Here is a 41,339-nt window from a genome sequence, read left to right on the forward strand (position 1 = left end):
AACTTTTTCCATAATCTGCTTTTCCATTGCAGAAAGCAGTGCTTCGCCGTTTTCATCCAAGGATACATTGGCAGTCAGTCGCAAAGTTACTTCATTTGGTTTCGCATAAGGCGCCAAAGTTGGATTGGTTTGATTATCAATTAACTCCTTCAGGTCAGTAACCAGCTGAGATTCTCCAATACCATAAAAACGGAGAACTCTCGAAACCAGCTGTTCTTTTGCTGGAAACAATTTCTGCAGCAACGGGCGAACATACTGAACAAACATCGGCTTTAACTCACCCGGAGGTCCGGGCATCAGCAGATAGCTTGTATCATTTTTTGTCACAAGGGAACCGACAGCAAGACCAGTTGGGTTTGGAATTCCTGTCCCTCCGTCAATAATCAGTGCTTGCTTCAAATTGTTTTCAGTCATCTGACGGCGGGAAAATTCAAAAAATGAGTGCAGCTTTTTCATTCCGTCCTTATCCTGAATCAGCGGATGCTGAATATGAGCAGCAACTGCATCTTTTGTCAAATCATCGTCAGTAGGTCCTAATCCGCCGCACAAAACGACTAGATCGCTTCGACTGTCTGCCAGATCCAGAATCTCCGTCAACCGTTGAAAATTGTCTCCCACAACTGTATGAAAATAAACTTCAATCCCTAAGTCCGCCAACTCTTCTGAAAGAAATGTAGCGTTTGTATTCACTACCTGACCAAGCAGCAGTTCTGTGCCAACAGCAATAATCTCTGCCTTCATAATTTTCCTCTTCTCATTCTAATCTACGTAAAAAAGTCTACTTTCATTTTAACACACGAATTTTTTCCTGCAAAAGTACTAAAAAAGTAAAATAGTAGGAACTCTTCTTAAAGTAAATTCTACTTATCCTTACCATTTAAATCAAATGTGACAAACTATTTTGCCCCGCAAAAAAACACTGAGAGATTTTTAAACAATCTTATGGATTTGGTTTCATGAAAAATGGTAGAATAGCATGTAGGAACGTGACGCTATGCATCGAGGATCGCAACACAGTGAGAACCGTAGATGCACTGCTATTTTCATGCATCGAGGATCGCAACACAGTGAGAACCGTAGATGCACTGCTATTTTCATGCATCGAGGATCGCAACACAGTGAGAACCGTAGATGCACTGCTATTTTCATGCATCGAGGATCGCAACGCAGCGAGAACTGTAGATGCACATTCTTTTTGCCTGTAGGAACGTGACGCTATGCTGCCTATAGTTACAATGAATGAACTTTGCGAATTCATAGAATTGTCGTTAATACCCTCAGATAAACTAACCTTTGCTGAAGGAATACTTATCGAGGCTTTGCATTGCAAACTCCTAATTAAGGAAATAAATTTTAACCCCTTTATTCCTAATCAGAGCTTTGCACACCATCTCACTAGTTTATTTCTCTTAGCGAAACTGGCAATTTCACTAGATATTCCTACACAAGTGAAACTGACAAAATAGAACTGGCAGGTCAGCATAAATAGTTTACCCTGCTCCTGTTACATTGATAAAAATTAAAGAAATTAGGCTCACTATTAAAATAAAAATCACAAGAATATTAGATAAAGGGAGAGATCGTATGAATAAAAGAATTATTTTCGGATTGCTTAGTATTGGTTTTCTTAGTCTGAGTGCCTGCAGCAAGCCGGATGATCAAAAAGATACATCAGCAAACAGTTCCAGCTCTGAAGCTGCTCTTACTGACAATACAACCGCTTCCACTGAAACTCCGGAAGCTCAAGCTCCAGAAGCCCAGCCTCAGGCAGCCATCACTGCTATGGAGGTTGTTCAAAAGTTTAAAGAAGCGGGACTGGGGGTTAACGAAGAAAGAGATATGACCCCGGAGGATTATGGATTGGCTCCTATGAAAGCCGCTTCTGGTGCTATCTTTGGCGTATATTATTCTGAATATACTGCTTCGTACCTAAATGGACGGGTAACTGTTTACACTAATTTAGCTGATTTGCAGGAAGTGAAAGCTTTCTACGATAATCTGTCAGCAGAGGACCCTCAGTATAAATCCTGGACTGCTGTAAATGAAGAGAAGCTGATACTGCTGCAGATGAATGGCGGAATTGATGAAGTAGCATTCGGGGAATTTGAATATATTCTGGGAACCGTTTAATTTTTTAAATAAAGTCTTCCATATTATTCACCTACTCTTCAAAATAATTTTTTGATTATCCATGACTCTAAAAAGAAAACTAAAGAGTTTGGGACAGAAATAAAGTTTCAAACTCTCTTCATACTCTAAACTCGAATACATGGCGGTACAAAAGCAAAAATTCTTTTTGCGACGAGTAATCGCAGGAGCAGCTCCTTCGGAATTAAGTCGAACGATACTGAAAATATGAGGACCTCCAGGAAGGTATCAAGGAACGCTATTCATAGAATGAATAGTGTTCCTTGACAATTTTCGGATATTCCTTCTTACTTCTCGGAGCTGATCACTTTTAATTACTTATACTACACGCTATTTATAGCCTGTAGTCCATCGTATACGCATAGATTTTTTCAAGTGTTCCTTCAATATCATATTTCACACCAAAGCTTTTTCCGAACAAACGGGTCTTCTGCCCTTCCTGATAATCTTCGTAAATAACAATATCTTTTCCCTTTAAAGTACCTGTATCTGCTGTTTGAATTGCGAATTCTTCCAACAGCCTATCTAACTCTTTCAGCTCCATAAGCTCACCCAGCTGCCTCAGTGTATGATTCAAATCTGCTCCATAAAATTTTTCATCTGACAAATCATTATAAATATCAATTTTCTGGCTGGCCAGCTTCACTTTTCCCAGCGTTTCAATATACTGATATTTTGCTGCCACGGTTCCATAAGAAGTATATTTTTCTTCATTTTTAAATTTAATTTTACTGGAAAAAGTCAGTGTTGAATTATAGGCATTAAAACTAAATTCTTCTGCTTCCTGCTCTGTACCTTCGATTAGAAAATCTTCTATCATTATCTCTCTTGCCTTGTCAAAAGACGGGAGCAGTTCCAGTTCAAACTTGTCAGCAAGAGCTGTCAGCGCTTCGGACTCATTCGTCACTGCATATTCGTAATTACCAAATGGCTCGGAGCGGTCTGCCCACCAGGTAAAAGCTGTTTCATTCTCCGGTAATGTTTTATCTGCTGTTGATACTGGAGTCTGTGAACAACCTGATATAACCAACCCTGCGGCGGCTGTTAGACAAGCTCTTATTATTTTTTTTACATACATACGTTCAGCTCCTTACTCTGATACTGGAATAATCAGCGGTTCTTTTCCATTAAAAACAGCTGAATCAAATGTAAGCATGACTGCCTCTTTTCCTATCAGCTGATAGACTGCTGCGCTTTCTGCTGACTGATTATTGGACAACGGCTGATTCCCCGTCTGCTGCAAAAATGCAATATCCGGATTATCCCGAACTGCTTTTTCTTCCTGTAATAGCATACGGTCCCCTTGTTCCAATGTAACCAGGCTCTCCCATTTTTCTGAGGGGATAATTACCTCTGTCCCCTTATTCGTCAGTACATAACGAATAATCAGCTGATCCTCTTCTATTTTATAACCAGTGAACTGGACAGCAGCTTCCTCTTCAGTTTTGTCTTTTGCTGAAGCAGTTCCCAGATAGGTCAGCTCCAGCGATTCAACAGATTGGCGGATTACTGCCTGCTGTTTGTTCGCACTATTGTCCTTTGGCCGGTAATACTGAAAACTGACAAGGTTTGAATCTGTTACTACATAATAGATGTCCAGCCAGACTCGTTTTTTTTCATAGACGCTGGGAATCAAATAATGAATAGCAGGTCGACCTGCCACCTCAAACTCCTCAATCTCAGCAGTTTCCAGCAGATAATGCTTACTGACCTGTTCTTCCGTCTCCGCTGCCAGCTGTTCAACAGAAAAAGGCTCACTCTCTTCCCCTCGAATAAACATTACAGCACGACTGTTCCTATCTTCTGCACCAAAAACTGCTGCTTCATTAAATGTTGTTTGATAGTCCTCTTCCGGCTCCCAGCCTGCGGGCAGCTGAAATTCATACTCGCTGCCGTTGATTGTAAAAGCTTCGGTTTCCTTTGCCAGTTCATTCCCCTGACAGCCGGACAGCAAAAGAATAAGCATTCCTGTCAATGCACCATTTAGCCATAGCTTCATTGAATTTCTTCCTCCTCAGCCGATTGATTTTCCACTGGTTGTACAGCTACTATCCACCCATTCCTTTTCTGCCAGTAAAGATACAAAAGAAACAACAGAATACAACCGACAAATAAAGAAGCACCCATCACAAAACCAGATGGCAGAAAGACAAATTCAATTGTATGCTCACCTGGCAGTACAGCAACTGATAAAAAGGCATCTTTGAATGTTTTTACTTCTGCTTTCTCACCGTCAATATAAACTTCCCAGCCTTTATCATAAGGAATAGTTGTTAACAATACCTGTTCATTTTCCAATGAAACCTCCGCCCGGGCTCTTCGTCCCTCCACCTGAAAATCAACACCTTTTTCCTGCATCCTTCCTGCTGCCTCAGCAAAATGTTCTGTATCAAGAAAGACTGCATCGGGGCGATACAGTTCCACTTTTTGTTGTCCTCCGGATATTTCCGCTGTCACCTGAACAGTTGTCGGCTCCTCAAAATAGCCTAAATTATAATACTGACCACTGTTAACCAGTCCGGATTTTCGTGTGACTCCGCCAACTGTCGTTTTCACATCAATCCCTACAGAATCAGCCAGATTTGTCACAACCAAACTAAGGTACGCCTGCTGTTTGGCCGGCACCGTTACCAGCCAGGTCACCTGCTTTGCAAGATTCGGTTCAGTCTCTGCGATACTTATGATTTGTTCTTCCTCTGTTACAACAGCATTCATTGAATTAACCAGTGTTGCTTCGCCAAAGCTGAAAAGCTCCCCCTTTATCCCAGACAGATGATTAAACAGCTCTGTCTGATTGGCAACGGCTCCGCTTTTGTAAATCTCCTCGTCAGTCCATATTCCCAGCGGCAGAGCATACTCATTTTCATATAAAGAATACTCTCCGGATTTTCCGATCTTAGTATAGCCGAACTTTAACAGCTCTCCTTTTGCCACGTTATATTTCACTCCAACCAGCGTGTCTGCCAGTAAAGTGTTGTTTTTGTAATCAATCGTCAAGTTTGTTCCCAGAGAACGGTAACCCAACGCATTCAAATACTGAGAAGAATGTCGGTTGCGGATAGAAGAAAACATGGACACGCCATGCGAGCCAAAATTGAAGCTGGTATTCAACGACTCCACATCCAGATTTTCCAAACGGAAAAAGTTTTGTTCCTCCTGTTTCGTGCTGTCAGTCAGTGTTTTAACATTATCGTAGGATTCTGCATATAATACTCTGGAAGGATAGCCCCAATCATAAAGAATTCCTGTCACCATATTTTTTGCATTGAATAAGGCTTCTACCCCCATTAGCAGAACCAGCAGCACTGGAACCCATTTTGACCATTTTGAGGGAGAAACCCATAAAAGCCAAAGCATTAAATAAATGATCAGCAGACCAATCGTAATAACCAGAGACTCCATTGTAATCACATCATAGCGCTTCTTATTGGCTAAAAACAGCATCAGTAAAAAGACACCGCCAATTCCCAGCACACTGTTTATCAGACGATTACTGTCTGACTTTTCAAATTGTTCCATTCCATACCCGGCCAGCAAAATAACCAGAAAAGAGAATAGAAAACTAAATCGGAATAAAAACATATTCGGTGCATGCAGCCCATGCCAAAAAAGATTCAAAGGATAGATATAGACACTGGCGATAAGTAAAAGTCCCAAACTCCCATATCCCAATTTTTCCTTCCACGAAATCTTTCTGCAGACAAAGTAATACACACAGAAAATCAGCGGTACCAGTCCGATATAGATAAATGGCATACTTTCGTATTTTGACGTATCATACACACCTGCCATACTTTTAGCAATAAAATCCCATGGTCCCGTATCAGCTGTAAAAAAGTCAGTAATTTCGCTTAGACTTTCCCCATTTGTTCTCAAATCAAGAATTGCAGGTAAAATTGTCACCATGGACGCTCCGCCGGCAAGTAAAGAAGTAATCAGATAGGAAATAAATCGCCCCTTATATTTTTTCCGATTCAGCAATGTTCGTATGACTGTATACAAAAAAGTGAAGACACCTACCATAAACGCCATATAGAAATTGGACAAGAACAGCAGCAGATAACTGGTAAACAATAAGGTCGGCTTTCTTTGATCCATCAGTCTGTGAATTCCCCAGATAATTAAAGGTAAATAGACAAATGTATCCAGCCACATGATTACTTCCGAGTAGCCTACAGCATAAGACATCAGCGAGTAAGAAATGCTTAAGCCAACTGACAGCCACCGATTCAGCGTAAACGTATGCTTGGCGAAAAACCAGAATGCCAGACCGCTTGCACCAAATTTCAACAGTGTCAGATAATAAATTGTATCCGGCATATTGGCATTGTCAAAGAAGCCGACCAAAGGAGTGAAAATACCATTAAGATAGTATGCAGCCAATGCCCAGTAATTTAACCCTAGAGAGCCCGACCATGTATAAAAAATACTTTGTTTTCCATGAAGTACATTGTTGAAACTGGCATGGAAGTTCGCATATTGTGCAAAGGAGTCTGTCGCCAGAATACTTCTCTCACTTCCCGGATAAATTTCAATAGAATAATAGGCAACGACCATCAGCAGTACAGGAATACTGAAACTGAGAATCATTGCCAGATAGTGCTCCTTTACAAATCTCTGTAATCGTTTCATGTTTAGTTCTCTCTTTCTTGTCTGTATTCTTAATGGACAGCCCCCATATTTGTCAATGGATAGTAACGGTACAGCACAACCCCTTCAATCTGTGCCGAGTCAACTAAGCCAAAAACCCGGCTGTCATCAGAATGCAGCCGATTGTCACCTTCGACAAAATAATGTCCTTTCGGAATCGTCTGATAACTGCCCAGCATATATGCAGTGTATTCTGAAACCTGAATTGTTAGGGTTCCGTCTGCCAAACTGCCTGGTTCTCTCGGCAGAATTTGAGTATCTCCTTCAGCTGTCACACTTTCTTCCGGCAGCAGATACAGTGTTGTGCCATCCAGTTGAATCTGATCACCGGGCATCCCGATAATCCTTTTTACGTAGGACTCCCCCTTGATCTCTTTAGGTTCAAAAGTAACAATATCGTATCGTTGAATGACCTGCTGCTTCTTAACAATAATTCGATCACCTGTTTGAAATGTCGGCGCCATTGATTGGCCATCTACTTTATGTGTTCCAAACCTCAGAAAAAAAAAGAGCAGAAGAAGCAAAAATAACAACAAGCCCCATGTTTCTTTTTGCCTGAACCAGTTTACGAGATTTTTAGGCAGTTCTCTCCATGTTTTTGTTTTTTTTAAGTAATGAACCCGCCTTTTTATTCCGATTAAAAACTTTTGCTGCTTTTTGTTTCGCCGAACAGCAGATTGTCTCTTTTGATTCCGAGATTTTCTTTTCTTTATTTGAGTCCTTTTTTGTTGCATACCTATTGTCCCTCTACTCTTCTTAAAACTGACGCATGGCATGGATAGGGAAGATTCTGGCCTTCACCAATCCAAAAATGTCCTCTTTTTTTACAAACCCAAAATAGCGGCTGTCCGTCGCATAAAGTCGGTTATCTCCCAGAACAAAGTAGCAGTCGTCCGGAACCCTGATTACTTCAGCGATTTCCTTCAAAGTGAAATCTTCTGTCATCGGTTCAGCAGCAGCTTCTGAAAAAACAGATGATAAAAACCGTTCTGGAATTTCTTCACCATTAATAAACAGACTGCCGTTCTTGTAATAAAGTTCCTCACCAGGTAGTCCAACAACTCGCCGAACCATTGCTTCACCCATTTCCGGCACTTCAAAATACAGCAGCTTGAAACGCTGAATAGAGTCCCATTTATATACAAAGAGACGGTCCTGATCATTAATCGTCGGTGTCATAGAATAACCTTCTATTTTGGGTATTCTGACAGTAACCCAGAATAGCAGACCAAAGAGTACTGCCGCAATGAGGAGAGCAATCATCAATTCTTTAATAAATGCGCCCTCTCTTCGTTTCTTTTGTTTTGTATAATTTCTCTTCGGCTGTTTTCGGTTGCTGGTTTTGCGCTGTTTCCCATTTTTTGAAACGGCAACAGTCTTTCTGTGTCCCGATTTTCTTTTCTTACTTTCCCGCAAATTTATTTTCTTAGCAGATTTTGAGTTTCTTTTTGTTTTCGTATGAGACAATCGCTGCTTTCTTTTTTTCACCATCAGCACCTCTTGACCGTCTTTTACTGTTTTTTCTTCAATGCACCTTCATTTACATTAAAACGCTTGAATACTGTACTCTGACTTTCCTGTACTTTGACAATATCAGCAAGATATTCTTCTGCTTTCCCGACTTGCTGAAGGCTTTCAGCTGACTGCCCGTTTAAATTGACACCCAACTCTCTTAATAAAGTAAAATGCCGATTCAGCAGCTTTTGCCCATCTTCTGTTAATGTCAGATTGGCTTTTCTTGCGCCGTAACTAGCTAATTGGGAGGTGATTTCGTGCAGATTATTGCTGGATTTTTTCGGATTATCTCCATTTTGAATATTGGTAATCTGCAATGCTGCATCATCCAGTAAATAATAGCTTTGCACCAATGCATCTGCATCTTCCGCCTGCAGATGATTCTGCTGATAATAGCGGGAATACATACCACTGGCCAGAAAGAGTCCGGCAAAAACAAGAACTATCAAACTTCGACGTCTCTGCCCTTTCCGCTTTTTTTCCAGTTGTTTACAGGCGCGTAAAAACTGTCGTCGTTTTTTCTTCTTTTTAGGCGGTTGTTTTCGCTTCAGTCGTTTCCACTTTCTACTGGTTCGCAAAAAACCAATAAAAAGGAGACAGCCAAACAGGGAAAAAAGAAGGGTGCCGGATAACAGGATGACAAATGACCAGTCTAATATACTCATACTTCCTTTTTCCTTTCTTTCCCTCTATTTTCTTTTTGCTTTTCTCTGTTTTCTTAAGGCTTTCTTTTTCGTTTCTTTTTGCTTACGAATAATATGCACAATGAAGAAAATAATGACAGCAATAATCAGCATCCCGCCGGCAATTCCTCCTACCAGCAGCCAGTTAATGCCTTCTTCCTGTGTCAGCTCCACATCCTGTTTGTTGTATTTATCGGCATCTTCATCTGTGATGGTAAAGCCTTCTTCCCATTCCCATTTTCGTTCACCTGAAGTTCCAACTACTTTCGCCCGATATTCCCCCGGAACCATTTTTTCTCCGTTCATGGAAACAGCAAAATCCACCATACTATTTGGCGCCACACGCATATTCGCTTTCTTCGTATCGTATAGAACTGTATCTGAATCCTTCGTCATAATCTGTACTTCCATCGTCAGATTTTCCAAATAGGCTGCTTCAACATTCGAAAAATTCACAAATATACTGTTTCGATAATTGCTTAACCCTGCGTATACCTCATTCAGTTCCAAATTAGGCTCTACTACCGTATCTGTTTCAGTTAATATCATACCGACCATAAAAGCATATTCATTAATAACACCGCTTTGTTTTTTTCGCGCTTCTTCATCAACAACCTTTTTCAGCTGAATCCCTCCGGAAATCACACCATCATAGGTTGCTTCCGGCATGGTGATTTCAAGTTGCAAAGGAACCATACTTTTTCCCGGAACAGTCACTGTTTCCGGTGCTTTCACCAGATCAGAAAAATCATATTTTAGCGATTTGTCATTATCAATCGGGCTGGGACCATATTCTATAACACCATTACCGTTTGTTTTTGTACCATTTAGTGAAACAGCTATGTCAAGAGGCTCTTCTCCTTCATTGGTCAATTGAATCTCCACTGTCTGCTGTTGTCCGGGAGTCATACGCAAATCAAAGTAGCCAACTTCATAATTCTGCTGATTTTCCGGTTGAATTACTTTGTAGGTAAATCCCAGCGGACTTGCCCCGTTTGCCTGCTCTGCAGAGGTTTCTTCTGCATATGTCGGTGTCGCCAAACACCCAATTCCTGCTATGTATAAAACGATGATCATAAGCCACCCAATTCGTCTTTTCATGCTTTAAAAGTCCTCTCTTTCTCCTCATAAAAGAAGGTCGCCGACTTATAAAACCGCCGGCGAACCTTACTGGCTGATAGGTTCTTTAATTTAGAATTAAAGAGTTTCAGATAATGTCCAAGTAATTACAGCGTTGTAATCACCAGCACCCACTGCAGTTGAAGTAGGGATATTCATTGTTACAGATTCATTACCAGTTGTTTTATCGCCAAAGTTCAATTCGAACTGTCCATAACCTTTTCCGTCAACACCTGTATTACTAAGGAAATCAAATGTTGGCGTTGCTTCGCTGATTGTTCCCTGAGTTGTCAATTCACTTGCATCCGGTGTCAGTTCAGGAGAACCAGTTTGTGTCAGGTGTGCATTTTTGTAAGTGATGCTTGATCCATTCAATGCATATCCGCTTGCAGTGTCTGTAAATTGTTGTGTCAATGTTGCAGATAATTTATATGCATGGTTTTCCTGTGTACGCAGATCTTGGTATTTCACAAAGTTTTGTACATCAAATTCTTCAGTGCCAGCTTCAGTACTTCCTGGGTTAGCTTTAAATAGTGAAGCATCATAGTCACGTTTTGTATTGGCAGTCAATACATCATGAGATTCAAATTCCAATGGAGTAATTGCAATGATACCAAATTCTCCAGGATTGGTAACTGAAGGCAGATTTGTAATTGTTGTTCCATCGGTAACTCCCGGATCAGTTGGGATAACTCCTGAAGTGCCTGTATCAAATGTAAATTCGATATGTCCAGTTCCTGTTTTAGCATTATCTACCGCTTTCGTTGTATTTGGCGCTGCCAATGCAACCCCTGCAGCAGCTACTAAAGCTGCTCCGCATAATTTGTGTGATAATTTCATGTGTGTTTCCTCCTAGTTTGTTTGTGTGTTTTATTTATGGCAACTCGGCTAATATCCAAGTTAACACCGTTGAGTAAGTGACCGGGTCCTTTTTGGTTGCCCCCGGTACGGACAACGTGATTGCACTGTTTTCCTGCATTTGTTTGTTTCCAAAGCTGCTGTCCAGCATTGGCTGGCTCTCAGCATCAACTTTAGGCGTCAATGTACTGTCCAAACCCAATGGGTTATCATTAGATGCACCAAATGAGATTGACCATGTACCATAGCCTTTTCCAGAAGCTGCTTCCGCCAAATTATAGGTTGCGCCTATATTATCCAGTCGAATGACTTCTTTGGAAACGGTTGGTGCCGCAGCCTTGTCCTGAGTAGAATTGGTCCAAGATTTATCCAGCGATAAAACAGCCCCATTCAACTGGCTATTAGCTGTATTGGCGTTCTGAAACTGCATTTCCTGACGAACCTGGAGTGTCCATCCTAGCGCTGCCCCACGGTAATCAGATACTTGAATGAAGTTTCCTCTTGCAGCTGTTTCATCATGAAACAGCTGTGCATTTACAGGATAGACAGTATCGGTATCAGAGATTTTATTGTGCCCGGTAAAGTTAAATTGAGGAACAAAATCAATACGCAGCTTGCCGGATGTACCTGGCGATTCTCCCGGATCCGTTTCATTCTCCGGATGCTCAGGATCTTGTATCCCCTCATCATCATAATCACCGGTAAAGGTAATATGACCATCCGTTTGTCTGCTGTTTTCTGCATGAACTGTTTTCTGACCGACTGAGCTCACCCCTAAAGAAAACAGGAGAACGGTACTCATTAACCATGATTTTTTCATTCTTCTGCCTCCTTTTTCTTCCGCTTCATCAGAAACAGGAATAAGGCAATTAAAATCAGAGCAGCTCCACTGAAGGACAAGCTTTTCTTAACCAATTCACCGGTAGATGGATACTTACCGGCAGGCTTTGCTGCTGCAGGTTCTGTACTCCCTGAAGTGGTCGGATAAGAAGATGCCGCTGTTGAAGAATTAGTAGTTGAAGAATCAACAATTGGTGCATCTCCCTCATAAAAACCAATCTCTCCATTCGTCTGAACAGCTCCTCCGATTTCTTCCTGTGCGTAGGCAACAGGAAGAAAGGCACCCGATAAAAGCAGCAATCCCAAGGAAGAAAACAGCAGATAAATCAATTTTTTCACTTTCATCACTATTCCCTCCTTTTAATATGTTTCACTCAGCGTGAACAGGATTGTTGCCCGATACTCGCTCATTTCTCTGTATTGTGCTGCATTCAACTTCAACTCAAACCCATTGTCTTTATTTTCCCATTCGTTTTCACTAACATTGTATGCGCCGCTCGCCGTATGATGCTGTGTCAGAATAACTCTGGACTGATTCAGACCAAGAGTCTCTTCCCCATTATCACTCTTATAAATCAGCGCATTCGGCAATGTATAAGAAGGATCATTTTGAGAAGTCATCACTTCAGTCACTGTTGCCGTTAACGTCCAGTCCGTAAATACTGCACGGCTGTCACTAACAATCAGCGGCGTATCGTACGTTGGATTTTTCGCATGGAATTCACCATAACTGCGAGCCTCTTTCAAGCCGAAATCAATCTTATTCGGTGCTGAACTCAGCTCCAGCACACCATAAATGATGCCGCCCGGATTTTTCGCTACACCAGATTCTGCCCAATAGGTTTCATGATCTGCATTCGGATTAACAGGACCTGCAACAAACGGTGTTTCTCTCGGAGAATCTCCTTCTGCTTTCGCTGTGTTCTCAATTTCTGTTCCTGTAGCTGAATATCCAACCGTTGTTTTAAATGTGACAACTACACTCTCCTGTGTGGCAAGATCGCCCAGATTAACCGACAACAGACGTGTATCTGTATCATAGGTATACCCATTTGGCGAAGTTACAACTATTCCATCCACAGTCACTTCAGCAGTAGCTGGATCAAATATCACTGTATCAGGAATGATGTCTGTTGCAACAACTGCTTTCCAGTTGGTTGCATAGCTGCTGTCTTTATTATTCTTGATTGTTAAAGTGTAAAGCAGGGTATCTCCAACCTGAGTATTTGCCACTTCCACATTATTTCGATAAGCAGAAGCCGCTTTTTCAATACTTGGCTGATCTGGTAAAATATCCGCCACTGTATATTTTTCTACACCTTTAAATACCGCATCATGGTAAGCCAAATCGTTATATGGATTAATATTCCCATTTACCGTATTCGTTACCGGCGGTTTAATTAAACCAACCTGATCATAGAGAACTGGTACCGCACCTGCTTCAGAAACAACTTCTGCTGCTGTATGCTTCCCAGCCTTATCTTCCAGATAGACACTTAATTGTTTGGTCTTATCTAAATAAGAAGGAAGATTGAATGACCATTTGCCATCAGCTTCAACAGCTGCAGTTCCCAGCAGTGTTCCAACCGCTTTGTCACCTGTATCGTAATACACATAGACTGTTGCCCCTGCTTCTGCATTTTCACCGGAAAGTACCTTTGTCGCATTATTCAGATTTTCATCTGTCAGTACAGCTGGCTCCGGCGGTGTTACATCCAAAACAGTTCGCCGGGGTGTCTGTATATCGTCCACAGTACTAATGTGCGCTTTGTTATTTTCCAGATCACCACGCCAGGCATCTGTTACTTCCACCTTGTAATCTTGAGGAAGAAACGCATCATCCGGTACAGCAATTCTGAAAATCCCGGCACGTTCGTCATCTCCATAAACCGAGACGGTGCCCGAGCCTACTATTCCTTCAACAATCGTTCCCTGAAGCCCTTCATGAATAATTGTCGTTCCAGTTGAATCAAGGATGTTCGCTTTCACCATTACTTCATTGGTAAATGCAGAACGATTCCCGTCATGTTTCCCTTCCGGTACTCCTGCATGCCCCCAAATATATTTATCTGCATTGGTAGGAACTCGTAATTCATCAACAACCGGTCGTTGATTGTTTCCATTCATTCTGGTCATGTTTTGCAGCTTTGAATTTTCAGCTAAAAACTGCTGAACTTCTGCACTGCCAGAAACAAAATTACCAAGGTTAGCATTGGTACTGCCTGATGTAGTTGATAGTGTAAAATTCACATTCACAAATGATTTATCCGGATTTCCGGTCACATCTTTCCCTTTAATCCAGAAAGCTACATCTGTATCAGCAGCTGTAAATATTGATCCTGTGCTGTTATTAAATATTTGGCCGCCGCCAGAACGTGTATTGGTGAAATCAAAATACTTCATTGTTCCAAACTCAATGTCTGTTACACCTGAATTAAAGATAGCAGAGGTACTTCCTGACGATGCTGAAGCCGTTTGTCCTCTGGCAACGAAATAGGTGCCCTCCTCTGCTCTGATTTGCATAGGATAGTTTTGTGCATCAATCGCAGCACCTGTAAGAGCAGTGATTTCCACATTGGAATCTTCATCAAACAAGTTAAACTCACTTCCGCCGCCAGAAGCACTATCATAGTGTATCCCCTGATTGGCTCCGTCTGACCCCGGATTCCTTGCTGTCCCATCTCCATTATTTAGTACAGTAAAATCTGAGCCTGTTCGAACATAAACCTTATTGTCTGCACCATACATACGAATTCCTGCAGCACGCCCTGCTTTTTTCTCAATATTAATTCCAGAATTTTCTTCAATATTAAATGTCATTGCACCACGAACTCTGAACCGTAAAGCTGCTCCCAGAGTATATCCATGGTCGTCATCCTGAATAATATTAAGCTCTGAATCATTCCTAACATTAAATACGCCATTTTGACTCATCAAAACAACTGCAGAGGTATGAATGGAATGTAAATCAAACATGGCACCATCCAATACATTAATAGTGGAATTGTCCCTGTTCATCAGGAAAATGCCTCCTCTGGAAGCCTGCTGCTGTCCATCTCCTTCAACATACAAATACGTTCCCTGATCCTTAACATAAAAATCAGCCTGTGCTCGAATATCCCACGCCTGACCACGGTCATTGGATGTGGTTCCTTTCATACTGTGGGTATAAACCTGTGATTGCTTTTCAACAACAATCTGAGAACCCACGGCAGAATCATCATAGTTTCCGAAAAACTTTTCAGCATAACTCTTAACCTGAGAGGCGTTGGTGACTGTAAAAAATTTGGAAACAAAAATTGCTTCTGACGAGCTTCCGGCATCAACTGTCAAATCGACAGCATCCAATACAATTGTTGCGCCTTCCATTAATGCAATGGAGCCAGTATTTCCGGATAGACTTTCAACCTTGCCAGTTACTGTTAAAGCACCCAAACCTGAGACAACAGAGTTCGTTGCCGTGTAGGAGAAATCCTGCATAATCATATGCGCAGCAGCTGTCGGCTGAAATGAATATCTGCCCATCGTTAATGAATGACCTTGACCATTTATAATGACTTCACGGTTTACGCTGACATTACTTGTAGCTGTGATATCTGCAGCAAGGTTAATCTGATCAACATCGGGACTACCCAACTCTATTACTAACTCTGCCCAAGTTGTTACTGAAACAGGATTAACTGCATAGGGTACTGCTAAAGCGGTTGGCAGAATGTCTGTCGGATTTCTCTGAATTGTTTCAGAAGGCTGAAAATCCAGTGTTGTTTCAGCAACCGTCTGCTTGCCAACAACTGCTTCCACCCTTCCAGATTCAACACTCACTTCATTTGGCAAGACTTCAATAACCAGTTCCAGCGGCTCTTTTAAAGAAAGATCTTTAGAAAAAGAAATCGTTAATTCTGAGCTGTCCGCATTTTCTTCAGCCTTCACGTCGTCATAAAGCTCAGACGGCAATGCATCAAGAAGTGCTTCTGAATACAACACTGCATTATTTGATTTCAAGCTAATATCCTGACTGAAATCAGTAATCTCCATTTTCAGGTAGTTCATTTTCTCATCATCTGCCAGAGTTGTCTGCTCCAGTGTAACAATGCTCTTTTCAGCTCCTTTTACAGGCGATGTCTGCCACTGTTTAATGGAAAAAACAGCAACCAAACTCACTAAAATGAAAAAGAGTCCGATAAAATACTTCTTTTTATTTTTTTTCATTATTTTCCTCCTTTCTTCGAGAATTGGTGCGTCATTTATTAACGCATCTATTTCAATTCTCTCTGTTCCGCTCACTGATTCATCAATCTGTTAAACGAAACAGAGAAAAAAGAAATCATCTGTCAGTAAAAAGCTAAGGTATTTTGCTAAAATTATCTAAAGTTATTATTAATCGAAATCGACTTTGTAGTAGTAGTTAACTACATAGCCTGAATCTGTTTTTTCAACAACAAATGTTTCAACATCCACTTCTACAAAAGTATGTTCATATGCTGAAAAATCTACTAAATGATTCTCATAGTTAAATACTTCCCCAATTGGATAATCAATTGTTTCTTCACTGTATAGATAAAAATCATCGCCGCTATATTCATTCACCCAGTACTTCACAGTTACCGGAACAGTAAAATCAGTTGGGGCCTCTGAGAAAATTACTTCATGTATCCCATTTGATTTCAGCTGTGTCACTTCATTCTTGTTCACTTTAGTGTCTTGACGATAGCCAACAATTTTCAACTGTTTTGGTGAACCTTTAGAAAGGTCTCCCAGCAGTCCGCCATCGCTGTTTAAAAATACATTGTCAGGCTCCGAATACCATTTGTAGTTTTTCATGTTTTTCATATTGCGGGCAACACTTGTAAAGTCTGTAACAAAGACAGGAACATCATCTGTAATTTTGAAGGTTGGTTTCTTATATTCTTCACGAACAATTGCGCCTGAATAAGCACGCAGCATTTGTTTATCTGCATGTAATGCTGAATATTGGCTGTTAATATTTGTAGAAATACCAGTGATTGAGCTTCCGGCATCTTCTGCCTGAATATGAGCAATAATTGAGCGGGCACCGGCTACATGACCTTCCCCAACAACTGTTGCACCTTTCCAAGCATAGATATCTCTGTATGCATAGATTCCGATTCCTTCGCTGGCCGTTCCTTTCAACACAGCATCATAGTATGGCTTAATATCATTTTCACAGTAGATACCATATTTTTTCCCGTATGCTTCTACTGTTCCGCCTTCCATTTGGATTTCATTATGAACAAATAATCCTGTGCCGGCAGCTATAGCTGTAACATGACCTTTTCCATATTTAGTGCTCTTAAATGCTCTTAAATGCGCCCCTACATAAATACCTGTTTCTCCAGTCGTCGTAACATTCAATGTTCCATTTCCTTTGAATTCCAGAGTACTTTTTACATTAATGGCACCCATATCAACCGGAACCGTGTTGTTTAGTGTAATCGTGATTGTTTTTGAACTATAAAGAGAAGACTGCTCATTCAGAACGTATTCACCCTTTTTAGTGGTCAAAATATTAGTTCCATCTGCTTTAGTTGTAACAGTCGCATCATATCCTTTTAAATCTGTTGCTGACGTTAAGACAGAAGCTGCAGATGCTTTCAAGCCTCCAGCCACAATGAACAGTACTGCAAAAAGTGAAACTAACAAGACTCTGGTTGTTCTTTTAATTCCTAACATATATTTCTCCCTTTCTTTAGTAAAACTTCTGTAAATCAATAACTCTTCAATTGCATCAAATGAATGACCGATCTTCTTTATTCAATTGAAACAATCATTTTCCTCTCCCAACGAACGCCTCCCCATTTGCTATTTTAAAGTGAATTATATGGTCATCACCTCATAGCGAACCTTTTACAGCTGCCAATGGGTGTATGACTTCTCCCAAAAATCTTTAAGTCAGACATTTAATACTTAATCAACTCAGACTAAACGACCAGCATATAACCCTTGGAACGGACAGTTCGAATAATTGTCGGCTCTGCACCAGCATTCTCCAGCTTCGTTCTTAAATGAAATACTAAATTTGCTACTCTGTATTTATTGTCCTTGTAAGGTATTTTCCAGACTACTTCATAGATTTCCTTATATGTGACCCCTTTTGACTGGTTCTTATGAAGAAGCTTCATCAGCTGGAACTCCAGCCTGGTCAGCGGTATCTCCTCTGCATCCGGATGCATCTTCACGCTTACGTTATGAGGAATCAATTCAACCAATGAATCACTTTTCCCTTTGATCTTTTCCAAATCATTACTGTGCTCTTCCTTTTTCAATTTTTGATATCTTTTCAACGAATTCTCAATGATTAAATTGACCTCCTCAGGTTCACTTTCTGATGAAAAAGTACCGTCGGCCCCTAATTGAAGATAAAGGACTTTTTGAGTGGCTGACGGCTGATCAGAAAAGACCCAAATCAGAGGATTTGATTTTTCCTTAATTTTCATTATCAATCCACAGATAACCCCCATATTTTGCGTATCATCTTCTTTAAGGATCACCCCATCAAGATTGCTGACCAGTTTTTCTACATTTTCCTTGTCAACTTGGAAGACATTACATTTCGATTTCTCAAGTGTCCCTATGTATGTATGTTCAAAGTCTCCACTCAACTGATTCACACCTATGTTGTACATAGCTCTTCCTCCTTAATCCTTGTCTCTTTTACTTTTTTCAGGCAAATTTTTTTTAAAATTCTTTTTTATACGTTATTATTTGATTAAGATACAGACATGTATGGTCGTTTCCGGGAACTGCATAATAAAAGAAAAAGACTGGCTTTTTTCTATCAAAGCTAGTCTTTTTTCAGTATGATGACGGTCATTCTGACGGCTATCATTCATTATTTAATTTATTCGTTCAATAAATTGCTTTTGATCCATCAAGGTCATTGCTTCTTTTCGTTTTTCCCACATTGAATCGGTATAGGTATCCAGTGTCAGCTTTGTTGAGGTGTGCCCCAACAATTTACTCAAAGATGACACATCTACTCCGCTTTCAACACAACGTGTCGCAAAAGTATGTCTCAACACATGGAAGCTGAACACTTCCATCTCTGCTGTTTCAAGTAATTTCTTTAAACGATAATTTATGACTCTTGGTTCTGCAAAGCTGCCATTTGCAGATATAACATATTCTGAGCTTGCCAGTCTTTTTTTGCTTAACAAATATTCCTTTAAATATTTTGGCAGGGGAATATCACGTTGAGAGCTGCTGGTTTTAGGACTACTGATAATTATTTTCGTTTTCTTTGTATTTTCAAGATCAGGAATTCTCTGCAATGTTCGCTGAACAGTAATGACTTCCCTGTAAAAATCAATATCCTCCCATCTCAAAGCCGATATTTCTCCAATTCTCATCCCTGTTGCCAATCCAATAATCACAGCGGAGCATTCCCTCTCTTGAAAAGAAAGAGCCTCCAATCTCCTTTGAGTGTCAATAGACAGAGCACGTACTTTTTTTGCTTTCCTTGCGGAGATGGAGATGTTTGAGCATGGATTGCCGGATATATATTCATAATCCAAAGCATAGTTGAACATACTTTTCAGTATTGTCAGAATATTTTTTATGGTGTTTTCAGAGTATCTAAGCGCTGATAACTGCTGAATAAATGCAATGATGTCTTTTCGTTCAATAGAAGAAAGCTTCTTTTTACCTAGATATGGACGGATATGATTTCTGGATTTGGATTCATAGTTAGTCCAAGTTGAAGGTTTCACGCGAACTCTAACTGCCGTACTTAACCAGTAATCCAGCCAATCAGAGATTGTTCCATCGTATACTGTGCTGGGCTCGTCCAAAACAGTTGTTCTTTTTTGAGACAGTTTTTCTCTTACCTCACTGTACTTCTTCCCATAAATATACCCATATATAATTCTTCCATTCTGATTTCTTGCTTTTCTATATCTTCCTTCCCACCTGCCATCCTTCCTTTTATAAATGTTTTCTCCTCTTTTGACCATTAATTCCACTCCCTGTTTGACGGTTTGTTTGACGGTTCATACAATATTTTTGATAACAGACAGTATGGAAAAGTCTTGTAATACATTAGATTTTGTTTGTTTTCTCATTTTTTTCGTTTTATAAACAAAAAACTGATAAATATTTTATCGTTTTTGAGATAGACTTTAAAAAATACGTATACTATAATCTATATATATTCGATATAATATATCTTTTCCGTTTCTTGGAATATGCAGTTCCAAGAAAAAGAAAAGTTTTTTTTATTTCGAACGTTTCCTCAAACATACTCTTCTCAACCTTCGAAAAATTTGATATCTATCAAAAAATGGACAACATGTATTATACTTTTTATTAACCAAACTCCCTATATTAAACATTTTACTATTTTATTTTCATCAAACCGTTCTTTTTTTACACCTTTATCTTATCAAAAACACCTTTTAAAAGTAGTGATAATAAAATTTTTCTATGATATAAAAAAATAGAAACCAGTCTTTGCGATTAAAAAATTAGTTCCTTTCTCTTTACCTAAAAAGTACTACGCTAGTCTTCATTTTCAAAATTTATTTATTTCTATCAATCCATTCCAATATCTATTGAAAATGTCTTTCCAAATTAATCCGATTCAAATAAACTGATCCGTTCGAAAGCGCTTTTAATTTGCTATATATTTACTATATAATAGTACAAAATTGAATTGTGTTCTGACCAAGTCATAATAAAAGATTATTTATAAATGATGTTCAAAGATAGAAAATGTTAATTTGTATGCTTCAATGACAAAAAGGAGCAGCTTTAAACCTGTATTAAAAGCATACTTCTACGCTTCTTCGAATGCTCGTCGCATGTCTTATAAGCACATACAAGACATGCCAACGCTTTTCCAAGTAGATGCGTTTGTATCGAGAATCGTATAAAGTCCTTCAATTCTTAGTGGCTTTGCCATTTGGAAATTGTTGAGATCGAAACGAAGTCCTTCAATTCTTAATGGCTCTGCCGTTTAGAGATTGATGAGATCGAAACGAAGTGTAGTGTAGTGTAGTGAGACTCATAGATACAAGGATTTCCCATTATTGCAGGAACATCTAGTGAGATGGTTATGTAAAGCTTGGGTAGAGGATAAATGGGGTTAAATATATAGCCTTATTAGAAGTTTGCAATGCACAGCTTCAATAAGTATTCCTTGAAAGAAACAAGCTCAGTTAAGTGTTGTACTGCTTTACAGCTAGTTTGACTCCAGTTAGGGATGTACCTGATGTACGTTTCTTTGACAAGAAGCATATCTTAGTTTTAATCCAGTCAACGCACTAACACAAATGAGCTGCATCCTTTTAAAGATAACCTGAGTTTCTTCTAAAAGCTATTTTCAGAAGAAATTTATCTTTTTATATTTTCCTTTTTATAAAATTAATCAGCACTTCCTAATTCCTCTCATTTAAAGACCTTACACGTAAGAGCCTTTAATCATTTCTAAATAAAAAGATCCAGCTTATTAAAAAGAAGACATACACTTTTCAGTGCAGATTTAGCCAACTAAATGTACCTACTCTGCCATGCTTTTGCGTACGCCTTCTCTATTTTTAATGTTTCCGCCCACTTAACTGGACTCACTTAAAAACCATTTAAATCAGAGATTCAAGGATGTGTGCAATCCCCTCCTCATTATTTGACAATGTCACTTGCTGCGATGCTTTTTTCAGTTCATCTACAGCATTCTCCATTGCAATACCAGTCCCGACATAATTAATCATGGAAAGATCGTTATGTCCATCTCCGAAAGCCATCATCTTGTCATGAGGGATGCCCAGTGGCTTCAATATTGTATCTAAAGCTTTAGCTTTATCAATCCCCTTTGCTGTAAATTCAAAATAGAAGTCTGCTGTAAACATGCAGTTCAAAATATTCTCAAATGGTGCCATCATTTTTTTGTAGTTTGCAGTCATATAAGCCGGATCACCGGCTGTCAGTATTTTATTGATAGGATAGTCCAAAAATGCTGCCAGATCAGATATCTCACAAAGTTTATAATTACCTCCGCGTGCTTCATATTGAATAATATTAATTTCTTCTCCGCGATAGACGAGTTTTTCATTATACACATCATTCACATACATGTAATCTTCTTTATCAATCATTACCTTAACATCAAACTGCTTCATATGTTCAAGAACCGCTTTTCCCTCTTCAACAGACATTGCCTGATTAAACAGCTCTTTCATTGAATGACAGTCAATCACTTTTGACCCATTATATGAAACCAGCAAGCCGTGATATTTTGGCATATCCAGCGCCTCCGCATATGTCAACATTCCAGTCGTGGGTCTGCCTGAAGCCAGAATCAGCTTCACACCCTTTTTCTGAGCGGAGATCAGTACCTCTTTTGTTCTCTTTGTAATTTCTTTCTGGTCGTTCAATAATGTTCCATCTATGTCCAAGATAATTGCTTCGATATTCATAAATCCAGCCTCCTTTTAGGAAGATTATAGCTCTCAAAAACATTGAAAAGACAGAATCTGAGAAAATTGAAAGTTTTTTTCAGATTAAATAAAATCAGCTCTGTTTTTGAAAAATTATTCCAGTTTTCTGTTCATTTTTTGATAGTTTTTCAGTTTATAACGGACATTTCTATCATAGTTATGATTAAAGTAAATCGAATACAGCAGATCAAAAATACTCAGCAATGAGAACCTTGTCGAAAATGAAGAAACTTTATTGTAGTGATTTTCTGCTGAAGCCAAATACAGTTTATGTGCCGCATATTCAGCCAGCGGGTTATCCTGCGTTGATGTGATTAAAATGATTTCAACATCATTTTTATTTAGTATTTTCACTACCTCCTTCACGGTCTGACCTCTTCCGCCAAAAGAAACAACAATTGCAGCATGGTCTTTATTACTATTGGCTGCTGAAAGCCGCTGAATGTAATCCTCTTCCGGCACATTAATCAGCACCCCGATTTCCTGCATCTGAAACTTAAAATTCTTTGCAAAAAACACATTTGCAGAAGCTGCGTACACATCAATCACCTTTGCCTTCAGTAAAGCCTGACCAACAGCCGCCAGCTGTTCCGGATCAGCAAAGCTTACCGTTTCATCAATCGTATAGGCGTAGATATTACTAAGATTCTGCATAATTTGAAAAGGCGTATCAGATTCCAAAATCGGAAAATCATAATCAATTTCTTCTTTTTGAGCGGATGTTCTAAGAATTGAGGCAACTTCAATTTTCAGTTCGCCAATTCCGTTTAGTTCCAACTTGTTAATCAGCCTGTAAATTGTTGCAACAGAAACAAAGGCTTGCGCAGCCAGTTCCGCAGGTCGACAATTGATAACTTCTTTGGGATTTGTCAGAATAAAATCAACCAGTACTTTTTCATTCGTTGTTAAACTTCCAAGTCCAGCCATTTTTGCCAGTATATTCATTGAACTGCACCTCCAGAATACTAGGGTGTGTCTGAAAACTCAAGCGGCGAATAGTTTGATGATTTTTATTGAACTCCTCGCCATAATACTCGCTTATGAACCACATAAGGTGTGTTTTCTTCCTTGATTTCAACAAAAATCACTGAAAAATTCGAATACCACTAACTTTTCAGACACGCCCTAATTTTTATTAAGGTTTATTTGTTGCTTGAATAATAAAGAGAACATCTTTTTAGGAATTAGGCAAACCTGCCAGTCCCAACTTAAGCAGTCATATTCTTTAATTTTATAGCACAGATACATAAGGCTGTTCTGTTATCCGGCAGACTCACCTGTTGATACCTCACTCCTAAGAGTTCTACTGATCCATTATATCAAATACAGCAGATTTTGGTTTGGCTCTGACAAACCTGCAAAAAGGAAAAATAAAAAAGATTGGGCAACTCTGAATAGAACCCCTGACATGAATTGAAAAGCCCGATCCATATTCATTTACTTTCGATTCAAAAAATGATCAGATTGGTTACTCGCAATAGTCTGTCATCCTTTTTTCGGCTCCAACTGCTTCTTCCAACTATATCTCAAAAAAACAACAAGCTTTTTCAGAAGAATTTTGAGATATTTTAAAACGGTATAAAATCGCTTAGCAACAACAGCTGTATTTTTACTATGCCAATAAATAGATAACTTATCGTTGTTCAAGTTCAATTGATACTTCCTCCATTGTGGCAGTATCCAAATATTTAACCTTCAATATCTTCGCCTCATCATATCTGGGATAATCAAATATAAACTGAGTATATTCTTTTCCGTTTTCTTCAACAAGTGAAGTCTGCATCAGCGGATAGCTTTCTTCTACACCATCCATCACTGTAACGATTCGCATGTCATCGAAATAGTTTGTCTCAGTAAATGGTATTTCACTGAGCAGTATAAATGAACTCGGGTAAGCCGTTCCCCGAATATCTGCTGCTTTTTTGCTGTCCGTTGGAAGAAAATCAACGGCCTCAAACGTATTGATTTTTCCCGTGTCAATCGATAATTTCCATGATCCTTCAATTTCTTCTGTTGTCATTTGATATTCTCCAGGTTCATCATCATTCGTTTGATAAACTGCTTTTATTCCTGTGATTTCCACTGTTGCATTTTCAAGCTTCGGTACATTCCCGGAATCCGAGTGCAGTTGATAGGTCAATTCCAACAGGTTCGTACTCTTATCAAAATGTGAATTCGGTGTAATTACAGAAAACAAATACAGCTGTTTATCTGTCTCTATCGTCAATCCACTGAAAAAATCTACTAAAATACTGCCATCACCATTTTTAAGTATAAAGTTCATATTATAGAACTCAATGTCTTCATCTGTAAACCTAGAACCTTCAGGAAGCTGAGCAGTAAAATGAAGCCCAATCTGATTTTGATCTGCATAAACTTCTGTCAATTCAATCTCAATATTTTCATTTATTGATTTCACACTTTGCTGGGTAACAAATCCGTTTTCTTGAAGTGTCTTTGAAGTAAATTGCCCAAAACGAAGAAAATTAGTCATTGCTCTGCCGATCGGTGTAATCACTAAGGATGCACCAATAACAACAATCACGGCGACCACCAGATAAGGGGGAGTACGTTTCTGTTTTGTTCGAAGTATTGGTGCTTCTTGATAGATTTTCTGATACGCCTTATCAAACGCCTGGCGGGATTCTTTGGAAACAGTTCGTTCTTTCTGCATACTTTCATTGAGTTCTCTTTCAAAATCTTTCATCACATGACTCCTCCTTCTGAATGAGTATATTCTTTTTCCAATAATGCACGTCCTCGAGCCAAACGAGATTTAATTGTTCCTAAAGGCTCCGCTAAAATCTCACTGATTTCTTTCACTGAAAAACCATTGTAGTAATATAAAATAAGAGGAATTCGATAAATTGAACTCAGGTTATTAAGCAATTCATCCAGTACCAGCTTATCTGTCTCTTTCGTATCAACTGAAATTTGATAGTCTTCAATATCTGCATAAGCTTCCGTATTTAACAGCTGTTTACACTGATTAATCAATATACGACAAAGCCACGTATTGAAATAACGCGGCTGTTTAAGCTGATTAATTTTTTGATACGCAGTAAGTATCGTTTCCTGCAGCACATCTGCAACATCCTGCTCATTTCGTAAAAAACGGTATGCGGTATTGTACAAAATCCTTTCATAGCCTTGAATTAATTGAACAAATGCTTCTTTACTGCCTTTTTGAGCTTTTTTCACTAAAAATATATCACTTGCCAAGCCAGCTCCTCCTTTGAGTTTCTCCATTAACTTTTAACCTATATTGATTAGAGTAAGAAATACAGGAAATGGTTGCACAGAAATGAAAAAGTTTCCATCACACTTCAACCTACATTTTACTAATTAGCTGTTACTTCATTTCTTCCTACTCATTATAACAAGCCGTACAAAAGATTCTTGTAAAGCTAAAAAAAGACTCCCAGATAAGCCTGAGAATCTTCTATTTCTGCCTCTTGTAACTATATGAGCCTTAGACATTTTTTATTCATTTCCGGAGAACTTATATGATCACTAACTATTTTCTGTCAAGTATTGTATGTCATCTATGAATCGGCACCCCTAATCCAACCTCTGCAGCATCCATAATCGTTTCTGAAAGTGTCGGATGTCCATGGATGGTCAGTGCAATATCTTCCAAAGTCAAATAGGATTCAATCGCCAGCGTTACTTCTGCAATCAAATCACTGGCATTTACGCCAACTATTTGAGCTCCCAAAAGCAGCTGAGTTTCAGCTTCATACACTAATCGAATAAAGCCTTCTGTGGCATTCAGAGAAAGGGCCCGGCCATTTGCCTGCATGGGAAAAACTGCTGTTTCAGCCTTTATCCCAGCTGCTGCTGCCTCCTCAACCGTCTGGCCGACAGTTGCCGCTTCAGGATCTGTGAAACAAACTGCCGGGATGACACGATAATCTTTTACCACATTTTTACCTGCAATCACTTCAGCAGCAACTTTACCTTCATAGCTGGCTTTATGTGCCAGAGCCAAGCCCTCGACAATATCGCCTATTGCATAAATGTGAGCCACTTCTGTTTGATACCGCTCATTAACAGGAAGCAGTCCGCGCCTGTCTGTCTGAAGACCTAGCTTTTCCAGTCCCAGTCCCTCCGTATTTGGTTTTCTTCCGACAGTGACCATAACATAATCACTGATAAGCCTTTCTATTTTCCCTGAATAGTCAATCTCCGTTTCAACTTGATCAGCCTGCAATTCAGCTTGTTTAGCTTTGGCATTTGTGATAATCCTGACGCCTTTTCGCTGAAAGCTCTTTTCAATGAGTTGCTGAATATCTGCTTCAAATGATGGTAACAGATGAGGACTTCCCTCCACAATCGTTACGTTTGCACCCAGGTTTGCATAGGCACCTGCCAATTCACAACCTATATATCCACCTCCGACTACAACTAAAGATTCAGGAACTTCTTTTAAGTTTAAGCCGCCAGTCGAATCAATCACTCTCTCAGAAAAAGAAAATCCTGCTATCTCAATCGGACAGCTTCCTGTTGCAATAATTGCCTGCTGAAAGCGAATGGTTTCCTGCCCTGCCGCCGTTGTAACTGAAAGTTCATGGCTTCCTGTAAAAATACCATATCCCTCTATGATGGAAATTTTATTTTTCATCAACAATGCACGAATGCCATTTGTCAATATTTTAACAACTTGCTCATTTTTCCATTTTTGGGTCTTTGCAAAATCAAGTGTTGCTTTATTGACTTTGACTCCTAAAAAGTCAGATTTTTGAGCTTCCTGATAGCGATGTCCTGCTGTAATCAGCGCTTTAGAGGGTATACACCCCACATTTAAGCAGACACCGCCAATATGCTCTGCTTCAACAATTGTTACTTTTTGACCCAGCTGAGCTGCTCGAATTGCCGCAACATAACCGCCTGGTCCGGCACCAAGTACTACTGTTTCTGTTTCTTTTATCATGGATGAGCCCCCTTATAGTAACAGTCCCATTGGATTTTCCAGCAGCTCAACAATTCTGGAAAGAAAGGCTGCTGCAGGCGCACCGTCTGCCGCCCGATGATCAAAGGATAAACTTAGATGGAGCGCAGGTACTTTTATCGGATGTTCGATTCCATCTACACTCCTCATTTCCCAAGCTTCATTCATCCCGCCCACACCTAAAATAGCTGCTTCTGGAACATGAATAATTGGATTGAAGGTCTGAACTTTGGACGCTCCCAGAGAACTAATGGTAAAGGTCCCGCCTTCCATGTCTTCTCCGGTTAAGTTTCCATCACGTGCCTTTTGAGTCAGTTCTTTTGTTTGTTTCGTCAATTGTCCCAAACCTAATTGATGAGCATTTGAAATAACTGGAACGACAAGCCCTTCCGTAACAGCTACAGCTATACCTAACTGCACTGTTTCAAATAGATGAATGCCATCTTCTTTTACATGTGCATTGAATACTGGAAATTCTCTAAGCGCAACCATGGCTGCCTTCATAATAATTTCTGTATAAGAAAGGCGATAGCCCGTCTGATTTTCTATCATTGGCAGCAGCTGCTCTCTCAGCTTAACTGCTGCAGACATATCAACAGCTGCATTCATCGTTACATGTGGTACTGTTTGTTTACTGATCAGCATCCGATCTGCAATAGTTTTGCGCATTCCCTGCCACGGCAAAACAGCTGCTGCCTTCGAAGATTTGCCTGTTCCTGCATACTCTTTTGATGGTTCCGCTTGTACCTGATAGTTCTGTACGTCCAGCGCCTGAATCCGTCCTTTCGGTCCTGAGCCTGTCACATTTTTAAGATCAACCCCTTTTTCTCTGGCCGCTCTGCGGGCTGCCGGAGTGGCACGGATTTTGCTTTCAGTTGGCTGGCTCGTTTCTGATTTCATTGCTTCACTATCAGTTTTTGGTGTGTCTGCAGAAGGCGCTTCCTCTTCAGCCGATCTTTCGCCTCCGCTCACTCTCGGCATCTCCTCCGGTACGCTTTCTCCGGCTTCACCAATATAGGCAATGACCGCATTGACAGGTGCGCTTTCACCGTCGCCAATATACCGCTTCAGCAACGTACCTTCTTCATACGCTTCCACCTCAATGGCAATTTTATCAGTCATGACTTCAAAAATGGCTTCGCCAATCTCAACGGAATCTCCTTCTTCCTTCAGCCAGACGGTAATCGTTCCTTCAGCCATTGTTGAGCTCAGTTTAGGCATTAATACTTCATGTGCCATCAAACTCCCTCCTTCAATGCACGGCAGGCAGCAACAATATCTTCTACCTGTGGAACAGCCAGTTTTTCCAGCTCCGGATGATAAGGAATAGGCACTTCTTTACCTGCAAGTCGGATAATCGGCGCATCCAGAAAATCAAAGCTCTCACTTTCCGCAATCACACTAGCCAATTCAGCACTAAATCCGCTGCGCTTGACTGCTTCTGTCACTACAACTGCTTTACCGGTTTTTATCACTGAGTCAATAATCGTCTGTTTATCCAAAGGAACCAGCGTGCGCGGATCGATAACTTCTGCTTCAATATTTTCTTTTCCTAATTGTTCCGCTGCTTCTAATGCTTTATGCACCATAATTCCCGTCGCAACAATAGTTATATCTGAACCGCTTCTTTTAATATCCGCTACCCCAATAGGAATTGTATATTTTCCTTCCGGCACATCAGAAGATGTCCGATAGCACAGCTTATGTTCATAAAACATCACCGGATTATCATCTTCAATTGCCGCATGAAGCAGTCCTTTGGCATCATACGCCGTTGCCGGTTGAATCACTTTCAATCCAGGCACGTGAGCCGTCCAGTTTTCCAAACTCTGAGAATGCTGTGCAGCTGCTCCTGTCCCAGAACCGCCGGGGGTCCGCATGACTAATGGAATCTTGGCCTTTCCGCCGTACATATAACGAATTTTAGCTGCCTGATTGACAATTTGGTCCAGTGCAATTGTTACAAAATCTGAAAATTGAATTTCGAAAACCGGACGCATTCCAGTCATCGCAGCACCAACTGATGCTCCTGCAATCACAGATTCCGAGATTGGTGTAGAACGAATGCGCTCTTCGCCAAACTCTTCGACCATCCCTCGACTGACACCAAAGGCACCGCCATATATGCCGATATCTTCTCCCAGCATAAATACATCTTCACTCTCCCGCATTGCTTCAGACAAGGCTTCTCTAACCGCCTCAGCATAGGTTATTTCTCTCATTGGCCTTCCCTCCTAATCCGCATAGACATTTTCATACAATGTATCCAGTGCCGGCATTGGACTTTTTTCAGCAAATACGACGGCTTCTTCAATAGCCTGCTTCGCATGCAGACGGATTGCTTCTGCTTCTTCCTCTGTAAAAATTCCCGATTCAATAAATCGCTCTTTTGCCAGCTGAATCGGGTCTTTATTTTTTCGCCAATCTGCCTCTTCATCTTTTGTTCGATATTTCTTGGCATCCGATTTAGAATGTCCTTTCCACCGATAGGTCAATGCTTCAATCAAGGTTGGCCCTTCTCCTCTGCGGGCCTTCTCAACTGCTTTGCAGGTTGTATTTATCACCTCAATCAGATCGTTGCCGTCAATCGTCACACCTTCCATTCCATAAGCCGTCGCCCGATCAGAAAGATGTTCTACTCGAGTCATCTTTTTCACTGAACCACTCATGCCATATTGATTATTTTCGATGAAAAAAATAACTGGTAAATCCCAGATTGCGGCCAGGTTCAGTGATTCATGAAAGCTTCCCTCATTCGTGGAGCCATCGCCTGCATAAGCCAGAGCAATCGTATCCTGTCCCTTCATTTTACAAGTCAGTGCTGCTCCTGCTGCAATTGGGAAGCCTCCGCCGACAATTCCGTTTGCACCAAGGTTTCCCGTATCCAAATCAGCAATATGCATGGAGCCGCCCTTTCCTTTGTTCGTTCCCGTTGTACGTCCAAAAAGCTCAGCCATCATAGCCTGAATATCTGTTCCCTTGGCAATCGTTTGTCCATGTCCCCGGTGCGTGGCTGTAATCCAATCTGTTTTTCTCAGCACAGCTCCGCTGCCAGCTGCAGTTGCTTCCTGTCCGACTGCCAGATGGGTCGTTCCGTGAATCACCCCTTTAGCAAAAAGCTGATCAACTTTTTCATCAAAAAAACGAATCGTCCACATCGTTTCAAAAATTTCTTTGAGCTGTTCATCTGATAACTGCGCTTCATTTGGTATTGACATATTCATTCTTTTTTTCCTCCTCACCTGATTCATCCGTTAAAGTGCATTTATTATCTGTTCACAGCAGGTTTCCATCCCAAACTTTGTAATAAAAGCTGTCCCGTCAATAACCGGGACATCCGTCTGAAAATTCGGCTGACCGATAACAACTATTGCGGAAACCTCCAGATCAAGCTCAGAGACTTCATAAATGCTTTTTCCTGTTACTGCTGCTTCTACATCCTGTTCATTTAAATAATTTTGAATGAACGTTACAGCAAAATTACGTTTATTGTCTGATGTGCCTGCAGCTACTAAAATAGTTTTCATATACACCCTTCCTCAATACGTTCTCCCGCCGTCTGCCAAAATAATTTGTCCATGAATATAGGAACTCTCCGGTCCAGCTAAAAAGAACGCAGCATTTGCGATATCCTCAGGCTGACCAATACGACTGATCGGAATCTTTTTAATCAATTCCTTCCTGCTCAATTCATCAGGATACAGAATATCTAAAATATCTGTCTGAACCACTCGTGGTGCCACTGCGTTCACATTAACTCCTTTAGGCCCCAGCTCTTTGGAAATCCCTCTCATCAGCCCATGCTGTCCGGCTTTCGAAGAGGCGTAATGTACGCCCCCTCCTGTGCCTGTAATCGCAGATCCGGAAGTAATAAACACAATTTTCCCCTGATTCGTTTGAAAATCTTTATAAAAAGCTTTAATTGTGTAAAAAGAGCCATCCAGATTAATTCTCAGCACCTGCTGCCACTCCTCAATTGAAATATCATCAACTGTATGCCGATAGCTGATTCCCGCATTAACAATAAGAATATCAACCCTGCCAAAGACAGAAACAACTTTATTTCGTACCTTCATCATATCTTCTGCGCTCGATACATCTGCCTGAACAAACAATGAATCGGCATAGTCTATCGAAAATTTCTGAGCAGTCTGTTTTCCTGCTTCAGCATCAAAATCAACAATGACGGTATTAGCTCCTTCCTCAGCAAATCTTTTTGCAATCGCTTTCCCGATTCCTTTTGCAGCACCTGTAACAACCGCCACTTTTCCCTGCATCGTTTTCACTGCTGACACTTCCTCACTTAAGAATCTCGACAATTTTTTGAACATCCTCTTCAATACCTACTCCTGTTAAAAAGGACAGGGCACGAATTACAGGGATATCCTCATTTGTGTATGCTGTTGTGGTAACAACCAAATCCGCGTTCCCAACTTTTGAAGGAAGCTCAGCGACCTTGCATTGTTCAACGATTGCCGGAATATTGTTCTTCTCCAGTTCTTCCTTCACTCTCATGCTGACCACTGTAGATGTTGCCACGCCTGTACCGCAGGCAATTAATACATGCTTCTTATTCATTTTCTTCTACCTCCAGATTTTCTATAGCTGCTTCATTCGGTTTATCCAGTCCGAATTGTTTCTTAATATCATTTCTGGTCCAGTACCACAGACCTCCATATAAAAGCAGACCGATAACACCTGCCATAAAGGCCGGAATATTTGAAGGATCAATCAGCTTCAGCATAATCCAAAGAGTCAAGTGGCTGCTCATATCAATACCGGAAATCATTGTTGCACCTTCCGGAAAAGAGAATCCGACCGCATGAGCCATTATCGTTGTCAACTCTCCCAGATTTGTAGCAATAAACAAAACCAGACAAATAGACACAATCGAATTCAGCAGACCTCGGAAGATGTTCCCTTTAGAGGCCGCAATTGACCAGATGATCGTAAACGGCAGTACAGCTAAATCGGCAAATGGCAATAAACGGTTGTACGGTAACACCGCTGCCAGAAAAATAGTAATTGGAACCATCAGTAAAGCAACAGTAATAATTGCCGGGTGCGCAGTAACAACCGCTGCATCTAAACCGATATAGACTTCTTTTCCCGGGAAGCGTTTTTGTATAAATGTTTTAGCTGCTTCTGCAATTGGAGAAAGACCTTCCATCAACAATGCAACCATTCTCGGCATCAAAATCATAACAGCAGACATTTGAATCCCCAGTTGAATAATAGCCTGTGAATCATAGCCTGCTAAAAAGCCCATCCCAATCCCAAGTATCAGACCGATCATCATGGGTTCACCAAAAATTCCCAGTCTGTTTTTTAAATTATCTGCATTAATATCAATTTTATTAATTCCCGGAACTTTATCCCAAACCTTATTCAATGCGTATGTCACCGGCGCAAAATTGACAGTTTCCCCATGAGGCAGAGAAATCCCCGGCAGTCCGAAAAAGTGCTCTACAGCTGGTGCTGTCCAATCCGCAAGCTTAAAGATAACAAATGCATTGATCAGTGCACAGACAATTGCAATCCAGATTGAATCTGTCGCATAATAAATCATGGCTCCCGGAAAGATCAGATGCCAGTAATTCCAGAGGTCAACATCCATCGTTTTTGTCTGATTAAATCGCAGCAGCACAATATTAAAAATGAAGATCACCGGAATCAGCAGTACTGCAATCGGTGTGGCAAATGTGATTGCCGCCCCAATCGGCCAGCCGACATCCAGAATATCCAAATTCAGCCCCAGCCGTTCAATCATTGCCTGTGAAGCAAGCCCCACAGAATCTGAAAGAAGTCCGATTACCAGATTCAATCCTGTAAACCCAATACCAACAGTTAACCCTGCTCTAAAAGATTTGCTTAATGACTGTCCCAAAATAAGTCCGAAAATAGTTAAAATGATCGGCAGCATCGCTGTAGCACCCAAATCCAGTACATAGTTTACAGCAGATTTGATAATTTCTAACATACTCAATTCATCTCCTTCTAATTGACTGTCTGTAATAGTTTTTCAATCTCCGCAACATTCTCACCTGACTTCAACAACTGTAAATTTTCTTCATCCTGGCAAAGTGCAATCAAACGCTGCAGCATAACAACCTGCTTTTTCGAATCTTTGATGGCAAGCATGAAAACCAGCTCCACTTCCACATATTCCTGTGTACTTGCCATAATTTCAAAAGAAATCGGCTGATTAAGTACTCCGACCAAAAAGCCTTCTTTTTTCACATGAACACAATCCGTATGAGGAATCGCCACACTGATTCCTTTCGTCGGCAGTCCTGTAGGAAAGTGCTTTTCCCGTTCAACAACTGCTTCAAAATAACTTTCTTTTACAAACTCATACTCAAACAGCACCTGACTCATCGCCTCCAACAGCTTCTCTTTTTCTGTTTCATTGAACATACAATACATAAATTTTTGCTTATCATCACATAGTATTTTTTTCATTTGAAAACCCCATCACTTTATCTTCCATATTTTTCAATTCAATCAGTACTTCTTCCGGCTGCTCACAAGCATCCATTCTTAAAATGAATGTTTCTGTTGCCAAAATTTCTGTAAAATAATATAAACAGGTTCCAATCGTTTTCCCTTCCGGAATACTGAGAGCGATTACATATTTTACCGGATCATTTTGCTTATGATTAAATCTGACTGGCTCCTTTAGCCGAAGAAAGCTGGCTCCGATTTGAATCGCTCCATTTGCTGCTTCACCATGAGGAATGGCAACGCCCGGAGAAATAACGATGTAGGAGTCATGTTCCTCAATCATCTGGATCATACTTTCAATGTATCTCTGCTCTATCAGCTGATCTTCCAGCAAAATCTTTCCAGCTAATTCAACAGCTTCCCGCCAGTCTCCGGCTGACTTGTCCAAAACCACTCGATCTATCGTAAGTACATCAGACAATCGACTGATTTCTTTTGTTTCTACTCTTCTTTTACGTTGATTTAGACGATACAGTTCTTCCAACTCGCTGACAAATTTTTGATGGTACTCTTCTTCAACATATTTTTCGATAATCGGCAAACAGCTTTGAAGCAGCTGTCTGTCTTTTAATGGGAGTGCATTATATTCTGCTTCCTGGGGTGTAAACCGATAGATAACTTTTTGAATAGCAACAATATCATCCTCTGTCAGCAGAGGGTTGACTAACAGCACAGGTGATTTGTCAAATTGAAGAGGGACTGTGGTGATAATTAAATCCTGATTTTCCGGCTGGATTTTTTGCAGTATATGAGAAGAATCCACTGAAACGATATCTATTTGCGGAAATGCCTTTTTAAGCTTAATCTCTATCAGCTGGGCTGTTCCTCTGCCGGAATTACAGATCACTCTCACACGAATTGTCTCTTTAAAAAAAGTATTATTGATATTATTTTCTAAAATTGCCATAACATACATCACAATAAATGAAATTTCATCCTGGGTAATCTCTGTTTCCAAAAATTCTTCAATCGGCTTGACGTGTTTTTTTACCAGTGGAAAAATATCCGCGTACGCCTGATAAACTTCCTCAAACAAACCATTTTTCACATTACTTTTCAACTTAATTCGATAAATAAGCAGCTTTAAATGGTTTTCCAGCAAATCAAATAAATCACTATTCAAATAGTATTTAATATTCAAGTCCTTCGACAAATTAAAAATAAATTCATTGATCAGTATCTGCGTTTCAATTGAATCAATTTTTCTGCTGTTGTTTTTGATATAACTTTTACTTCTCAAAATGGAAATCAGATAGCTTCGTTCGTCTTCTGAAATAGCCAGGGAATACATTTCCTTCAGCTTCTCTGCAATTGCTTCAGCAAAGGATGATTTCGAACTCTCCTTTACATCTGACAACTCTTCGGCATTTTGAATAGTAAATCCCAAAGAAAGCCGTTCAACTATGATCAGCAGATAGCAGACAACCTCCTGATAAGAGAAATCCGAAAGCTGAAGTCCCTGGTCCTTCTCACTTTCCAACAGCATTTGGGCAATTTCCTGATATCGGGTATCTTTATCAATGATATCCAGCAACAGATTTTGAAAGATATTGTTCTCAAAGCCAAGCGCATAATCATAATCATTGTCAAACAGACCATTGAAAATAATCAGCTTCATCATGGCATAGCGGATTTTAGCTTCATTCCCCTGCACCTTGTAACCTTTGCCGACATAGGAATGCAATACTAGTCCATTTCGTTTAAACCAGATTTTCAATTCTTCAATATCGCTCACCAGCGTATTTCTGCTGACCAAAACATATTCTGACAAATAATAAGTCGTTATATAGTCACAACTCGTTACCAGCAGCATAGCAAGAATCGTTCGCCGCTCATCCTGTGACAGATGATAGTTTTGAAACGAAGCATAGGTCTTTAGCAATTCCTGCAAATCCACTTCATCTGCCATTTGGAGATAGCCATCCTCATCGAAAATAATCTTTATCTGATTACTTTTTTCCAGATAATAATTAATTTCTTTAATATCATTTCGTATAGTTTGATCGGAAACTTTAAATAATTCTGCATAGTTGTGAAGTGTTTCTTTCTTCTCGTGTAAAGCATCTAATATAATCTTGTTAATCCTTCTATTCATCCCTCTCACCTCTACACGCTCATTATATTTCATTCACATTTTTTCACAAGCACAATCCCTTTGAAATCGCTATCAAAAGAATTGTGACAGTGATAGTCTTGAAGAAAAAATTTTTCCATGATAAGCTTTTATCATCTAATAAAACACCCTTCTCTATCTATTAAAATAACACCCACCTCGAATATCCAGAAGGGAGTCCATAAAAAATGAAAGCCTTAAGAAAAACTGCTGAAGGATATGGAAACATGGAGTATATCACTGTTAATGAGCCTTATCCAAAAAAAAATGAACTAAAAATCCGTGTACTGCTTACAGGCATCTGCGGTTCAGATATTCATGCATTCAAAGGAGAATATAACAAAAAGATACCACTGACATTAGGTCATGAATTCGTTGGTGAAGTGACAGAAGTCGGAAGTGATGTCAGGAAATTCAAACCCGAAGATATCGTAGTCAGTGAGACTACATATGAAGTTTGTGAAAAATGCCACTACTGTTATGAACAGGACTATAACTTGTGCAGCCGGCGCAAAGGTTTGGGTACTCAGGTAGATGGAAGCTTCGCTGAATACATTATTGTTAAAGCCGACCGTTGTCATCAGGTGCCCAAAGCGATCAACCTCTACTCAGCTGCAATGCTGGAACCGCTCGCCTGCTGTATGCATGCGGTCAAAGAAAAAACAGTTGTTCATTCTGAAGAAAAAATTGCCGTCTTCGGTCCCGGCCCAATCGGAATCATTCTTTCACTGGTTTTGAAATCATTAGGTGCAGAGGTGATTTTGATCGGAATCAATCAAGACGAAAAAAGGCTGCAAATTGCTCACGAACTTGGTATTCCCCATATAATCAACAGTCAAAATCAGCCTCTTGAAGATTCTATCATGAGCCTGACTGAAGACTATGGAGCAGATCAGGTCTTCGAGTGTTCCGGAAATATTCATGCTCTTCATCAGGCAATGGAAATTGTTAAAAAGAAAGGCCGGATCATTCAAGAAGGACTTTTCGCCAAGAATATGAATCCCATTAGTATGGACCTTCTTATTCACAAAGAAATTGAATTGATCGGCTCTCGAACTCAGAAGCCCAGCTCCTGGCAGCTCGCTGTTCAATGGCTGGAACAAGAACAGAACGATCTGACTCCGCTCGTTTCAAAAATAACAGCACTGGAAAACTGGGAAGAAGCATTCCACTGGACTATGAGCGGAGAAGCGTTAAAAGTTTTGATGGTACCATAATCTAAAAAAAAATTTTTTGCGTTGATTTTGATTTCTCTCTGCCTCTACAATATGTGATGATTACCGTCAGCAGTCGTTTTCTCTTCTGTTTATCACTGACAGATTTCCAAAAGAAATCATGGGAGAGGAAAAAGAATAGCTGTCGGAAAGCAATAATAAATAAACTTCCCCTTGTAATAATAATGCCAAACAGCTCTCTATAAATCCTTGATTCACAGTTCCTCCTCTTGCATTTATGGACACATCAAAAAAGGTCGGTACAAACACTCATGTGGGCGACAGCCCTCATGAGTGTTTGTCACAACCTCTTTTAACCAAACTTTTTTTATTCTTTTAATCTCTGCAACTTCTGCAGAAATTCGTATGTCTTCTCAAAATTCCAACAGTATCTTGCTGAATTCCTAATCTGCGATCAATGTGCCAGCATTTCCTGTGCAATTTCTTTTCCGCTTAAATCAGCTGAATAGTAAGTCGGCCAGTTTTCCAATTCTGACGACAAAGCCTCCTGACTTTCATTTCCAAAATAAATATGGAAATGTTCTGCCTTAGTCGGTTCAATGGCGTGATCACTAAACTGAACATATCGGAATGCTCCATTGTCCTGGTCAAGTGCTTCGAAGCAGTAGCGCACGCCTCGATTTCCACCTTTGTAGCTCAATACTTCATAACCCGCATACTTATATTCAGAAGAAAAATGTTCACCTTTTGAATTGATGAATGTCATCTTGTTATTTGTAATCTCAATTTTTTCAATATCTGTCGCATAACCGGCTTCATAATATGCTTTGTATTCCTCTGCAGTCTTATCCTTATTAATTTTTGCTTTATAGTCAAAAACCTGATCAAAGGTTCCATCTGATACAAATGGATAAACAGACTGCCAGCTTCCAGACCAGTCTGACAATGGACGATCTTTTATTTGACTGTCTTCAAAATAACCATTGTAAACTGTTTTTTCTTTTTTAGCAGATACAGAATCCAGTGCTGAATTTTCACCTGTTATTGTTTTACTTAGTGCTTCCAGATTATCTGCCATAACAGAGATATAGTCTTCTCCATTTTCAATTTGTTCATTCGTCAAGCCTTCAAGGGGATTTAATACCAGCAGCTCAACACCCGCTTCTTCAGCCAGCGTACGTGCGATAGAGTCGGTTGCATTTGCCTCAAAATAAATGTACTGAATATCATTTTCTGTTACAAAATCTTTCAGCTCAGCCAGTCTGGTCGCTGAGGGCTCTTCACTTGGAGACAATCCGGAAATCGGAACCTGTGTCAGTCCGTATTCTACGGCCAAATAACCGAAAGCTGCATGTTGTGTAACAAAGCTCTTTTGGCTGGCAGCTCCCAGAGTATCCTTGTAAGAATGATCTAAGTCAGTCAGTCTTTTCAAATACGCTTCTGTATTTTCAGTAAAGACTGCTTCTCTCTCCGGATAAATTTCAATCAACTGGTCCCGAATTTCTTTCACCTCTTCTATTGCCAGACTAGGTGCCAGCCAGACATGAGGATCCAACTCATGTGAATGTCCGTCTTCTTCAGAGTGATCATGATCTTCTTCCTCTCCCCCTGAAAGCAGCAGCATATTTTCAGTTGCTTTAATAACATGAACATTCCCGTCATTAAAGGTTGTTTCCATTGACGGCACCCAGAATTCCATATTTTCATTGTTATAAACAAAGACGTCTGCATCCTGTAATTTTTTCAAATCTTTGGCAGAGGGCTCATAATCATGTGCTTCTGTTCCAGCAGGTACAAGCATATCAACAGTTCCTTCATTCCCAACAATATTTTTCGTAAACTCGTACATCGGATAAAAACTCGTCAGAATGTTTAATTCTTTCTGTTCCTCTACAGAAGAGCCTTTCCCATTTACTGAGCAGGCACTCATAAATCCAGCTAAAAATAAAATAGATAATCCCAAAATAAGCTTGCGTTTCATTTGTACACTCCTTCATATCTTACGTTTTATTTATACAAAGCGTAATGATTACGTTTTGCTCCGTTGGATAGTAGCAAACTAGAAAAAGGTTGTCAACTATTTATATGCTGATTTCTAAATAATTAGGTGATAAATTCTTTTTCAAAACTGATTCTGAATAAAAAAGAAGGTAAAAATAAAACGTTTCTCAAATAAAAACATACTATGTCACAATCCTGATCTTTACCTTAAATAATAATCATGTGATTATTTGTTTATCAAATATGAAAGGAAGTGTTGTATGAAAAAGAAGTTATTTTTTGTCACATTTTTTTACTGGCATTGTCCATAGTTACGTTAGGAACAAGCAATGCTCACGCTAATAATATAATACCTCACAAAATAGGATATACAGAAAGTGAACAAGTATTCCCTATGACTGTCTCTGAGTTAGCAGAAGAAACTAAAGCTGCACTACTTGCAGAAGGATACACTCTTGATACTATTCACCTTTATAAAGGTGAAACAATCACAACAATAAAAGCCTTTATTTCCCCTGCTTTCTGATGTTTTTTCGAACTAAATGTATGTTATTGATTTTCGATATCATCAAATCTTTTATTAATAATCACATAGCGTAAATCAAGAAAAATATAGCCAACTTCCTCTTCTCCATCAATAATTTCTATTAGCTGTGCAAATTTCTCTTCTGTTTGAAGCCCAATTAAGTCTGTATTAAAATCATCCCATGTCGTTTCTTTATAGGCTTGAATTACTTCTTTGTTTGGTTCCTTATGCTTAAATTCATAGTTTGCTTTTTTTTCTAAAAAGGAAAACATTTCTTCTAACGTATCTTTCCCTACAAAAAACAACCTGCATTGAATCACAGAAACAATATTTTCTTCTGTTGGTACATGATTTAGTAACACATCACTTCGCTGTTCCAAATAATACTCATTCTTTTTATCAGCCAAATATTCATACCAGGACACTTGTTCCTGAATTTTATTCATTTTCATTTGTTTCATGTCTTCGTAAAAAATTGTTTTTTTCATTTGCTCCTCCTATTATTCTGAATAAACTAACCATTAGTTTTGATTCAAAATATACTTTGATATTTTCAGTTCATTATTTTGGAACAGTTGGATAACTCGTTAAAACTTTGTAACCTTTTCGTAAATTTGAAGGCACCAATGTTACATTAGCATAGGATATTTCTCTGAGATAAAAACCTTTATACGCATAGCCATAACCAACAAATATTAATGTTTCAACATAAATATCTTTTCCATCAGCTCTTTTCCTAAATTCATTTGGATTTTCAATTTTTGCTTTATTGATAGCATAAAGTGCCATTATTACATTAGTATAGCTGGTACTTAATCCGATATCTCTATCAGTTAAATAATCTTGAGTTTTGATAGCTTTTTCTGATAAAAAAATGAGATTAAAAAATCCCCGTCATATCTTTTTATAAATTCCTCTATTTCGGAATACGACTTAAATTCGCTAAATCATTTTTTAAGTCGCATTCAAATCATTTATAAATAAACAACTTGATAAAAATTCTGTCTGAGCCTTAGAAACTTCTATCTTTTGTCCACTTTCACTAAAGCGACACAATCCGTTTGTATCTCTTTCGTAATCAAAATTATTTTTGATCATACTGCTTAATTTTAGCAGCCAAAATTTCGAGCTGTTTTAAAATTTCTTCCGGAAGATCCTGATAGTATGGATCTATTTCACTGGCAAGAGAACTTGCTGCAATCCTGAAAGTTTTTACATCTTTAAGCGTAAAATTCCATCCTTGTCTCAACACAATTAAATTTCCTGCTTTCATTTCATCTGGCTAGCGTCCTCTACGAATATTTTTATAATAGATAGTCGCTCCATTCTTCAGGCGAATACCAAAATTCTTTTTCTGATCATCCAGATAATCGTATTTGACCCCTTCTTGTATCTCTTCCATATGCATCTACGAATTGAAACATCACTTCAAGTATTTCTCCTTCAGTAAATGCCTGTTTCAGTTCAAATACATCTGATTGTTTCATCACAATTACTTCCCACAACTCATTAGATACTTCCGTTCAGATATGCGGTCAATACTGGTAAAAATTTCTCTGGATATTTTTTGTATTATTGATAAACATATATCCGTTCTTTGTCCCCGCATTTGCTAGCCCTAGGAAACGTCATTAAACCTAACTGATCTAAATTAATCATCATTAATCAAACCTCCTCACCTAAAATGAGTCTGGGACAATAGTCCGTCCTCAAAAAGAAAACACGCTCGATTTTGGCAATAATCATCAAAATCGAGCGTGTTCTTTCTTTTTTACGTGTCTTCCTCTCCATATATTTTCCCAATTTCC

37 protein-coding genes (1 of these 37 only partly in view) are annotated in these 41,339 nt (G+C 39.5%); 3 read left to right on the plus strand and 34 right to left on the minus strand.

Annotation, left to right across the window (positions count from 1 at the left end; genetic code table 11):
- Positions 1 to 741 carry the 5' portion of a competence/damage-inducible protein A gene (locus IW492_RS11710; RefSeq protein WP_202067815.1) on the minus strand. 507 nt of this gene lie to the left of the window's left edge, so the window shows 741 of its 1,248 coding nt (coding positions 1–741); the start codon lies at positions 739 to 741; its stop codon lies off the left edge, out of view.
- Positions 742 to 1,584: 843 nt separating this feature from the next.
- On the opposite strand from IW492_RS11710, the gene IW492_RS11715 reads away from it, so the two are divergent.
- On the plus strand, positions 1,585 to 2,130 hold the full coding sequence (locus IW492_RS11715; protein ID WP_202067816.1) for a hypothetical protein: 546 nt from the start codon (positions 1,585 to 1,587) through the stop codon (positions 2,128 to 2,130).
- Positions 2,131 to 2,482: 352 nt separating this feature from the next.
- Here IW492_RS11715 and IW492_RS11720 read toward each other — a convergent pair whose 3' ends face one another.
- From IW492_RS11720 to IW492_RS11855, 28 genes are all read right to left on the minus strand, one after another.
- A complete protein-coding gene (locus IW492_RS11720) occupies positions 2,483 to 3,226 on the minus strand; it encodes a hypothetical protein (RefSeq protein ID WP_202067817.1) in 744 nt (247 codons plus the stop codon).
- 12 nt (positions 3,227 to 3,238) lie between these two features.
- Entirely contained in the window at positions 3,239 to 4,147 is a 909-nt protein-coding gene (locus IW492_RS11725; RefSeq protein WP_202067818.1) for a hypothetical protein, read from the minus strand.
- Entirely contained in the window at positions 4,144 to 6,780 is a 2,637-nt protein-coding gene (locus tag IW492_RS11730) for a YfhO family protein (RefSeq protein ID WP_202067819.1), read from the minus strand. Before IW492_RS11730 ends, IW492_RS11725 begins: the two co-directional genes overlap by 4 nt.
- A 29-nt stretch (positions 6,781 to 6,809) precedes the next feature.
- Positions 6,810 to 7,532, minus strand: a complete 723-nt coding sequence (lepB, locus tag IW492_RS11735; protein ID WP_202067820.1) for a signal peptidase I — start codon at positions 7,530 to 7,532, stop codon at positions 6,810 to 6,812.
- Between the two features lie 22 nt (positions 7,533 to 7,554).
- Positions 7,555 to 8,286 carry a signal peptidase I gene (gene lepB, locus IW492_RS11740; protein WP_202067821.1) on the minus strand — a complete coding sequence of 244 codons (732 nt, stop codon included), beginning with the start codon at positions 8,284 to 8,286 and terminating at the stop codon, positions 7,555 to 7,557.
- 23 nt (positions 8,287 to 8,309) lie between these two features.
- Entirely contained in the window at positions 8,310 to 8,978 is a 669-nt protein-coding gene (locus IW492_RS11745) for a hypothetical protein (protein WP_202067822.1), read from the minus strand.
- Positions 8,979 to 9,002: 24 nt separating this feature from the next.
- Entirely contained in the window at positions 9,003 to 10,097 is a 1,095-nt protein-coding gene (locus IW492_RS11750) for a DUF916 and DUF3324 domain-containing protein (protein ID WP_202067823.1), read from the minus strand.
- A 96-nt stretch (positions 10,098 to 10,193) separates the two neighbouring features.
- Positions 10,194 to 10,955, minus strand: coding sequence for a WxL domain-containing protein (locus tag IW492_RS11755; protein ID WP_202067824.1), 762 nt, complete (start codon positions 10,953 to 10,955; stop codon positions 10,194 to 10,196).
- Between the two features lie 34 nt (positions 10,956 to 10,989).
- A complete protein-coding gene (locus tag IW492_RS11760) occupies positions 10,990 to 11,793 on the minus strand; it encodes a WxL domain-containing protein (protein ID WP_202067825.1) in 804 nt (267 codons plus the stop codon).
- Positions 11,790 to 12,158: an LPXTG cell wall anchor domain-containing protein gene (locus IW492_RS11765; protein WP_202067826.1), complete on the minus strand. Its 369-nt coding sequence runs from the start codon at positions 12,156 to 12,158 to the stop codon at positions 11,790 to 11,792. Before IW492_RS11765 ends, IW492_RS11760 begins: the two co-directional genes overlap by 4 nt.
- Before the next feature lie 15 nt (positions 12,159 to 12,173).
- The gene (locus tag IW492_RS11770; RefSeq protein WP_202067827.1) at positions 12,174 to 16,022 is read right to left on the minus strand and encodes a pectate lyase-like adhesive domain-containing protein; all 3,849 of its coding nucleotides are present in this window, start codon (positions 16,020 to 16,022) and stop codon (positions 12,174 to 12,176) included.
- Positions 16,023 to 16,190: 168 nt separating this feature from the next.
- The gene (locus tag IW492_RS11775; protein ID WP_202067828.1) at positions 16,191 to 17,504 is read right to left on the minus strand and encodes a carbohydrate-binding domain-containing protein; all 1,314 of its coding nucleotides are present in this window, start codon (positions 17,502 to 17,504) and stop codon (positions 16,191 to 16,193) included.
- 248 nt (positions 17,505 to 17,752) lie between these two features.
- Positions 17,753 to 18,457 carry a winged helix-turn-helix domain-containing protein gene (locus IW492_RS11780; protein WP_202067829.1) on the minus strand — a complete coding sequence of 235 codons (705 nt, stop codon included), beginning with the start codon at positions 18,455 to 18,457 and terminating at the stop codon, positions 17,753 to 17,755.
- A gap of 210 nt (positions 18,458 to 18,667) precedes the next feature.
- Entirely contained in the window at positions 18,668 to 19,783 is a 1,116-nt protein-coding gene (locus IW492_RS11785) for a tyrosine-type recombinase/integrase (protein ID WP_202067830.1), read from the minus strand.
- A gap of 1,623 nt (positions 19,784 to 21,406) precedes the next feature.
- A complete protein-coding gene (locus IW492_RS11790; RefSeq protein ID WP_202067831.1) occupies positions 21,407 to 22,240 on the minus strand; it encodes a Cof-type HAD-IIB family hydrolase in 834 nt (277 codons plus the stop codon).
- Positions 22,241 to 22,354: 114 nt separating this feature from the next.
- Complete coding sequence (locus IW492_RS11795) at positions 22,355 to 23,206, minus strand: MurR/RpiR family transcriptional regulator (protein WP_202067832.1); 852 nt, start codon at positions 23,204 to 23,206, stop codon at positions 22,355 to 22,357.
- Between the two features lie 688 nt (positions 23,207 to 23,894).
- The gene (locus tag IW492_RS11800; protein ID WP_202067833.1) at positions 23,895 to 24,968 is read right to left on the minus strand and encodes a hypothetical protein; all 1,074 of its coding nucleotides are present in this window, start codon (positions 24,966 to 24,968) and stop codon (positions 23,895 to 23,897) included.
- Positions 24,968 to 25,483, minus strand: coding sequence for an RNA polymerase sigma factor (locus IW492_RS11805; protein ID WP_202067834.1), 516 nt, complete (start codon positions 25,481 to 25,483; stop codon positions 24,968 to 24,970). The genes IW492_RS11800 and IW492_RS11805 overlap by 1 nt, the downstream gene beginning before the upstream one ends.
- Positions 25,484 to 25,802: 319 nt before the next feature.
- On the minus strand, positions 25,803 to 27,194 hold the full coding sequence (lpdA, locus tag IW492_RS11810; protein ID WP_202067835.1) for a dihydrolipoyl dehydrogenase: 1,392 nt from the start codon (positions 27,192 to 27,194) through the stop codon (positions 25,803 to 25,805).
- 12 nt (positions 27,195 to 27,206) lie between these two features.
- Positions 27,207 to 28,451 (minus strand): dihydrolipoamide acetyltransferase family protein, encoded by a 1,245-nt coding sequence (locus tag IW492_RS11815; protein WP_202067836.1) that lies wholly within the window; start codon positions 28,449 to 28,451, stop codon positions 27,207 to 27,209.
- Positions 28,451 to 29,434, minus strand: coding sequence for an alpha-ketoacid dehydrogenase subunit beta (locus IW492_RS11820; RefSeq protein WP_202067837.1), 984 nt, complete (start codon positions 29,432 to 29,434; stop codon positions 28,451 to 28,453). Before IW492_RS11820 ends, IW492_RS11815 begins: the two co-directional genes overlap by 1 nt.
- 12 nt (positions 29,435 to 29,446) lie before the next feature.
- Positions 29,447 to 30,436 (minus strand): thiamine pyrophosphate-dependent dehydrogenase E1 component subunit alpha, encoded by a 990-nt coding sequence (locus IW492_RS11825; protein WP_202067838.1) that lies wholly within the window; start codon positions 30,434 to 30,436, stop codon positions 29,447 to 29,449.
- A 30-nt stretch (positions 30,437 to 30,466) separates the two neighbouring features.
- On the minus strand, positions 30,467 to 30,739 hold the full coding sequence (locus IW492_RS11830) for a hypothetical protein (RefSeq protein ID WP_202067839.1): 273 nt from the start codon (positions 30,737 to 30,739) through the stop codon (positions 30,467 to 30,469).
- A 12-nt stretch (positions 30,740 to 30,751) separates the two neighbouring features.
- Positions 30,752 to 31,489 (minus strand): SDR family NAD(P)-dependent oxidoreductase, encoded by a 738-nt coding sequence (locus IW492_RS11835; RefSeq protein ID WP_202067854.1) that lies wholly within the window; start codon positions 31,487 to 31,489, stop codon positions 30,752 to 30,754.
- A gap of 22 nt (positions 31,490 to 31,511) precedes the next feature.
- Positions 31,512 to 31,790, minus strand: a complete 279-nt coding sequence (locus IW492_RS11840) for a PTS sugar transporter subunit IIB (protein WP_202067840.1) — start codon at positions 31,788 to 31,790, stop codon at positions 31,512 to 31,514.
- A complete protein-coding gene (locus tag IW492_RS11845) occupies positions 31,783 to 33,192 on the minus strand; it encodes a PTS galactitol transporter subunit IIC (protein ID WP_202067841.1) in 1,410 nt (469 codons plus the stop codon). The genes IW492_RS11840 and IW492_RS11845 overlap by 8 nt, the downstream gene beginning before the upstream one ends.
- 17 nt (positions 33,193 to 33,209) lie before the next feature.
- Positions 33,210 to 33,674 (minus strand): PTS sugar transporter subunit IIA, encoded by a 465-nt coding sequence (locus tag IW492_RS11850; protein WP_202067842.1) that lies wholly within the window; start codon positions 33,672 to 33,674, stop codon positions 33,210 to 33,212.
- Positions 33,655 to 35,811: a BglG family transcription antiterminator gene (locus IW492_RS11855; protein ID WP_202067843.1), complete on the minus strand. Its 2,157-nt coding sequence runs from the start codon at positions 35,809 to 35,811 to the stop codon at positions 33,655 to 33,657. The genes IW492_RS11850 and IW492_RS11855 overlap by 20 nt, the downstream gene beginning before the upstream one ends.
- 206 nt (positions 35,812 to 36,017) lie before the next feature.
- Here IW492_RS11855 and IW492_RS11860 point away from each other — a divergent pair, with 206 nt between their 5' ends.
- Positions 36,018 to 37,046, plus strand: a complete 1,029-nt coding sequence (locus tag IW492_RS11860; protein ID WP_202067844.1) for a zinc-binding dehydrogenase — start codon at positions 36,018 to 36,020, stop codon at positions 37,044 to 37,046.
- A gap of 412 nt (positions 37,047 to 37,458) precedes the next feature.
- Here IW492_RS11860 and IW492_RS11865 read toward each other — a convergent pair whose 3' ends face one another.
- Positions 37,459 to 38,985 carry a zinc ABC transporter substrate-binding protein AdcA gene (locus tag IW492_RS11865; RefSeq protein WP_202067845.1) on the minus strand — a complete coding sequence of 509 codons (1,527 nt, stop codon included), beginning with the start codon at positions 38,983 to 38,985 and terminating at the stop codon, positions 37,459 to 37,461.
- Between the two features lie 276 nt (positions 38,986 to 39,261).
- On the opposite strand from IW492_RS11865, the gene IW492_RS11870 reads away from it, so the two are divergent.
- A complete protein-coding gene (locus IW492_RS11870; protein ID WP_202067846.1) occupies positions 39,262 to 39,531 on the plus strand; it encodes a hypothetical protein in 270 nt (89 codons plus the stop codon).
- A gap of 23 nt (positions 39,532 to 39,554) precedes the next feature.
- Here IW492_RS11870 and IW492_RS11875 read toward each other — a convergent pair whose 3' ends face one another.
- The 4 genes from IW492_RS11875 to IW492_RS18410 form a co-directional block, all read right to left on the minus strand.
- Positions 39,555 to 40,019, minus strand: coding sequence for a hypothetical protein (locus IW492_RS11875; protein ID WP_202067847.1), 465 nt, complete (start codon positions 40,017 to 40,019; stop codon positions 39,555 to 39,557).
- Positions 40,020 to 40,092: 73 nt separating this feature from the next.
- Complete coding sequence (locus tag IW492_RS11880; RefSeq protein WP_202067848.1) at positions 40,093 to 40,320, minus strand: hypothetical protein; 228 nt, start codon at positions 40,318 to 40,320, stop codon at positions 40,093 to 40,095.
- A gap of 295 nt (positions 40,321 to 40,615) precedes the next feature.
- Positions 40,616 to 40,804 (minus strand): hypothetical protein, encoded by a 189-nt coding sequence (locus IW492_RS11885; RefSeq protein WP_202067849.1) that lies wholly within the window; start codon positions 40,802 to 40,804, stop codon positions 40,616 to 40,618.
- 85 nt (positions 40,805 to 40,889) lie between these two features.
- On the minus strand, positions 40,890 to 41,018 hold the full coding sequence (locus tag IW492_RS18410) for a hypothetical protein (protein WP_269160934.1): 129 nt from the start codon (positions 41,016 to 41,018) through the stop codon (positions 40,890 to 40,892).
- Positions 41,019 to 41,339 lie beyond the last annotated feature (321 nt).

It is taken from the genome of Enterococcus sp. BWB1-3 (genome assembly GCF_016745275.1).
Taxonomy (GTDB): Bacteria; Bacillota; Bacilli; order Lactobacillales; family Enterococcaceae; genus Enterococcus_L.

Bases quoted from the DNA above. Each gene is read 5' to 3' on its own strand.
- IW492_RS11760 (WP_202067825.1), bottom strand. From the start codon at position 11,793: ATGAAAAAATCATGGTTAATGAGTACCGTTCTCCTGTTTTCTTTAGGG.
- IW492_RS11840 (WP_202067840.1), bottom strand. From the start codon at position 31,790: ATGAATAAGAAGCATGTATTAATTGCCTGCGGTACAGGCGTGGCAACA.
- IW492_RS11790 (WP_202067831.1), bottom strand. From the start codon at position 22,240: ATGAATATCGAAGCAATTATCTTGGACATAGATGGAACATTATTGAAC.
- IW492_RS11765 (WP_202067826.1), bottom strand. From the start codon at position 12,158: ATGAAAGTGAAAAAATTGATTTATCTGCTGTTTTCTTCCTTGGGATTG.
- IW492_RS11775 (WP_202067828.1), bottom strand. From the start codon at position 17,504: ATGTTAGGAATTAAAAGAACAACCAGAGTCTTGTTAGTTTCACTTTTT.
- IW492_RS11750 (WP_202067823.1), bottom strand. From the start codon at position 10,097: ATGAAAAGACGAATTGGGTGGCTTATGATCATCGTTTTATACATAGCA.
- IW492_RS11865 (WP_202067845.1), bottom strand. From the start codon at position 38,985: ATGAAACGCAAGCTTATTTTGGGATTATCTATTTTATTTTTAGCTGGA.
- IW492_RS11845 (WP_202067841.1), bottom strand. From the start codon at position 33,192: ATGTTAGAAATTATCAAATCTGCTGTAAACTATGTACTGGATTTGGGT.
- IW492_RS11770 (WP_202067827.1), bottom strand. From the start codon at position 16,022: ATGAAAAAAAATAAAAAGAAGTATTTTATCGGACTCTTTTTCATTTTA.
- IW492_RS11785 (WP_202067830.1), bottom strand. From the start codon at position 19,783: ATGGTCAAAAGAGGAGAAAACATTTATAAAAGGAAGGATGGCAGGTGG.
- IW492_RS11715 (WP_202067816.1), top strand. From the start codon at position 1,585: ATGAATAAAAGAATTATTTTCGGATTGCTTAGTATTGGTTTTCTTAGT.
- IW492_RS11830 (WP_202067839.1), bottom strand. From the start codon at position 30,739: ATGAAAACTATTTTAGTAGCTGCAGGCACATCAGACAATAAACGTAAT.
- IW492_RS11875 (WP_202067847.1), bottom strand. From the start codon at position 40,019: ATGAAAAAAACAATTTTTTACGAAGACATGAAACAAATGAAAATGAAT.
- IW492_RS11800 (WP_202067833.1), bottom strand. From the start codon at position 24,968: ATGAAAGATTTTGAAAGAGAACTCAATGAAAGTATGCAGAAAGAACGA.
- IW492_RS11855 (WP_202067843.1), bottom strand. From the start codon at position 35,811: ATGAATAGAAGGATTAACAAGATTATATTAGATGCTTTACACGAGAAG.
- IW492_RS11880 (WP_202067848.1), bottom strand. From the start codon at position 40,320: ATGGCACTTTATGCTATCAATAAAGCAAAAATTGAAAATCCAAATGAA.
- IW492_RS11780 (WP_202067829.1), bottom strand. From the start codon at position 18,457: ATGTACAACATAGGTGTGAATCAGTTGAGTGGAGACTTTGAACATACA.
- IW492_RS11745 (WP_202067822.1), bottom strand. From the start codon at position 8,978: ATGAGTATATTAGACTGGTCATTTGTCATCCTGTTATCCGGCACCCTT.
- IW492_RS11885 (WP_202067849.1), bottom strand. From the start codon at position 40,804: ATGAAAGCAGGAAATTTAATTGTGTTGAGACAAGGATGGAATTTTACG.
- IW492_RS11825 (WP_202067838.1), bottom strand. From the start codon at position 30,436: ATGAATATGTCAATACCAAATGAAGCGCAGTTATCAGATGAACAGCTC.
- IW492_RS11755 (WP_202067824.1), bottom strand. From the start codon at position 10,955: ATGAAATTATCACACAAATTATGCGGAGCAGCTTTAGTAGCTGCTGCA.
- lepB (WP_202067820.1), bottom strand. From the start codon at position 7,532: ATGCAACAAAAAAGGACTCAAATAAAGAAAAGAAAATCTCGGAATCAA.
- IW492_RS11795 (WP_202067832.1), bottom strand. From the start codon at position 23,206: ATGAATATACTGGCAAAAATGGCTGGACTTGGAAGTTTAACAACGAAT.
- IW492_RS11835 (WP_202067854.1), bottom strand. From the start codon at position 31,489: ATGCAGGGAAAAGTGGCGGTTGTTACAGGTGCTGCAAAAGGAATCGGG.
- IW492_RS11820 (WP_202067837.1), bottom strand. From the start codon at position 29,434: ATGAGAGAAATAACCTATGCTGAGGCGGTTAGAGAAGCCTTGTCTGAA.
- IW492_RS11720 (WP_202067817.1), bottom strand. From the start codon at position 3,226: ATGTATGTAAAAAAAATAATAAGAGCTTGTCTAACAGCCGCCGCAGGG.
- IW492_RS11725 (WP_202067818.1), bottom strand. From the start codon at position 4,147: ATGAAGCTATGGCTAAATGGTGCATTGACAGGAATGCTTATTCTTTTG.
- IW492_RS11850 (WP_202067842.1), bottom strand. From the start codon at position 33,674: ATGAAAAAAATACTATGTGATGATAAGCAAAAATTTATGTATTGTATG.
- IW492_RS11815 (WP_202067836.1), bottom strand. From the start codon at position 28,451: ATGGCACATGAAGTATTAATGCCTAAACTGAGCTCAACAATGGCTGAA.
- lpdA (WP_202067835.1), bottom strand. From the start codon at position 27,194: ATGATAAAAGAAACAGAAACAGTAGTACTTGGTGCCGGACCAGGCGGT.
- IW492_RS18410 (WP_269160934.1), bottom strand. From the start codon at position 41,018: ATGAAACAATCAGATGTATTTGAACTGAAACAGGCATTTACTGAAGGA.
- IW492_RS11860 (WP_202067844.1), top strand. From the start codon at position 36,018: ATGAAAGCCTTAAGAAAAACTGCTGAAGGATATGGAAACATGGAGTAT.
- IW492_RS11730 (WP_202067819.1), bottom strand. From the start codon at position 6,780: ATGAAACGATTACAGAGATTTGTAAAGGAGCACTATCTGGCAATGATT.